The following is a 49,158-nucleotide window of genomic DNA, read 5'->3' on the forward strand; positions in this document are numbered from 1 at the left end:
GTCTGCCGGCCCCCGTGGCCGCCCCCGATCGCGGCCGGCATTCTGCGTCGCCGGGAGCCGAACGCCCGCACGGAGCCCGCGATCGCGACCCAAGCGGCCGGGACTTTTTTCAGGTGGTGGAGGCCCGTCCCCAACAGCAAAAAGATCGCGCGCCCAGCGGTGACCGCAGCGGCAGGCACAACGGCGGGGTAAGCAGCCGAACGCGACCGGTTGGTGACGCACTGAAGCCTGCCTGCCGCGGTGCCCGCGCCCGCTCCCACCCGGTCCCAGTGGCGCCGAGCGACCACCGCTCAAGCAAGCACGACTTTTCTCAGCCGGTGGAGGCCCCTCCCCAACAGCAAAAAAGTCGTGTCAAGACCAGGAGCGCCGGGGAGCGAGGGACGGCTCCGCCCCGGCCACCGCAACCGACCCGGTCACCGCAACCGACCCGGCCACCGCAACCGACCCGGCCGCGGTGAGCGGCCGGACGAGCGCTATCCACCCCGGCAAAAACCGCGCCAGTCCCCAAGCCCGGCTTCGCCCGACCGAGCATTCCGCTCGAACCGCACCTCGCCGCTGGCTGGGCCGGGCTCGGCTTGGTCCGGTTCGGCTTCGCTCAGGTCGGCCCGGCTCATTCGGGCAGGTCAGGCGGCGGGCAGCTCGGTCTGGCCTTGGTCTGGCCCGGCGGTGCAGCGTGGCGGCCTGGTCCGACTCGGCTGGGGTGGTGGGTGGCGGCTGCGGGTGCCGTCGGCGGGGGCCGGGGTTGCCGGGGGTTGGCCGGGGCGGGGGTCGCGGGTTTTTGTCGGCCTGGGGAGGCTGCTCCACGACCGCAATAAAGAGTGCGTCGGCCCGCGGGTGCCCGGGGGTGTGGGCGCCGCGGGGGTCAGGGAGAAGGGTGCCGGCTTCCGGGGCCCGCCGGGCGCAAGCGCGCATGACTTTTATTGGTGTCGTGGAGGGGTGTCCACCGGTGCAATAAGAAGACCCCGCGCCCGGGATCGGGTGCGGGGCTGGTGGGGGCCCGGGCGTGGTGGGGCGGGTGGTTCGACCGGGTGGGCGGGCTCGGGAGGGCCGCAGGTCAGGGCAGCCCAGGGCGAGGCAGGTAGGTCAGGGCAGGTGGGTCAGGCGGTGGGTGCTGGCTGGGGTCAGCCGCGGGCGCGCTGCTTGATGCGGGACGTCAGCTCCTGCACCTGGTCGTACACGCGCCTGCGCTCGGCCATCTCCTTGCGGATCTTCTTGTCGGCGTGCATGACCGTGGTGTGGTCGCGCCCGCCGAAGGTCTGGCCGATCTTGGGGAGGGAGAGGTCGGTGAGTTCGCGACACAGGTACATCGAGATCTGGCGGGCCTGGGCAAGCGCTTTCGTCTTGCCAGGACCGCACAGGTCGTCGATGGCCACGCCGAAGTACTCGGCGGTCACGGCCATGATCGTGGCGGCGCTGATCTCGGGGGCCTGGGAGTCGGGGATCAGGTCGCGCAGGACTATCTCGGCCAGGGTGACGTCGACCGGTTGGCGGTTGAGGGAGGCGAAGGCGGTCACCCGGATGAGGGCGCCCTCCAGTTCGCGGATGTTGGCCTCGACCCGGGCGGCGATGAACTCCAGGACCTCGGCGGGGGCGGCCAGGCGGTCCTGGGCGGCCTTCTTGCGGAGGATGGCGATGCGGGTTTCCAGCTCGGGGGGCTGGATGTCGGTGATCAGACCCCACTCGAACCGGGTGCGCAGCCGGTCCTCCAGGGTTTCCAGCCGCTTGGGCGGGCGGTCGGAGGAGACGACGATCTGCTTGTTCGCGTTGTGCAGGGTGTTGAAGGTGTGGAAGAACTCCTCCTGGGTGCCTTCCTTGCCCTCCAGGAACTGGATGTCGTCGACCAGCAGCACGTCGATGTCGCGGTAGCGGCGCTGGAAGGCCACCTTCCGGTCGTCGCGCAGCGAGTTGATGAAGTCGTTGGTGAACTCCTCGGTCGACACGTACCGCACCCGCATACCGGGGAACAGGCGCTGGGCGTAGTGGCCGACCGCGTGCAGCAGGTGGGTCTTGCCCAAGCCGGACTCGCCCCAGATGAACAGCGGGTTGTAGGCGCGGGCGGGTGCCTCGGCCACCGCGACCGACGCCGCGTGCGCGAACCGGTTGGAGGCGCCGATGACGAAGGTGTCGAACGTGTACTTCTCGTTCAGCCTGGTCTTGGAGGTCTGCGGCTGGGCGGGCGCGGTGTAGGGCTGCCCGCTGACCGGGGGCTGGCCGGTGAACGTCGGCCAGATCTCGTGGACGGTGGCGAGCGCGTCGGCGGTCTCGTCCACCTCCTCGGAGTCGTCGTCGTCGAGGGAGAGCACCGGGTGGGCCGCGTCGCCCGTGTACTGGCCGGGGGCCTCGGCGACCGGGGCCGCCGCGGCGGCGGCGACGTCCGCGGCCGGGATGGTGATGGTGTCGCCGTCGAGGTTCAGCGGGGGGGCGACCGGCGGGAGGACCGGCGGGACCGCGGCCCGGCTCGGGGCGGTGGGGGCGGCGTCGACCTTGACCGCCAGCGACACCACCCGGCCCAGCCGCCGCGACAGGGCCGCGGTGATCGGCTCGCGCAGCGCGCGCTCGATCGCCTCCTTGGCGAAGTCGCTCGGCGCGGACAGCAGGGCGGTGCCGTCGAGCAGGCCGATCGGCCTGGTCATCCGCATCCACGCGCGCTGCGAGGGGGACAGGGTGCCCGCGGACAGCTCGCGCACGACCTGTTCCCAGACCACACCGAGATTCATCTGGTGCTCGGACAACGCCGCTCCCCTCCCCTCGCGGGCATGCTCGATCAAGGCTCGTGCCGGATGTTGGGTCAGGACCGTGGGTGTCGTCAAACGAGCATCCACAGGGTTGTCCACAACTGTGTACGAAGGTACGGCGAACCTCAGGAGGCACCCGGCGTGGGGCTTCAAGGTACTCAGTGGTTCTGCGGCACCGACCCGGCAGGGGCTCCCATCCCCGGCAGTCGGGCAAGGGACAGCACGGTAACAACGGCCGCCTGCCGCCACAAGGCGCCCCCGTCCGGCGACCCGGATTTGAGCCCCGGCGACCGGGTGCGTACCCTCAACAGGTCTCCCGCTTGCGGCGGGTGGGTTCCGCGTGCCTTTCGGTCGCGACCCACCGGCTCGTGAACCGGCAGGGGGGCCGCGGAGACCTGATAGACCAGCCAGACCGGGAGATTGAGTCGTGAGCAAGCGCACCTTCCAGCCGAACAACCGCCGTCGCGCCAAGACGCACGGCTTCCGCCTGCGCATGCGCACCCGCGCGGGCCGGGCCATCATCGCCACCCGTCGCCGCCGGGGCCGCGACAAGCTGTCGGCCTGATCCCAGCCCGTCGCCGTGCTCCCCGCGGCCTCGCGGCTGACCAACAGCGCGGAGTTCCGCTCGGTGACCAAGCGCGGTCGCCGAGCGGGCCGTCCCCGACTCGTGGTGCACGCCGTGACGGCGGGGACGCGTGACGCCCAACCCGAAGCCGACCCCCGCGCGTCGCGGACCCCCGCGACGCCGAGGGTCGGTTTCGTCGTGAGCAAGGCAGTGGGCAACGCGGTGGTCCGCCACCGGGTGGCCCGCAGGCTCCGGCACGTGGCGGCCGACCGGCTCGGAACTCTTCCCCCCGGCAGCGCGTTGGTCGTGCGGGCACTCCCCATGGCGGCCGGGGCGAGCAGCGCTGAACTCGGCCGGGACTTCGACGCGGCGATCCGCAGGCTCGGCCTGCTCGGTGGCGGTCGCGGCGGTGATGATCGCGGAACTGACGATCGCGGCACTGGCGGTGGCGGGTGAACGACGGGACGACGGTCGACGACCGGGCGGCCGATGCCGCCCGGCCCGGCCCGGTGGCCGCGGTCCTGCTGCTGCCGGTGCGCGCCTACCGGCGGTGGATCTCGCCGTTCCTGCCGCCCGCGTGCCGGTTCCACCCGAGTTGCAGTGCCTATGCGGTCGAGGCGCTCACCGCGCACGGCGCGGTCCGCGGTTCTTGGCTCGCCCTGCGCAGACTGCTGCGGTGCGGCCCCTGGCACCCTGGTGGGCTCGACCCCGTGCCACCCAGGACACACGACCCCGGGAAGACCAGCCCGGCCGATCAGACAGCAGCCGAGGAGTAGTCCGTGCTCGATTTCATCTACTACCCGGTGTCCTTCATCCTCTGGTGTTGGCACTGGGTCTTCGGCCACATCTTCGGTGACGCCAGCGCGATCGCCTGGGCCCTGGGCATCGTGTTCCTCGTCTTCACCCTGCGCGCGATCATGTTCAAGCCCATGGTCAACCAGGTGCGCTCGATGAAGAAGATGCAGGAGTTCGCGCCGGAGATCAAGAAGCTCCAGAAGAAGTACGCGAACGACAAGCAGAAGCTCGCCCAGGAGATGCAGAAGCTCCAGTCGCAGCACGGGGTCAACCCGCTCGGCGGCTGCCTGCCGATGCTGCTGCAGATCCCGGTGTTCATCGGTCTGTTCCACGTGCTCCGCGAGTTCAAGCCGGGCAAGACCGAGAACTACTACTTCGACGAGCAGGGCGTGTCGTCCTACATCCAGGCCGACCTCCTCGGTGCCCGCCTCGGCAACTGGATCACCCAGCCCGCCGTCGAGCTGGCCAACTTCCAGGTCTCCCGCGGCGCGATCATCCTGGTGGCCCTGCCGCTGATGATCGCCGCGAGCGCGCTGACCCACCTCACCGCGCGGCACTCGGTCAGCAGGCAGAACCCGGAGTCGGCCACCCCGCAGACCGCGATCATGAACAAGCTGACGCTCTACATCTTCCCGCTGGGCGTCCTCGTCGGTGGCTTCTTCTTCCCCATCGGCCTGATCCTGTACTGGCTGAGCAACAACAGCTGGACCCTCTGGCAGCAGCGCTTCGTCTACAAGCGGATCGACGCCGAGGAGGCCGCCGCCAAGGAGGCGGCGATCGCCAAGCGCTCCGCGACCGCCCCCAAGCCGGGGCAGCGGCCGACCGCCCCCCGCCCGGGGCAGAAGCCGCAGGCGAAGAAGCCCGCCGCCCAGCCCGCGGACGGCGCCACCGCCAAGGCCCCCGAGTCGGACCCGACGAAGGCGGCGCCCGCCGAGAAGCCGACCGGCACCGGCTCGACCGCGTCGACGGGGTCCACCGGCTCCACCGCGGGCGGCACCGAGATTCCCGGTCTGATCTCAGACCGTTCCCGCAAGAAGTCAGGTCGCAAGAACCGCTGACGCAGTTCGACCTGGAGAGGAGAGACCGTGCCGGAGACGGTGCAGGAAGCGTCCGAGCTGGCCACCACCGAGGTGGCCGAGGACGGGTCCGAGGCGAGCGCCGAGCGCTCCCCCGGCTCGACCGAGGAGCTGCTGGTCCAGGAGGGCGACATCGCCGGTGACTACCTGGAGCGCCTGCTCGACATCCTCGACTACGACGGCGACATCGACCTCGACGTCGAGGCCAGTCGCGCGGTGGTGAGCATCGACGGCGGGGAGGACCTGGAGAAGCTGGTGGGTCCCCGGGGCAACGTCCTGGAGTCCCTCCAGGAGCTGACCCGCCTGGCGGTCCAGCAGGAGACCGGTACCCGCAGCAGGCTGATGCTCGACATCGCGGGCTGGCGCGCGGACCGCCGCGAGGAGCTGAAGGACCTCGGCACCGCCACGGCGCAGAAGGTCCTGTCCAGCGGTGAGCGCGTCCGCCTCCAGCCGATGACCCCGTTCGAGCGCAAGGTCGTCCACGACGCCGTCGCGGCGGTCGCGGGCGTGCACAGCGAGAGCGAGGGTGAGGACCCCCGCCGTCGCGTGGTGGTCTTCCCCCAGTAGTCCGCAGGCACGAAGCCGAGGCGCGGCCCCCTCCCAGTCGGAGGGGGCCGCGCCTTTTTGCGTGCCCACGTTTCACGTGAAACGTGGCGGCGCGGGAAGGTGGGTGCCGGCCCCGTTCCGACTCGGCGCGGTGGTGGCGGTGTGCGATCGCGGCACCCGATCGAGCGCCTACCCGTGAGCCGACGTCGTCCACGCTGCGTCATGGGTGAGAATGGGGGCGGACGTTTCACGTGGAACATGGATGGTGTGCTGCATGACCGAGGTCGACCGGTTGGAGGTGCCTTCGGTCGCTGCGGAGGTGTTCGGGGACCAGCTCCCCCGGGCTGAGCGGTTCGTCGAACTGCTCGCCGTGCACGGGGTGGAGCGGGGGCTGATCGGGCCGCGCGAGGTCGAGCGGCTGTGGTCGCGGCACGTGCTGAACTCCGCCGTCATCAGCGAGCAGGTGCCCCGGGACGCGCACGTGGTCGACGTGGGCTCGGGGGCGGGACTGCCCGGGGTGCCGCTGGCCATCGCCCGACCGGACCTGCGGGTGACGCTCGTCGAACCCATGGCCCGGCGGGTGGCGTGGCTGGACGAGGTCGTGGAGACTCTGGGCTTGTCGACCGTCACCGTGCTGCGGGGGCGGGCGGAGGAGCCCGCCGTCGTCGCCCAGGCGGCAGGTGCCGACGTGGTCACCGCCCGGGCCGTCGCCCCGCTCGCCAAGCTCTGCGGTTGGTGCCTCCCACTGGTCCGCCAGGGTGGTGCGGTCGTGGCGCTGAAGGGGGCGAGCGCAACCGAGGAGATCGAGCGGGACCGGCGTGCCGTGGTGAAGGCCGGTGGCGCCGAACCCCGCGTGGTCACCTGCGGGGCCGTACTGGACGAACCGACGACGGTGGTCGTCGTCGAACGCGTGAGGCCCGTCGCCGGGCGTGACCGGCCCCGGCGGGCGAGGAAGGATCAGGGTGCACATCGAGCTTGAGATCGGAGCCATGATGTTCCACGTGAAACCGGCGCCGGAAACCGCGCCGCAGGGAGTGTGCTGACCGATGGACCAGCCCTCCCCCGCGTCCGTCGCAGGCTGGACGCCGATCGCCGAGGAAGCCGCCCGGGCCACCCGCCTCAAGCACCCGGACCGGATGTTCCCCCCGCCCGCGCACCGCCGGGTCATCACCGTCTCCAACCAGAAGGGCGGCGTCGGCAAGACGACCAGCACGGTCAACCTCGCCGCCGCGCTCGCCATGCACGGGCTCCGGGTGCTCGTCATCGACCTGGACCCGCAGGGCAACGCCAGCACCGCGCTCGGCGTCGAGCACCGCTCCGGCACACCGTCGGTCTACGAGGTGCTGCTGGGTGAGGTAACCGTGGCGGACGCCGCCCAGGTGAGCGACCAGTCCGACAGCCTGTTCTGCGTGCCCGCCACCATCGACCTCGCCGGTGCCGAGATCGAGCTGGTGTCGATGGCCTCCCGGGAGTCCCGGCTCAAGGAGGCGCTGTCCGACGAGGCGCTCGACGAGCTGAACCCGGACTACGTCTTCATCGACTGCCCGCCGTCCCTCGGGCTGCTGACCGTCAACGCGATGGTCGCCGCCCAGGAGGTGCTGATCCCGATCCAGTGCGAGTACTACGCGCTGGAGGGGTTGAGCCAGCTGCTCCGCAACATCGAGCTGGTGCAGGCGCACCTGAACCGCTCCCTGGTGGTCTCCACCATCCTGCTCACCATGTACGACGGTCGCACCAAGCTGGCCGACCAGGTGACCAACGAGGTCCGCCACCACTTCGGTGAGACCGTGCTCAAGACCGTCATCCCGCGCAGCGTCAAGGTGTCCGAGGCCCCCGGCTACGGCCAGACCGTGCTCGCGTACGACCCCGGCTCCCGCGGCTCCCTGAGCTACTTGGACGCCGCACGTGAGGTAGCCGAACGAGGAGCGGAGACGCCGCAATGAGCGGTTCAGGACCAGCCGGACGCAAGGGCGGACTGGGGCGCGGGCTGGCCGCGCTCATCCCCCAGGGACCACCCGCGGGGAACTCGCTGCCCGGTTCGGGCAGCCTCAAGCTGCCCACCCGGACCGCCGAGGCGCCGGTGGACACCGCCGCCGCTCCCCCGGCCGAGCACACCGGCGCGGTGGCGGGGGCGGTGTACCGGGAGATCCCGACGTCGGCGATCAAGGCGAACCCGAAGCAGCCCCGGCAGGTCTTCGACGAGGACGCGCTCAGCGAGCTGGAGCACTCGATCCGCGAGTTCGGCCTCATGCAGCCGATCGTGGTGCGCGAGCTGGGTGACGACACCTACGAACTGGTCATGGGTGAGCGGCGGCTGCGGGCGTCGCAGCGGGCCGACATGGACCGCATCCCGGCGATCGTGCGGCAGACCGCGGACGACGCGATGCTGCGCGACGCGCTGCTGGAGAACATCCACCGGGCGCAGCTCAACCCGCTCGAAGAGGCGGCGGCCTACCAGCAGCTACTGGACGAGTTCGCGGTGACGCACGAGGAGCTGGCGGGTCGGATCGGGCGCAGCAGGCCGGTCATCACCAACACCATCCGGCTGCTCAAGCTGCCCCTCCCCGTGCAGCGCCGCGTCGCGGCCGGGGTGTTGTCGGCCGGGCACGCCCGCGCGCTGCTCGGCTTGGACGACGCGGGGGCGCAGGAGGAGCTGGCGACCCGGATCGTCGCGGAGGGGTTGTCGGTCCGCGCGACCGAGGAGGCGGTGACCCTGGCGAAGGGCGAGCCCGCGGCGAAGCCGAAGGCGGCCCCGCGCAAGCCGATGCAGGCGCCGGGGCTCCAGGCGGTCGCGGAGCGGCTGTCGGACAAGTTCGACACCCGGGTCAAGGTCGAGCTGGGGCGCCGGAAGGGCCGGATCGTGGTCGAATTCGGCTCGGTGGACGACCTGGAGCGGATCGTCGAGATGATGTCGGACAAAGGGGCAAATCGGACATGAGAAAGGCGCAGGGGATCACCCCGGCGCCTTATGTCACGGTGACGATTGCTCCGCGTGCGGTGGGACTGACTCAGCGTGCGCGGGCCACGGCGCGCTCGACGAGCCCCGCGTAGATCTCCCCGAAGGACAGACCGGCCGCCTCGATGGCCATCGGCACCAGCGAGGTCTCGGTCAGTCCCGGCGAGAGGTTCACCTCCAGGAAGTGCACCGCGCCGTCGGCGTCCACGACGGCGTCGGTGCGCGACACGTCCCGCAGCCCGAGCAGCCGGTGCGCCGACACGGCGAGGTCGGCCACCGCCGCCGCGGTCTCTGGGCTCAGCCGGGCCGGGGTGTGGAAGGTGGTGAGCCCGGCGGTGTAGCGGGCGGTGTAGTCGTACACCCCGGACTCCGGGGAGATCTCCACCGCGGGCAGCGCCGTCGGCCCGTCGGGCCCGTCGATGACCGTCACGGCCACCTCGACCCCGTCGACGTACCGCTCGGCGAGCACGGTGTCGCTGTAGGCCAGGCAGCCGACCATCGCCGTCGGCAGGTCACCCGCCTCCCGCACCACCTGCGCGCCCAGCGCCGAACCGCCCTGGTCGGGCTTGAGCATCATCGGCAGCCCGAGCCGCTCCACCATGGCGTCGAGCACCGGCTGCGCGCCCAGCTCGCGGAACGTGCTGTGCGGCAGCACCACCCAGTCCGGCGTCAGCAGCCCGGCGCGGGCCAGCTCCGCCTTGGCGCTCGGCTTGTCCCACCCGCGGCGGCACGCATTGACGTCGGCGCCCACGTACGGGATGCCGAGCAGCTCCAGCACCGTCTGGATCGACCCGTTCTCCCCCTCGCCGCCGTGCAGCGCGATCACCACCGCGTCCGGCCGGGACTCCCGCAGCCGCGGCAGCAGCGACGCGTCGGCGTCCCACTCCTCCACCGCGACCCCGGCGGAGCGCAGCGCGGCCGACACCCGGCGGCCGGAGCGCAGCGACACGTCGCGCTCGTGGGACAGACCTCCGGCGAGCACAGCGACCCAGCGGTCGGACACGGCGAACTCCTCGATTTGACCGGCTGAACCGGACGGCGAACATTCCGAACAGGACCGGCGGCGGACACCGGGACAGCGCCGGACGGTACCGGGTGCGGTCGTCAGGCCGTGTCGGGGGAAGGCGTCTGCGGACCGGTCAGCGAGCGGCTGTTGGTCGGGCCGAACGTGTTGAGCAGGTCGATCTCCTGCGCCAGCACGCCCGCGAGCCGCCGCACGCCCTCGGAGATCCGCTCCGGCGGCGGGTAGCAGAACGACAGGCGCATCTGCCTGCTGCCGAACCCGTCCGCGTAGAACCCGGTGCCCGGCACGTACGCCACCCTGGCGGTGACCGCGCGCGGCTGCATCGCCTTGGTGTCCACGCCCTCGGGCACGGTCATCCACACGAAGAAGCCGCCGTCGGGGTTGGTCCAGCTACACCCGGCGGGCATGTGCTGCTCCAACCCGGAGATCAGCGCGTCGCGCCGCTCGCGGTACATGGTCTGGAAGGACTTGATCTGGCCCTTCCAGTCGTGCGTGGCCAGGTAGCGGGACACGACCAGTTGGTTGAGCGTGGGGGCGCACAGCGCGGCCGACTCGGCGGCCAGGACCAGCTTCTCCCGGACCGCGTGCGGGGCCAGCGCCCAGCCGACGCGCAGGCCGGAGGCGAAGGTCTTGGAGAACGAGCCCAGGTAGATGACGTTGTCGCGGTCCATCGAGCGCAGCGCCGGGTAGATCTGCCCGTCGAAGCCGAGCAGGCCGTACGGGTTGTCCTCGACGACCAGCACGTCGTGCTCGGCGCAGATGTCGAGGACCTCGGCCCGCCGGGCGACCGCCATGGTCACGCCCGCGGGGTTGTTGAAGTTCGGGATCGTGTAGAGGAACTTGACCCGCCGACCGGCCTGCTTGGCGGCGTCCAAGGCCGCGCGCAGCGCCTCCGGGACCAAGCCGTCGGCGTCCATCACCACGTGCCGGACCTCGGCCTGGTAGGAGGCGAAGGTGCCCAGCGCGCCGACGTAGGACGGCCCCTCGGCGAGCACGATGTCGCCGGGGTCGCAGAAGATGCGGGTGACCAGGTCCAGGGCCATCTGCGAGCCGACCGTGACGACCAGGTCGTCCGGGTGCCCGGAGATGCCCTCCAGCGCCATGACCTCGCAGATCTGCTCCCGTAGCTGCGGGACGCCGTGCGCGGAGCCGTATTGCAGGGCGGTGAGCCCCTCCTCGGCGATGATCTGCCCGATCTGCTCCGACAGCGACTCCAGCGGCAGCGCCGCCAGGTTCGGCATCCCACCGGCCAGCGACACCACCTCGGGCCTGCTCGCCACCGCGAACAGCGCCCGGACCTCGGATGCGGTCATCCCGCCCGCCCGCGCCGCGTAGCGCCGCAGGTGCGGGTCGAGGCTGCGGGAGCCGGTTCTCTCGGGCTGCTGTCCAGGCGTGGTCATGGCTCGCTCCGTCGCTGTCAAGTCCGATCGAGTGTAACCGGAGGGGTGACTTACCTCCGATAATCGGTCCCTGCGGTTCCGGCGCAGCTCACATCGCCCTATTGTTGGACAGGTCATGTTGTGTTGACCGTTGTCACCCATGCAACTCGCCCGTCGGCGATCCGTGCGGGCGTTGCGACAGGTCCGCGAGGCACAGGAGGTTGGGTGTCCCGACGTGTCGTGGGCGTCACCCTGGACAACCTGGAGCACCTGCCGAAGCACTGCCGCGGCTGCGTGTACTGGGAGCTGGCGCCGCACCTGAAGGAGCAGGCCGAGGAGTTCGGCACGACCGAGCTGGAGAAGGAGGCCTGGGTCTCCAGCGTGCTGCTGGAGTGGGGCTCCTGCGGTCGGGTCGTCTACAGCGACAAGCTCCCGGTCGGGTTCGTGCTCTACGCCCCGCCGAACGCCGTGCCCCGCGCGTCGGCCTTCCCGACGTCGCCGATCAGCGCCGACGCCGTCGTGCTCACCGGCTTCCACGTCGTCCCGGAGTTCCGCGGTGGCGGGCTGGGCCGGATGCTGGTGCAGGCGGTGGCCAAGGACCTCACCCGCCGCGGTGTGAAGGCGATCGAGGCCTTCGGCGACGCGCAGCCGGACGAGGAGCGCTCCTGCGTGGTCCCGGCCGACTTCCTGACCAGCGTCGGCTTCAAGACCGTGCGCCCGCACCCCCGCTGGCCCCGGCTGCGGCTGGAGCTGCGCACCGGGATCACCTGGAAGGAAGACGTCGAGGCGGCCCTGGAGCGCCTGCTGAACACCGTCTCGGTGTCCACCGCGAACCCGGTCCTGCAACGCGGGTGACCGCTGGCAGACGCCCCCGCAAGGGTTTGCGGGGGCGGTCGCTCAGCCCCGGGCCAGCAGCTCGTGGGCCATCACGTCGGCGAAGCTGAACGTGCCGGTGGGCTGGTCGTTCTCCCCCAGCAGGTACAGCCGCTTCACCGCCACGACGATGCCCTCGGCGACCACGTCCCGGAACGCCGGGTCGACCAGCCGGGCCCGGTCCTCGGCGTTGGACAGGTAGCCGATCTCGATCCGCACCGCCGGGCAGCGGGTCAGCCGCAGCACGTCCCACGTCTTGGGGTGGGTGCCGCAGTCGCGCAACCCGGTGCGCTTGGCCAGTTCGCGCTGGATCAGCCCGGCCATCGCCTCGCCCAGGGTGGACGTGGCGCCGTTGCCGGTGCCGAAGTGGAAGCTCGCCACCCCCTGCGCGTGCGGGGAGCTGTTGGCGTCGGTGTGCAGGGACAGCACCAGGTCGGCCCCGGCGTCGTTGGCGAACCGGGCGCGCTCGGACTCGTCCGGGCACTGGTCGGGGCCGCGGGAGAGCAGCGCCTCCATGCCGGTGGCCACCATCCGGCCCTCCAGCCTGCTGGCCAGGTCCCACATCAGCGCGGCCTCGGTGACGTCCCCGGCGACGATCCCGGTGTCGGCGCCGCCGTGGCCGGGGTCGATCACGATCCGCTTGCCGCGCAGCCGCGGCCCCGAGCGGCGGACCCGCTCCTGCTCGCGCAGCAGCACCGGGCGACCGCCGCGGGCGCGCGGGGAGAGCTGGCGCAGCGCGCGCACCGTCTCCGGGCCGCAGATGCCGTCCACGGTCAGGCCGTAGTCGCGCTGGAAGTTGCGCAGCGCCGCCTCGGTCTGCCCGACGAACACGCCGTTCGGGCGGCCCGCGTCGTAACCCAGCTCCAGCAGCCGCTCCTGCAGGGTGAGCACGTCGTCACCGGTGATCGGGGCGGACACCATGTACGCCAGCGGGCGACCGCCGAGCTGGTGGGTGGCGTCGCGCAGCGCCCGGTAGGTGGCCGGGCCGACCAGCCCGTCAGTGATCAGCCCGCGCTGCTGCTGGAACGCGCGGATCGCGCCCTCCATCAGCGGGTCGAACAGGACTTGCTCGGCCGGGCCGGTGACCGGGGGCAACAGGCCCAACGCTGCGAGCGTGGACCGAACCTCGGCCACGGCCGGTCCCCCATCGCCGCGGCGCAGTACCCGCATTCACGCTCTCGCTCTCCGGACGGGCACCCGCGGGAAGGGACGGGCGCGGAATCGGTGACGACTGACCATTGTGCCTTGTCCACCTGGCTTGCACCCGGAGGGGCGTGCGACATGCGAACGGGGCCCGTGCGTCGTAGACAGGACGCACGGGCCCCGGGTCGGGGTTGCCTCGGTTTGGGCTGATCAGCGGATCAGGCAGGGATCGGCCCGGGATCTCAACCCAGGTAGTCGGCGAGGTCCTTGAGCAGCACGGCCTTCGGCTTGGCGCCCACGATCGTCTTCACCGGCTTCCCGCCCTGGAACACGATCATCGTCGGCACCGACATGATCTGGTAGTCGCGCGCGGTGCCCGGGTTCTTGTCGATGTCGACCTTCGCCACGGTGATCTTGTCCTTGTTCTCGCCCGCGATCTCGTCCAGCACCGGCGAGACCATCCGGCACGGCCCGCACCAGGTCGCCCAGAAGTCCACGATCACCGGCTTCTCGCTGGTCAGGACCTCGTCCACGAAGGTCTTGTCGGTCACGTCAACGGTGTTGCCAGCCATCTCTTCTTCTCCTCAGACAGGTTGCGGGGATGTCAGTTGGTGCCGGGGCCGTAGCCGCCGCCGACCAGCTCGGGGGCCGACTCGGCCTGCGCCGAACCGTGCTCGGCGAGCCAGCGCTCGGCGTCGATCGCGGCCGCGCAGCCCGACCCCGCGGCGGTGATGGCCTGGCGGTACTCGTGGTCGACCAGGTCGCCCGCGGCGAACACGCCGTCGAGGTTGGTGTAAGTGCTCTTGCCCCTGGTCACCACGTAGCCCTCGTCGTCCACGTCGACCTGGCCGGTGACCAGCGCGCTGCGCGGGTCGTGGCCGATGGCCAGGAAGAAGCCGGTGACGTCGAGCGTGGACTCCGCGCCGGTCTTGGTGTCGCGCAGCCTGAGACCCTTGACGGTCCCGTCGCCGGTGACCTCGGTGACCTTGGAGTTGAGCTGCCAGCGGATCTTCTCGTTGGCCCTGGCCCGCTCCAGCATGATCCGGGAGGCGCGGAAGTCCTCGCGCCGGTGGATGACGGTGACCGACCTGGCGAACCGGGTGAGGAAGGTGGCCTCCTCCATCGCCGAGTCGCCGCCGCCGAGCACGGCGATGTCCTGGTCGCGGAAGAAGAAGCCGTCGCAGGTGGCGCACGCCGACACGCCGCGGCCGAGCATCTCCTGCTCACCGGGCACGTTCAGGTAGCGCGCGGCGGCGCCCATCGCCAGGATGACCGCGCGCGCGGCGTAGCGGACGCCGTTGGCGGTGACGTACTTGACCTCGCCGGTCAGCTCGACCTCGTCGACGTCCTCGGCGCGCAGCTCGGCGCCGAACCGCTCGGCCTGCGCGCGCATCTGCTCCATCAGGTCGGGGCCCATGATGCCGTCGCGGAAGCCGGGGAAGTTCTCCACCTCGGTGGTCGTCATCAGCGCCCCACCGAACTGCGACCCCTCGAACACCAGTGGTTCGAGCTGGGCGCGAGCGGCGTACACGGCGGCCGTGTACCCGGCCGGACCGGAACCGACGATGATCAGGTTACGGATCTGGTCCGCTTCCGCAGCCATGCTGCTCCTCCGTCGACAAGTCGCCAGGGCCGTTTCCCTGGCGCTCTCGTGTCAACGCGATCGTATGCGCCGGTTGTTCCGCGCCCGCCGGTGACGGGTCGCACCGGCGCGACCGCCGGGGAAGACCGCGTCAGCCGATGACGGTGTCGGCCAGTGCGGAGCAATCCGGCTCGACCACCAGCACCCGGAACTTCCCCAGCTCACCGGGCACCAGCAGGATCGCCATCGTCCCGGGCTTGCCGTCGAGGGTCACCGGGCGCACGCCGATCGTCTGCGCCTTGGCCGGGTCGACGTCGTTGGCCGCCAGGCACCGGTCCAGCCCGGCCTGGTCGCCGAGGTCGCCGTAGTCCTTGGTGGTGCCGACCTTGCCGACCGCACCGCCCAGGTCGGAGCTGGAGGCCGCCAGCGGTGGCTGCGCCCCCGGGTCCTGCGTCTGCTCGCTGGGCGGCATCGCCGCCTTCGGCACGCCCGTCGTCGAGGTGGGCACGACCGCGATCGAGATCGCCACCGCGGCGGCGGCCGCGGTCAGCAGCCCACCCGCCCACGCGGCCACCCGGTTGCGCTTGCGCCGCGCGGCGGCCAGGTCGACCACCGGGGCCAGCCCCGGCTGCGGCGGCAGCGCCGCGACCGCCACCCCACCGCCGCCGGGGGCCCGTCGGGCCTCGGCGTCCAGTGCGGCGTCCAGGCGCGCGGCGAAGTGGGCGGGCATCGGCGCGACCGGGGCCGCGCCGAGGTCACCGAGGTCGGTGCGCACCGATTCCAGCGCGTCCAGGATCGCCCGCGCCGCCGGGTCCGCCTTCACCTGCGGCCACAACCGGGCGCTCTGCTCCCGGTCCAGCACCCCCGCGTGCAGGTCGGCGAGGAGGTCGACAGACCACGGCGGGCCTGAGGGGCCTCGACCGCCCCGAACCTCGTCCGTCATCGTCCCTCCCGCTGGCGCCTGCTCGGCACGTCTCGCCCGTCCATAGCGCCACCTGGGACGTTCGCATCTGCATCGGGGTTCCGCAGATGCCCGAGAACTTTCGCCAGCTTCGCCCGACCGCGCGCGCACCGGCTCTTCACGGTGCCCTCGGCGATGCCCAGCATCTTCGCCGTCTCGGCCACCGAGTAGCCCTCGACGTCCACCAGCAGGATCGGCACCCGCTGGTCCTCGGACAGGTCCTGCAACGCCGTCTGCACCACCAGGCGCGTCTCCCGCTCCGCCATCGCGTCGCGCGGGGTGACCGGCTCGCCCGGCCCGGTCTCCGGCAGCGGCACCGTCGGGCGGGCCTGCCTGCGCCGGACCCGGTCCAGGCAGGCGTTCACCACGATGCGGTGCAGCCACGTGGTCACCTGGGACTCGGCCCGGAACGACCCGGCCGCGCGGAACGCGGAGATGAAGGCCTCCTGCAGCGCGTCCGACGCCTCCTCCGGGTCGCGGAGGGTGCGCAGCGCGACGGCCCACATCCGGTCCCGGTGGCGGCGCACGAGCTCGGCGAAGGCGCGTGGATCCCCCGCGGCGTGCGCCGCGATGAGGTCGGCGTCCGAACTGGCAGCGGCGGTCACGCGAACAGGGTATAGGGCACTTCCCGGGCGGTGTGACCGGCTCAGACCGGGGATCACCGGCCGTGGTCGGCAGTCCGACCCGCGGTCACCGGGACCGCACGAACCCGACCTCGGTCAGCTCGGACACGTTCCCCTCGCCCAGGGCGGTGATCCACACCAGCAGGTGCTGGGTCGGCTCGGCGTTGTCGAGCTGGAGCTTGTTCTGCCCCGCAGACAGGGTGGCCTTCCCGATCACCCTGGTCTCCTCCAGCGACGGCTTCTCCGAGGGGGCCGTGCGGATCTCCACCACGGTGCCCGCGCTCGGCGAGTCGATGGTGACCTCGGCGAAGCGGACCGGCTCGGCGAACGAGGCCATGATCCCCACGCCGGGCTTGAGCGCCGGGAACTGCCGCTGGTACCTGTCGGTCTTCCACGCGGTCTGCGCGTCGCCGTCGACCGCGCGGCTGGCCCGGTTGGGGCTGTCGGCGGTGCCCTTGACGTTGAACACCTTCACGCTGGCGGCGTCGATCGGCTGGGCGGGCTGCGGCGGGGCGGGCGCGTTCGCAGGCACACCGCCGGGGGCCGTGGCCACCGCGATCGGCCCACCCGGGCTGGGGCCGTCGTCGCTGAAGAAGCCGATGAGCTGCGTGCCCAACCAGGCCAGCACGCCGACGGTGGCCACCGCCAGCGCGGTCACGCCGATGGCGAGCTTGCGCCGCTTGGTGCGGTCGTTGCTGGGCCGCCGGGTCGTCCAGACCGCGCCGTCGTCCTCGTACTCCTCCTCGTCGTCGACCGCCGCGATGGTCTCGGTGACGTCCGGGGCCGCCTTGGCCCGCTCCAGCACCCGGATCAGCCCGGCGCTGGTGCGGATGCCGCCGGTCTCGTCGTCGGACAGGCTGCGGACCGCGGCGGCGGAGAGGTCGTGCGGGATGTAGCCGAACATCGCCCGCGGCGCCACGACCCGGCCGTCCGGTCCGGTCGGCGCGGCGGGCACGCCCGCCGGACCGCCCGGCAGCGGCCAGCGGCCGGTCAGCAGCAGGTACAGCAGCGCGCCGAGACCGCGCACGTCGTCCTGCAGGTCGGTGTCGGGCAGCGGACCGGGGAAGGCGAGCTTGAGCGTGCCCTCGGGGCTGACCAGCACCCGCTGCGGGTGGTCGACGCCGAGGACCAGGCCGCTGTGGTGGGCCAGTTCGACCGCGGCGGCCAGCGGCTCCAGCAGCCGGGCCGCGGTCGCGGGCGGCAGCGGGTGCTCGGCGATGACGTCGAGCAGGTCGGTGCCCTGGGTCCAGTCGGCCACGATCATGCCCAGCAGGCCCTCGCCGTGGGCGATGCCGTTGCCGGGGCTGAGCACGTCGAGCACCCTGGCCTGCCCGGGGTGGTTGACCCGGGCGGAGTGCGTGACCCGCTCCAGGGTGCGCCGGGCCGCCGCGGCGGCGGCGCCGTCCCCCGGGTCGGCGATCAGCAGCGTCAGCGCCACGTCGCGGCGGAGCTGCCCGTCCTGGGCCCGCCACAGCTCGGCGCGGGCGCGCTCGTCGACACCGAACCGGGCCAGCAGCCGGTAGCGGCCGTCGCCGACGACGCCACCGGGCACGAGGAAACCGTCCTTGGCCCGCAGACCAGACGATCCCTCGCCCCCTGGGTACTCGGTCCGTCTTGTCGTCACCGTTCTCTCCGCCTGCCGACGCCCCTGCCGACCTTGCTCACGAGAGTACGGGAAATCCGCCGCCCACCGGCGACGAGCGAATCAACCGCGGCGCACCAGTCGGGTGATCCGGCTGGTCGCGGGCTTCAGCTCGGGCACCCGGAACAGCGCCAGCACGCCGAACGCGACCACGCTCGCCACCAGCCCCTGCACCACCAGCGCCACCCACGCGCTGACCCGCCCCTCGACCCCGGCGGGCAGCACCAGCCTGGTGACCAGCCACCCGGCGGCCACCCCGGCGACCCCGGCCACCACGCTCATCGCGATGACCTTGACGACCTTCTTGCTGTGCAGGTTGCCCAGCCGCACCCACAGCCACATCTGGCCCAGGACCGCGCCGACGACGAAGGTCAGCGAGTTGACCAGCAGCACGCCGATGACCACCTGGTCGGGGCGCACCACGGCGGCGGTCATGTACATCAGCGGGATCTTCACCACGGTCATCACGACCATGATCAGCGTCGGCGTGCGCGCGTCCTTCATCGCGTAGAACACCCGAAGCTGCAACATCACCAGCGCGTAGGGCAGCAGGCCGAACGCGGAGAACGCCAGCGCCAAGCCCAGCCGCTGCGCGGCGGCGAAGGTGGTCTCACCGTTGTTGAACAGCGCCACGCCGACCGCCGACCCGGTCACGGTCAGCACCGCGCTGATCGGCACCAGCATCACCGTCGACAGCCGCGCCCCCACCGACAGGTCGTCGACCAGCTTCGCCGTGTCGCCCGCGGCCGCGGCCCTGCTCATCCTCGGCAGGATCGCGGTCAGCAGCGAGACGCCGATGACGCCGTAGGGGAGCTGGAACAGCAGCCAGGCGTTGGCGTAGATCGTCGCGCCGCCCTCGGCCGCCGCGGTCAGCACCCGCTGGGTGATCACCATGCCGACCTGGCTGACCGCCACGTACCCCAGGATCCACAGCGCCAGCCCGCCGAACTCCTTGAGCCTGGCGTCGATGCCCCAGGTCCAGCGGAACCGGAGCCCGACCCGGCGCAGCGCGGGCAGCAGCATCACCGACTGCACCACGATGCCCAGCGTCACGCCGATGCCGAGGGTCAGCACGTGCGCGTCGGTCATCCGGACCGGGTCGACGGTCAGCTCGCCGGGCAGCAGCGCGTAGGCGCCGAGGGTGGCGATGATGACCAGGTTGTTGACCACCGGCGCCCACGCGGTCGGCCCGAACACCTGCCGGGCCTGCAGGATCGCCGAGAGCAGCGCGAACAGCCCGTAGAACAGGATCTCCGGCAGCAGCAGGTAGGCGAACGCCGTCACCAGGTCCGGGGTGGCCCGGCCGGTCGAGTCGTCCACGTAGAGCCAGGTGAACAGCGGCGCGGCGGCCACCGCGACCACGGTGCCGACCGCCAGCCCGGTGAGCCCGACGGTGAGCAGCCGGTTGGTGTACTCGGCGCCGCCGTCCGGGTCGTCCTGCGAGCGCACCAGCAGCGGCACCACGATGCTCGCCAGCACCCCGCCGAGCAGCAGCTCGAAGATGATGTTGGGCAGCGTGTTGGCGATGGTGAACGAGTCGGACACCACGTCCGTGCCGACCACCCAGGCCAGCATGATCTTCCAGAAGAACCCGGTGATCCGGCTGACCAGGGTGGCGATCGCCATCGACCCGCTGGCCTTCGCCAGCGACGGCGTCGGCGCGGCCGCCCGCTGGGCGGGGGGCACCTGCGCGGTGCCCTCCCCGGGCGCGTCCTGCTGCACGCTGTCCGTCCTCGGTGTGCTCACTTGTACCCCGCCTGAGAGCTGGTCCTGCCCCGGGCCACCGCCGGGGCACCGTCAGAGCTGGTCGGTCACCGCGGTGCCCGCCGTGCGCCGCGCGCGGATCCTGCGGAACAACCGCAGGCCGACCAACAGCACGAGAACACCGGCGGCCAGGAAGGTTACCGCCAGGGTGATGCTGCCGTACGAGGTCGAGTTCAGTTCGACCCGGGAGGTCCCGCCCAACCGGGTGCCCTGCTCGGTGGTCAGCCAGATGTCGACGCTGAACCGGCCGGACCGGGTGACCTCGGCGGGCAGGTAGCGCGGCAGGGACGCCTTCGCCGGGATCTGCACCACGATCTGCTGCTCCGGCTTGAGCCCGGGGGTGGACCCGAGGTTGATCCGGGCCTGCACCTTCACCGGCAGCCAGTTGGTGATGTAGACCGGGATCGGGCTGTCCGCCGACGCCAGCGACAGCGGCCTGCCCGGGTCGGTCACCGTCACCTGCGACAGCAGCGCCGACATCTGGTTCGACACCTCGTCGGTGGCCGCGCCCGCCCGCTCCGGGGTGGACCGCCAGGCGGCCGACGACGCCCGGATCAACCCGGCGCGCAGCGGTTGCACCAGCGCGTCCGGCTGCACGAGCTGGGTGTCGTCCTCGAACAGCACGGTGCTGGTCAGCTCGCGCTGCATCGCGTCGACCTGGGCCACGGTCGCGACCGCCGACGACGGCAGCTCGGCGGCGGTGTCGGCGGCGGAGTAGTCCACCCCGGCCGCCTGCCCCTGCTCGGTGCCGTCGACCAGCGACTGCAACCCCAGCGTGTCGAGGTAGCCCTGGGCCTCCAGCGACTCGATGGCCTGCAGGAACACGGTCAGCTCCGCACCGGAGGCGTTCCACCTGCGCGGCGGGGCGACCAGCTCCACCTGCCCGGGAACGGCCTGGAAGGCGGCGCGGAAGACCAGGGTCGCCAACCCGTTCTGCACCGAGGACGTCTTCACCCCGGAGTCGTCGCCGGTGGTGCGCGGGGACAGCGAGTTGGCGATCAACTGGTCGTAGGGGACGGCGTTGAGGTTGTCGGCCAGCCGGTGCGGCGCCGCGCCGGAGGTGTCGCGCAGCTTGCCGGAGTCGACCAGCACCGTGGTGCGGCGCAGCTTCGCCAGGTCGCCCAGGGTGCGCGCGTCGAGGGTGCCGCTCTCCGGCCACACCACCCCGGCCAGCGGTTTGGTGCCCAGCGCGGTCTCCACCTGCACCGCCACGTCGAGCGCGTTGGCCTGCAGGCCCGTCGCCCCGGCCCGCGACAGCGCCGCCAGGTCCGCGTCGGCGTAGGGCAGCGCCACCACGCACTGGCCGCGGGTCAGCTCCTTCACCCGGTCCAACCACAGTTGCGCGGCCCGGCCGCCGCTGCCGTCGACCAGCCGCCCGTCGGCGGTGCGCACCCGGTAGCCGGTGGTCATCACCTGCACGGACTCCAGCAGGTCCGGGTCCACGGCGAAGCACAGCGACCGCAGCATCGACGCGTTCGACCGGGCCGCCCGCTGCACCGCGTCGACCAGGTTGAACAACCGGCCCCCGGACACCGAGGAGGACAGGCCGTCGTCGGAGAACACCGGCGGGGTCCCGTCGAGCGGGGTCTGCACCCGGCGCGGCCGGTCGTCCACCAGCGGCCACAGCACGGTCAGCCTGCTCGGCGCGGCGGGCGGGGTGACCGCGCCGCCACCGGGGACCGACAGCACCGGCAGCAGCGTGCTCAGCGCGCCGACCCGCTCGGTGCGGCCGAACTCCGGGTCGCCGTTGAAGTTGAGGGCCACCGGGTAGACCCCGGGCCGGTCCAGCTTCAGCGCGCCCTTGTCCGCCCCCAGCGGCACGCTGATCGAGAACGACGCCGACTCGCCGGGGTCGAGGCGGTCGGAGATCGGCTGGAAGGTGGAGCTGACCTGCGGGCGGTTCACCGCGTCGGTCTTCTGCGGGTCGTTGAGCGCGCCGCGCAGGGCCGACTCGGTGTCGAGCACCGCGCCGCGCTGCAACCGGGCCTCGATCTTCTCGACGTTGCGGTCACCGGTGTTGGTGATCTTCCCGGTCACGGTGATGGCCTGCGCGGCCGCGTCCACCACCCGGGGCAGCAACTGGTCGAGGTCGACGCGCAGCCGCCCGGGCTGCTGCGCCGCCGCCGAGGGCAGCGGCACGACCAGCGCCGCCAGGACCGCGGCGAGCACCACCAGGCCGGTGCGGCGCAGTCGATCAGTCACGGGTTCGCTCCAGGCATCGCGTTCAGGCCCGTCCGACCTCGGGCAGGTCCGACTCCACCGGTTCGGGTGACAGTGGATGCTCGGAGAGTAGTTGGCGGGCTTTGCGCACGAGACGGCGCTCGTCGGCGTAGGCCAGCCGGGCGTCGAGGTCGTCGAAGTCCACCCAGGCCACCTCGGTCACCTCGACGTCCTCGTCGGACAGCTCGAAGGAGTGCGCCACCAGCAGGAAGTGGTGCACGGTCTTGTGGATGCGCCGGGTGCCGTCGGCCACGAACCAGTAGTCGATCGTGCCGAGCGGGCGCACCACCTCGCCGTCGATGCCGGTCTCCTCGGCGACCTCGCGCACCGCGGTCTGCTCGGGGGTCTCCCCGGCCTCGATGTGCCCCTTCGGCAGCGACCACAGCAACCGCCCGCGCCGGTCCAACCTGCCGATCAACGCCACCCGGAAGGTGGAGCGGTCGATGACGAGACCACCCGCGGAGGTCTCGTCGACCGTGGTCAGCTTCCGGCCGCGGCGGCGCAACCGGCGGCCGGACCGCGCGCCTCGGGACCTGCCGGAAGACGGGGGCATGGAGGCGATGGTAGTGCGATCGGCGCAGTGGGGGCGGCGGGCGGACGGCGCGCGGGCCGTTGCGGATAACCTCGTCAACCGTGTCCCGAACCTCGGCAGCCCAGAACGCGGTGGTGGAGCTGCTGCGCGTCTCCCCCGTCGCCGACGACCTGGCGGCCCGCTTCGCGCGTGCAGGCCACAGCCTCTACCTGGTCGGCGGCAGCGTCCGCGACGCCATGCTCGGCCGGTTGCACGGCAACGACCTCGACTTCACCACCGACGCCCGCCCGGAGCAGATCCTCGCCCTGGTCTCCCCCTGGGGCGACGCGGTCTGGGACACCGGCATCGCCTTCGGCACGGTCGGCGCCAGCAAGGGCGGCATCGTCTGCGAGATCACCACCTTCCGCTCCGACGCCTACGACCGGGTCACCCGCAACCCCGAGGTCCGCTTCGGAGACACGGTCGAAGACGACCTGGTGCGCCGCGACTTCACCGTCAACGCCATGGCCATCGACCTGTCCTCCCGCGCGTTCATCGACCCCCACGACGGCATGTCCGCCCTGGGCGACCGCGTCCTGGACACCCCGGCCACCCCCCAGGAGTCCTTCGCCGACGACCCGCTGCGGATGCTGCGCGCGGCCCGCTTCGCCAGCCAGCTCGGCCTCACCCCGGCCCCCCGGGTGGTGGAGGCCATGACGTCGATGAGCGCCGAGATCGCCCGCATCACCCCCGAGCGCGTCCAGGCCGAGCTGTCCAAGCTCCTGTGCGGCAAGTTCCCCCGCCGCGGCGTCGAACTGCTCGTCGACACCGGCCTCGCCGCCCACGTCCTCCCCGAGCTGCCCGCGATGCGCCTGGAGATCGACGAGCACCACCAGCACAAGGACGTCTACGAGCACTCCCTCGTCGTCCTGGACCAGGCCATCGACCTGGAGGAGGAGGGCACCGAACCGGACCTGGTCCTGCGCCTGGCCGCCCTCCTGCACGACATCGGCAAGCCCGACACCCGCCGCCACGTCGAAGGGGGCGGGGTCAGCTTCCACCACCACGAGGTGGTCGGCGCCAAGATGGTCCGAAAGCGCTTGCGGGCCCTGCGCTACAGCAAGGACCTCACCGAGGACGTGGCCAAGCTGGTGTTCCTGCACCTGCGCTTCCACGGCTACGGCAAGGGCGAGTGGACCGACTCCGCGGTCCGCCGCTACGTCACCGACGCGGGCGACCTCCTCCCCCGCCTCCACAAGCTCGTCCGCGCCGACTGCACCACCCGCAACCGCCGCAAGGCCAACGCCCTCCAGCGCACCTACGACGGCCTGGAGGAGCGGATCGCCCGCATCGCCGAGGAGGAAGACCTCGCCAGGGTCCGCCCCGACCTCGACGGCAACGAGATCATGCGCCTGCTGAACCTGCCCCCGGGCCCGCTGGTCGGCCAGGCGTGGCGCCACCTCAAGGAACTCCGCCTCGACCGGGGCCCCATGGACCACGACGAGGCCATCGCCGCCCTCCGCGAGTGGGCGGAAGAGCAGGGCATCGCCCCCGCCTGACCCCGGGTGCGAGGATGGTCCGGTGAAGCTGAACGAACTCGCGGATTGGTTGGACGAGCGCCTGCGTGCACTCGACCACGACGAGATCACCGAGGTCGTGGACATGCGGCGCGGTGTGGAGCTGTCCCCGGACGTGGCCTACAACCACGTGTTGATCAGGGTGAACTTCGCCAACGGCGGCACAGGTGCTGTCCAGGTGATGCAGACCAGCGGCCCGGGCATCCCGGACCACAGGGACTTCCAGCCGCCGAAGCAGGGGTGGTGAGCCGTGCGCAACAGCCGTTTCCGGGCGCTGGTGAGTGAACTGCCCACGGAGCACCCCGGAGTCTCCTCGGTCGAACCCGTGGGCCTCGGCAACCGGGGCCAGGTGCTGCGGGTCACCTGTGCCGACGGGATCGTCACCGACCTCCTGGTCACCAACATGGCACCGCCCGGGGGCGACAACTACCAGGAAGACGAGCGAATCGTGAGCAAGCGCGAGACGGCACCGGGAAGGTAACGCGAGGGCAGGGGCGGGCACCCGCGCGCAAAGCAGCCCCCACCACTCCCTGGGGGGCGTCCCCGAAGCCAGTCTACCGCCTCTGACCTGCGAGAACAGATCCGACGAAAACCTGTGGACAACCATGGAGTGATGCGGCGGGAGTACCCCCGCCTGTGGACAACCCCGCGTCACCCGTGGCGGGTGACGGCCGTGAAGCCGGCCAGGCCCACCAGGTAGCACCCGCCCGCCGCCAGGATCAGCCCCGGCGACGCCCCGTCCGGGGCCACCACCAGCGCGGCCAGCGCCACCGCCGCCACCTGCGTGACGTTGAACAGCGTGTCGTAGAGCGCGAACACCCGCCCGCGCGTGTCGTCGCCGATGTCGCGCTGCACCGCCGCGTCCACGCACAGCTTCACGATCTGGCCTGCGAACGAGATCAGCAGTGCCGCCGCCAGCACGGTCGGCATCGCCAGCGGCAGCCCGAGGCCCACGATGGCCACCGCGCCCAGCACCAGCACCCCCTGCACGGTGCGCCGCCGCCCGAACCGGGCCACGATCCGCGCGGTGGTCAGCCCGGCGACCAGGATGCCCACCCCGAACAGCCCGGCGACCAGTCCCAGCCCGCCCAGCCCGGAGTCGAACCGGAACCGCATCAGCAGGACCACCAGCAGCAGCGCCACCCCGAACGCCGCCCGGTGCGCCAGCAGCGCCACGAACCCGGCCAGCACCGACGGTGTCCGCACCGCCGCCCGGCCGCCGTCGAGCAGGCCGCGCGCGATGGCCCGCACGGTTTCCCTGGGTTCGTTCACCTCGTCGGGTCCCAGTGCCCCCGCCGTGAACCGCCCGGCGAACCAGGCCGCCGCCACCGAGCCGAGCACCGCGAACGCCGTGGTCGCCCCCGACCCGACGTCCCCGTCGCCGAAGACCGCGCGCAGGCCGACCGCGCAGACCGCGCCGAACACCGTCACCACCGAGCCCAGGGTGGTGGCCAGGGCGTTCGCCTCCACCAGCGTGCGCACCGGCACCACGTGCGGCAGCGACGCCGACATCCCGGACCCCACGAAGCGGCTGATCCCCACGACCACCAGCGCCAGCCCGAACAGCCCGGTCGCCCCCAGTGCCACGGCCAGCGCCGACACCAGCACCAGGACTCCGCGCAGCAGGTTCGCCACGACCAGCACCCGCCGCCGGTCCCAGCGGTCGAGGAGGGCGCCCGCGAACGGGCCGACGACCGAGTACGGCAGCAGCAGCGCGGTGAACCCGGCGGCGATCGCCAGCGGGTCGGCCTCGCGCTCCGGGTTGAACAGGACCGCCCCGGCCAGACCGGCCTGGAACAGGCCGTCGCCCCACTGGGCGGCGAAGCGGCTGTGGAGGAGTCGGCGGAACCCGGCCCCAGCGAGGAGCGCCCGCGCTCCGACCCGGTCGTGCCCGACGGTGCTCACGACGGGACAGCCTAGAAAACCGGATTGGGCGGCCCCGAGGGACCGCCCAATCCGGGGTCGACACCCGGTCGCCTCACGGCGGTTCGCGCAACGTGGCTCCAGCCGAGCGGTATTCCACGAAGGCGGTTCAGGTTGAGCCCGGGGGACACGGTGGTGCCGACCACCCCGTCCAACGCACGACTCGCCGGTGTTGTTCCCGTCTGCGCCGTGTTGGCTGCCGCCTCCCGCCGCCGAGGTGGGATCATGGCGGGGTGACCTCCGATCCCGAGGTCGAGCCGGGAACGCTGCTCGTCGCGGCGCCGAGCCTGCTCGACTCCAACTTCCGCCGCACGGTGGTCTACGTCATCGACCACCGGGGCGAGGGCACGCTCGGAGTCGTGCTCAACCGCCCCAGCGACGTGCCGGTGGACGACGTGCTGCCGAACTGGGGCCCGCACGTGACCCGCCCCGGCTCGGTGTTCGTCGGCGGCCCGGTCGAGCAGAAGACGGCGCTGTGCCTGGCCGCCATGCGCACCGGGGAGAACCTCGACGGCGTCACCGGCCTGATCAGCGTGCGCGGCCCGGTGGCCCTGGTCGACCTCGACGCCGACCCGGAGGTCCTGGTCCCCAAGTTCCGGGGGATGCGGGTCTTCGCCGGTTACGCCGGGTGGGACGTCGGCCAGCTCGCGGGCGAGATCGACCGCGGCGACTGGATCGTGGTCCCGGCGCTGCCCAACGACGTGCTGGCCCCCGCGGAGGAGGACCTGTGGGGCCGGGTCCTGCGCAGGCAGGGGATGCCGCTGGCGCTGCTGGCCACCCACCCGGGTGACGTGAAGGACAACTAGGCGGTCTTGGTGAACGTCCCGCAGCCGCCCGCACCGCACTGGCACCCGGCGCAGCCCGCGGGCAGTGCCGGCGCGGGCTCCGGCACCGCGTCCGCCGCCCGGTTGCCCAGCACACCGCCCGCCAGGGTGATGGCGACCAACCCGACGAACGCGATCAGCGCCACCACCAGCAGCCCACCGGTCCCCGGCATGGCCCAGGCCGCGACCGCGCCCAGCACGCCGACCGCGCCCGCGACCAGCGTCGGCAGCCCGGCGACCTTGTTGCCCACCCGGAACGCCTCGTCGCTGCGCAGCGTCGCCGGGGTCCGCACGCCGCCGAAGCGGTTGCGCGGCAGCCGCTCGGTCAGGCCGAGGAATCCGACGGCGAGCAGCGGGAGGCCCGCGACCAGCGGGGCGAGTGGCACGAGGTTCACGGCTCGATGGTAAGCGGCGGTCCGCGGCGGGTTCACCGCACCCGGGGAACGCACCCGAGGAGCGCACCTCATGTGCGGTATCCTCATCCGCATGAGTACGGCTCGCCTCCTGCTTACTTGGCCGCGCTGACCAGTTACTGGTGAGCGCGGCAACCCTCCATGCCTTTTCTCGGCTGGGGGGTTTCTTGTTGTCGGGGCAAGCAGGAGACGCAGTGGAAGGAACCCTCGGATGAGCGACACCACACCGGACACGGTCCCGGGGCACCGGTACACCGCCGAGCTGGCAGGCCGGATCGAGCAGCGCTGGCAGGAGTACTGGGAGGCCAACGGCACGTACCACGCGCCGAACCCGGTCGGCCCGCTGTCGAGCGGCGCGGAGGTCCCGGCCGACAAGCTGTTCGTGCAGGACATGTTCCCGTACCCGTCGGGCGCGGGCCTGCACGTCGGCCACCCCCTGGGGTTCATCGGCACCGACGTGTACGCCAGGTACCACCGGATGACCGGCCGCAACGTGCTGCACACCATGGGCTTCGACGCGTTCGGCCTGCCCGCCGAGCAGTACGCCGTGCAGACCGGCCAGCACCCGCGCAAGACCACCGAGGACAACATCCAGACCTACCTGCGCCAGATCCGCAGGCTGGGCCTGGGCCACGACGAGCGGCGCCGGATCTCCACGATCGACCCGGAGTACTACCGCTGGACGCAGTGGATCTTCCTGCAGATCTTCAACTCCTACTACGACGCCGAGCAGGGCAGGGCCCGCCCGATCGCCGAGCTGGAGGCGAAGTTCGCCGCGTCCGGGGAGACCTTCGACGGCAAGCCGTGGGGTGAGCTGTCCGCGGCCGAGCGCGCCAAGGTGCTGAACGAGCACCGCCTGGTCTACCTGTCCGAGGCCCCGGTCAACTGGGCGCCGGGCCTGGGCACGGTGGTCTCCAACGAGGAGGTCACCGCCGACGGCCGCACCGAGCGCGGCAACTTCCCGGTGTTCCGCCGCAACCTGCGCCAGTGGATGATGCGGATCACCGCCTACGGCGACCGCCTGATCGACGACCTGGACCGGCTGGACTGGCCGGAGAAGGTCAAATCGATGCAGCGCAACTGGATCGGCCGGTCCAGCGGTGCCCGCGTGAAGTTCGCCGCGGGCGCGGAGAGCATCGTCGTGTTCACCACCCGCCCCGACACGCTGTTCGGCGCCACCTACATGGTCCTGGCCCCCGAGCACGCCCTGGTCGACACCATCACCACCGCGCAGTGGCCCGAGGGCACCGACGAGCGCTGGACCGGGGGCGCGGCCACCCCGGCCGACGCCGTTGCCGCCTACCGCCGCGCCGCGTCGACCAAGTCCGAGCTGGAGCGGCAGGAGAACCGGGAGAAGACCGGCGTCTTCACCGGCGCGTACGCGGTGAACCCGATCAACGGCGAGAGCATCCCGGTGTTCATCGCCGACTACGTGCTGGCCGGTTACGGCACCGGCGCGATCATGGCCGTGCCCGGCCAGGACCAGCGCGACTGGGACTTCGCCACCGCCTTCGGCCTGCCCGTCCGCCGCACCGTGCAGCCCCCCGAGGGCTTCGACGGCGAGGCGTTCACCGGCGACGGCCCGGCGGTCAACTCCGGCTTCCTGGACGGCCTGCCCATCGACGAGGCCAAGAAGGCCGCGATCGGCTGGCTGGAGGAGCACGGCCACGGCGAGGGCACCATCCAGTTCAAGCTGCGCGACTGGCTGTTCTCCCGCCAGCGCTACTGGGGCGAGCCGTTCCCGATCGTCTACGACGAGGCCGGGACCCCGATCGCGGTCCCGGAGAGCATGCTGCCGATCGAGCTGCCCGAGGTCGACGACTACTCCCCGCGCACCTTCGACCCCGAGGACGCCGACTCCGAGCCCTCCCCCCCGCTGTCCCGGGCCACCGACTGGATCACCGTCGACCTGGACCTGGGCGACGGCGTGAAGACCTACCGCCGCGACGCCAACACCATGCCCAACTGGGCCGGGTCGTGCTGGTACCAACTGCGCTACGTCGACCCCACGGACCCCGACCGCTTCTGCGAGCCGGAGAACGAGCGGTACTGGCTGGGCCCGCGCCCTGAGCACGGCCAGGACGACCCCGGCGGCGTCGACCTGTACGTCGGCGGCGTCGAGCACGCGGTCCTGCACCTGCTGTACGCGCGCTTCTGGCAGAAGGTCCTGTTCGACCTGGGCCACGTCACCGGCGAGGAGCCCTACCGCAGGCTGTTCAACCAGGGCTACATCCAGGCGTACGCCTACGTCGACCCGCGCGGCGTGTACGTCAAAGCCAACGAGGTCGTCGAGCGCGGCGGCAAGTACTTCCACGGCGACCAGGAGGTCCGCCAGGAGTACGGCAAGATGGGCAAGAGCCTGCGCAACGTGGTCACGCCGGACGAGATGTGCGAGACCTACGGCGCCGACACCTTCCGCATGTACGAGATGTCGATGGGCCCCATGGACGTCTCCCGCCCCTGGGCCACCAAGGACGTCGTCGGCGCCCAGCGCTTCCTGCAACGCCTGTGGCGCAACCTGGTCGACGAGGAAACCGGTGAATCCCGTGTCGTCGAGGAAGCCCCGGACGAGGCCACGCTGCGCCTGCTGCACAAGTCGATCGCGGGCGTGCACGAGGACTACGCCAACCTGCGCTACAACACCGCGGGCGCCAAGCTGATCGAGCTGAACAACCACCTGACCAAGAACTTCCCCGGCGGCGCCCCCCGCGTCGTCGCGGAGGCGATCGTCCCGATGCTGGCTCCGCTGTGCCCGCACCTGGCCGAGGAGCTGTGGTCGAAGCTGGGCCACGCCGAGTCCCTGGCCCACGGCCCCTTCCCGACCGCGGACGAGGAGTACCTGGTCGAGGACACCGTGGAATACCCCATCCAGGTCAACGGCAAGGTCCGCAGCCGCATCACCGTCCCCGCGGCGGCCACCCAGGACGAGGTCAAGGCAACCGCCCTGGCCGACGACAAGGTCGCCGCCCTGGTCGACGGCGGCACCCCGCGCAAGGTCATCGTCGTCCCGGGCCGCCTGGTCAACATCGTCCTGTAGCCCCAACTCCACCCACCCGGGCGACACCGCCACCGGCGAGTTGTCCACAGGCAAGATCCACAACCCCCTACCCACGCATTCCCGCAGGTAGAATGGCCTCAAGGGCCGCGAATCCCCTCGGGAGGGTGGGGGTTGTGGATGGTGTCGCGCGCGCGAGGATGTGGATCTTGGCGGCAGAGTTCGCGCGGGGTCCAGGGGTTCGCGTGGAGTCGGGGTGACGGCGTGAGAGTCGAGGCGGGCGGGCTGTGATCGACCCACGGCGGCTGCGGGTGCTGCGGGCGCTCGCCGACCACGGGACCGTGACGGCGGCGGGCCGCGCGCTGCACCTGACGCCGTCGGCGGTGTCGCAGCAGTTGGCCGTGTTGGAGTCCGAGGCGGGGCAGGAACTCCTGCGCCGCAAGGGGCGGCGCGTGTGGTTGACGGCTGCCGGGGAGTTGCTCGCCGAGCACGCCGACGCCGTGCTCGCGGAGTTGGACCGCGCCGAGGCCCGGCTCGCCGAGTTGGCCGCGGGTCGGGCGGGTCGGGTTCGGGTGGCCGCGTTCGCCACGGCCATCACCCGGGTCGTCGCCCCGGCCGCGGCGAACCTGCGCCGGGTGGGGATCGAGGTGCGCGTCAGCGACGCCGAGGGGCACCACAGCCTGCCCATGCTGCTCGACGGGGAGATCGACATCGCCGTCACCATGCGGCCGGAGGAGAATCCCCGGGTCGCCAGCACGTCCCTCTACTCCGAGCCGTTCGACGCCGTCCTCCCGCCGGGCCACCCGCTCGCGGGCCACGCCGAGGTCGACCTGCAAGACCTGCGCGCGGACGACTGGGTGGTCCCCTCGGCGGGCAACCCCTGCCAGGACGTGGTCCTCCAGGCGTGCCAGGCCGCCGGGTTCCGCCCCCGCATCCACCACACCTCCGACGACTTCACCGCCCAACTCGCCCTCGTCGCCGCCGGGGCCGTCGCGCTGATCCCGCGCACCGCCCTGCCCGAGGGCCGCGGGGTCGAACTCGCGATCCCCGCTGCCCGGCACGTCTTCGCGCTGACCAGGACCGGCCGCCAGCAGCACCCGTTGATCGCCACCGCCATCCGGGCCCTTGTGCAGGAGACCTGACAACGCAGTGCAGAAAGTCCGGATGGACCGCGGCACCGGTCGGCAGCAGACTCGCGGGTGAGCGTCCCCATGCGACGGAGGCACCGTGAAGGCTCTGGTCAAGACCGCACCCGGCCCGGGGTTGTCCCTGGTCGACGTGCCCGAGCCCGCCGTCGGACCCGGGGAGGTCAAGCTGCGCGTGCTGCGCACCGGCATCTGCGGCACCGACCTGCACATCGACGCCTGGGACGGGTGGTCGGCCAGGACGATCAGGGCGCCGTTGGTCGTCGGGCACGAGTTCGTCGGCCGGGTCGTGGAGGTCGGCGCGGCCGTGACCAAGGTGCGCGAGGGTGATCTGGTCAGCGGTGAGGGCCACCTGGTGTGCGGCACGTGCCGCAACTGCCGGGCGGGCCGCCGCCACCTGTGCGCGCGCACGATCGGCCTGGGCGTGCACACCGACGGCGCGTTCGCCGAGTACGCGGTCATCCCCGAGCAGAACGCCTGGGTGCACAGCCACCCGCTCGACCTGGACATCGCCGCGATCTTCGACCCGTTCGGCAACGCCGTGCACACCGCGCTGTCCTTCCCCGTCCTCGGTGAGGACGTGCTGGTCACCGGCGCGGGGCCGATCGGGCTGATGGCCGCCGCGATCGCCAAGCACGCGGGCGCCCGGCACGTCGTCGTCACGGATATCAGCGAGCACCGGCTCGACCTGGCCCGCAAGATCGGCGTGGACGTGGCCCTCGACGTCAGCGGCGCCGAGGTCGCCGACGTCTACCCGGTGCTGGCCATGACCGAGGGGTTCGACGTCGGCATGGAGATGTCCGGGCAGCCCTCGGCGCTGCGGGAGATGATCGCCAACATGACCAACGGCGGCAAGATCGCCATGCTGGGCCTGCCCGCCACCGAGATCCCGGTGGACTTCGCCGCCGTGGTGCAGAAGATGATCACGCTCAAGGGCATCTACGGCCGCGAGATGTTCGAGACCTGGTACGCCATGTCGGTGCTGTTGCAGGGTGGGCTCGACCTGGCCCCCGTGATCACCCACCGCTTCCACCACACCGAGCACGACCGCGCGTTCGCCACCGCCCGCGCGGGCAACTGCGGCAAAGTCGTCCTGGATTGGGAGAGCTGAATGTTCGGCCGGCTACGCGAAGACCTGCGGACCACCCTCGGCGAGATCCGCGAGGCGGGCCTGTTCAAGGACGAGCGCGTCCTGAAGTCCCCGCAGCGCGCCGCGATCCAGGTGGCGTCGGGCGGGGTCCTGAACTTCTGCGCCAACAACTACCTCGGCCTCGCCGACCACCCGGCGCTGGTGGAGTCCGCCCAGCGGGCGCTCACCGACTGGGGTTTCGGCATGGCGTCGGTCCGCTTCATCTGCGGGACCCAGGAACCGCACAAGGAGTTGGAGCGCAAGCTGTCGGAGTTCCTCGGCACCGAAGACACGATCCTCTACAGCTCCTGCTTCGACGCCAACGGCGGCCTGTTCGAGACCCTGCTGTCCGATCAGGACGCGATCATCTCCGACGAGCTGAACCACGCCAGCATCATCGACGGCATCCGGCTGTCCAAGGCCCGCCGCCTCCGCTACCGCAACCGCGACATGGCAGACCTGGAAACCCAACTCCGGTCAGCCCAAGACGCCCGCTACCGCCTCATCGCCACCGACGGCGTCTTCTCGATGGACGGCTACCTCGCCCCCCTCGACGAGATCACGGCCCTGGCGGAGAAGTACAACGCCCTGGTCATGGTCGACGACTCCCACGCCGTCGGCTTCATGGGCCCCACCGGCGCGGGCACCCCGGAACACTTCGGCGTCAGCGAGAAAGTCGACATATACACCGGAACCCTCGGCAAGGCCCTCGGCGGCGCCAGCGGCGGTTACGTGGCCGCCCACCGGGAAATCGTCGACCTCCTGCGTCAGCGCTCCCGCCCCTACCTGTTCTCCAACTCCCTGGCCCCCAGCATCACCGCCGCCGCCCTCACCGCCCTGGACCTGATCACCCCGGACCTCCTGGACCGCCTCCGCGCCAACGCGACCCACTTCCGCACCCGCATGACCGAAGCGGGCTTCGACCTCCTGGCGGGCGAACACCCCATCATCCCGGTCATGATCGGCGACGCGGCAGAGGCGAGCCGCATGGCGGACCTCCTGCTGGCCCAAGGAATCTACGTCGTCGGCTTCTCCTACCCGGTGGTCCCCCACGGCAAGGCCCGCATCCGCACCCAGATGTCCGCCGCCCACACAGCGGACGACATCGACCGCGCCGTTGAGGCGTTCATCGCGGCCCGCGCGCTGATGCAGCCTGACAACACCTGATCCCTTGGGGTGAAACCCCGGCCGCGCCCGCCGGAATCGGCCACGGGCGCCCTTAGATTCACCGCATGACTTCCAAGTCCAAGGCCTGCGGCCGGGAACTGGGCGCGGCCCTGCGCGCGCACCGCGAACAGGCGGGCCTCGGTCTGAACGAGCTGGCTCGGGTCCTCGGCTGGGACCCGGGCGTGCTCTCGCGCCTGGAAACCGGCGACCGGGTCATCTCCGAGGTGGACATGGTCCACCACCTGGCCCGCTGCGGGGTTTCCTACGAGGTCATCACCGAACTGGTCCCCTTGGTCAGGGCTGCCAATTTCGCCGATGGTCACTGGCTCGCCCCGCACGCCCCCATGCTGGACGAGGCCGTGCGCTCGTTGGTCTTCCACGAGGCTTCTGCCACCGCCTCGCACAGCTACGAGCCGCAGATGATCCCGGGCCTGCTCCAGACCGAGCGGTACGCACACGCCATGATCGGTGCCGAAGGGGGGCACACCCCGGGGGAAGTGGACTTCCACGTCGGCGCCCGGATGCAGCGCCAGCGGGCTCTGCATCGGGGGGATGCGCAGTTCGTGTTCTTCATCCACGAACACGCCCTCCACCTGATGATCGGCGATGCGGCGGTCATGCATGAGCAGTTGCTGAGCCTGGTCTTCGCCACTGCTTCTCAGCGCGTGGTGGTGCGGGTGATACCCGCCTCGGCGGGAGAGCGCTCGGTCTTCGGTGGTGCTTTCCGCGTATTCAACTTCGCTGAAAGCAGGCCCTTGGCCTACCTCGACGGCTACATCACCGGCCTCTTCATCGAAGACCTAGCCCAAGTTCAGCGGTACTGGAAGCTCTTCCCTCGGCTCGACGCGGTCGCACTCGATCCAGGACAATCCCGAGAGGTACTCGCCAGGCTGGCGAGCAGGTACGACCACCCGGGAGACACGCATGGCCGACACCACTTGGCGCAAGAGCAGCTATAGCGGCGGTGCCAACAGCGATTGCGTCGAGGTCGCGCTGACCTGCTCCGACACCCTCATCCGTGACTCCAAGAACCCCTCCGGTCCCCGCCTGGCCCTGCCCGCCCCGGCATGGCGAGGGCTGCTCGCGAAGACCCTTGCCCCGGCTATCTCTACATAGCTAGAGTTGGCCCATGGCCGGACCGCCGTTCCGCATCACCGCGGCGACGCTGGACGTCCTGGAGGCCCTGCTCGGTCCCGATGACCAGCTCTACGGCCTCAAGATCGCCCAGAATGCGGGCCGCAAGACCGGCAGCGTCTACCCGATCCTGGCCCGGCTCGAAGAGGCCGGTTGGGTGGTCAGCGAGTGGGAGCTGGACGAGCCGAGCGCGCGCGGTCCCCGCCGCCGCTTCTACCGCCTCAGCCCGGACGGCCTCGGCGGTGCCCGGGCGTTGCTGGTCGAGCACCGGGGGGCGGTCCGGCAGCGGACCTCCACCCCGTCCCGGGGGTTCGTGCCCCGGCCCGCGCCGGAGTGGAGGGGGTGGCGGTGAACCCGGTCGTCGCCTTCGTGCTGGGCGGTCTGCTGGTGCCGATCGTCGTGGCCGAGTGCGGGGAGGTGTCCCCGGCGCTGGCGAAAGCCCTGCTCAAGTGGGGTGCTCGGCGGCTGCGCTCGGCGCAGAAGACCGAGCGCTACACCGAGGAGTGGCTGGCCGACCTCGACCAGGTGCCCGGCAAGCTGACCAAGCTGCTCTGGGCCTTCGGCGTCGTCTTCCTCGGCGTGGTGCGCCTGCGCGAGGCCCGTCCCGGCCTGGACTGGACGCCGCGCGAACCGACCACCCCGTTCGCCACCGACTCCCTCTTCGGCCGGGGGACCCCGCAGGTTCGGCACCGCCCGTTCTCGGTGCCCGCGCCCCGGGCGCCCCAGCCCTCCCCGCCGCCCGCGCACAGGTGCACCGCGCGCTGCGACTTCTTCTGCTCCGAAGGACGGCGGGCCTGCATGCCCGTCCTGGGTGACCAGGTGCCGGAACGGGTCGCCCGGCCACAGTTGCTCCCACCCCGGGCAGGCGGCCCCGGTTCACCGGGCAGTGACCAGCAGTCAGGGAGTCCTGCCGCCCGGTACGGCTTCGAGGACAACTTCTACAGCGAACTCCTCTACGGCAAGCCGGGCAAGGCCGCACCGCCGGTCATCGGCCTCTGACCCCGGGCCTCTCAGTGCAGCCCGACCTCGTGGGTGAGGTCGGCCAGCATCGACTCGAACAGGGGCTCGGCGTTCGTCAGCGGGAACGGGACCTGGCCGAAGACCTCCAGCGCCACCTGCCCGTAGAGCCGCACCCAGAACTGCAACAGCGCGTAGGCCATGCCCGTGCCCAGCAGGTCGGCGGGCAGGTCCACCCCGCTCCCGTTGATCGTCGCGAGCAGGTCGTCGCGGAAGCCGGTCATGTCCGCGCGCAGCGGCTCGGGCACCGACTCGTCCGGCCTGCCCAGCAGCAGGCCGGTGGCCAGGACGCGGCCCGCGACCGCCAGGAAGACGCGGCCGAAGCTGTCCTTCTCGACGCTGTGCTGCTCGGCCGGGCTGCCCGAGGGTGAGGCGAAGACCAGGGCGAACTCCTGCGGGTGGGCCAGCGCCCACGCCCGGAACCCCCGGCACAGCGTCAGCACCCGCATGAGGTGGTCCTCCTCGGGCACGCCGGTCAACCCCGACTCCAGGTCCGCCGCCAGGTCGGTGCACACGTCCCGGCGCAGGTGGTCGATCAGGTCTTCGCGGGAGGCGTAGTAGCGGTACAGCGCGGGGGCGGTGATGCCCAGTTCCCTGGCGATGGCACGCAGGGTGACCGCTTGGGGGCCGTCGCTCACCAGGAGTGCTCGGGCTTGGGAGCGGATGTCCCGGTCGGTGTCGGCTCGGCCACGGTCGCGTCTTGTGGCCTGCGTCATCTCTGGTCTCCGGAATCTTGTGAACGGTGTTTAGCAATAGTTACCGTGAACAGCGTTAACTTAGAGCGTTGTTATCCAGACGGTAGCGGCCCTTAGCGGGGATCACCACCGACGAGAGCCACCAGGGGGAAGACCGTGTTCCGTGCGTGGGGTTCGACTGTGCACGTTCACCGCTGGTTGGTGTTGATCACCGCGTTGGTGCTGACCGTGGGCGGTGGTCTGTGGGGGCTGGGCGTCTTCGACAAGCTCACCCAGGGTGGGTACGACGACCCGGCCAGTGAGTCCTACCGGGTGGACCAGGTCGTCGAGCAGGAGCTGGGGCAGAAGCCCGCCGAGGTCGTCATCCTCTACACCGCTCCGAACGTGGACGACCCGGACGTGGCGCGGAAGGTGACCGCGAACCTGGACGCGCTGCCCGCGTCGGCGGTCGCGCAGCGGGTCGACTACTGGTCCACCCGGCAGGCCGCGCTGGCCACGCCGGACAAGACCAGGGCGCTCGCCACCATCTCCCTCGCAGGCGACAGCACCGACGCGCGGCAGAAGGCCTACGAGCAGATCGCCGACCGGTTGCAGGTCGACGGTGTGCGCACCGAGGTGGGCGGGCAGGTGCCGACCGAGGTCGCCATGACCGAGCAGTCCACGTCGGACCTGGTGGTCGCCGAGGCCATCTCGCTGCCCATCACGCTGATCCTGCTCGTGGTCATCTTCGGCACGGTGGTGGCCGCCTCGCTGCCGGTGCTCGTCGGCGGGTTGTCGATCTTCGGGTCGCTCGCCGTGCTGCAACTGCTGAGCCTCGGGCTGGAGATCAACACCTTCGCCGTGAACGTGGCGACCCTGCTCGGACTGGGCATGGCGATCGACTACGGGCTGTTCACCGTCGGCCGCTACCGGGAGGAGCTGGCGGCGGGCGCCACCCCGCAGGAGGCCGTCGCGCGGGCCGTCGCCACCGCCGGGCGCACGGTCGCGTTCTCGGCGACGCTGCTGGTCATCGCCCTGGCGGGCCTGCTGGTCTTCCCGATGGACTTCCTCCGCTCGATGGCCTACGGCGGCATGTCCGCGGTCGCCATCGCCGCCCTGCTGTCGCTGACGCTGCTGCCCGCGCTGCTGTCGATCCTCGGGCACCGCGTCGAGAAGGGCGCCGTGCCGTGGCGCAAGAACAGCGGGCCCGCGGAGAACGGGCTCGTCGGCAGGCTGGCGGACGCGGTGATGCGCAGGCCGGTCCGGTTCGCCGGGGCGATCGTCGCCGTGCTGCTCGTGCTGGCCGTCCCGTTCACCGGAGCCACCTTCGGCACCGCCGACGAGAAGCAGCTCCCCCCGGGCGACCCGCACCGCGCCACCGCCGAGACCATCGCCACGAACTTCCCCGCAGCCTCCAACAACACCGCCACCGTCCTGCTGCGCGGGGTCGACGAGGCGGGTGTGCAGGCGTTCACCGCCGAGGCGAGCAAGATCCCCGGTGTGCTCGGCGTGGCACCCAAGGGCGCCAAGGACGGCGTCGTCGCCCTCACCGTGCCGTTGCAGGGGGACGCCGCATCGCCGCAGAGCCACGACGCCGTGGTCGCCCTGCGCGAGCTGCCCTCCGGCGGTGAGGTGCTCGTCGGCGGGTTCCCCGCGCGCACCGCCGACCAGTTCACCTCGATCAGCGACGGCGTGCCGTGGATGGTCGGCATCCTCGTGCTGGCCACGCTGGTGCTGATGTTCCTGGCGTTCGGGTCGGTGCTGCTGCCGGTCAAGGCCGTGGTGATGAGCGCGCTGAGCCTGTCGGCCACCTACGGCGTGCTGACGTTCGTGTTCGAGGACGGGCACGGCGCCGGGCTGCTCGACGTCACCCCGCAACCCATGCAGGCCGGGATGCTCGTGCTCGTCGGTGCGGTGGTGTTCGGGCTGTCCACCGACTACGAGACGTTCCTGCTGTCGCGGATGGTCGAGGCCCGCCAGACCGGCCTGTCCACCCGCGACGCCGTCCGCACCGGACTGGTCCGCACCGGACCGATGATCACCGCCGCTGCCCTGCTGCTGGCGGTGGTGACCGGCGCGTTCGGCCTGTCGAGCCTGCAGAGCATGCGCCTCATCGGCGTCGGCATGATCGTCGCCCTGCTGCTGGACGCCACGGTCGTGCGGATGCTGCTGGTGCCCGCCGTCATCCGCCTCTTCGGCGACCGGGCGTGGTGGGCGCCCGGCCCGCTGCGCAGGCTCCAGGAGCGGGCGGGGCTGTCGGAAGTGGAGACCCCGGACCGCGAGCTGGAACGGGTCTGAGGGGGCCGCGGCAGGACCGCGCCACCGGCGCCGATCGCTCGGGGGGCTACGCGATCGACGCCGGTGGACACGGAAACCAACCCGGGTGCGAACACCCGGACCGGCACCCGGGGCGGGCCACGGGGGCCCGCCATCGGGACTCACGTGCGACCGGTTCCCCGGGCGCACAAATACAGTGACGCACATTGTGGCACCGCGGATCCCCGGTACCCCGATATCGTTCACACTTGCGTACGTTCGCAATTGGCAACGGCCGCTGACTAGGCTCTATCCGTGGACGACACCGTGGTGGTTCTCGGCTCGGCGAACGCGGACCTGGTCGTGACGGTCCCCGTCAGACCCGCCGGGGGTGAAACCGCCCTCGGCTCCGACGTGGAGACCCTCCCCGGCGGCAAGGGCGCCAACACCGCCGTCGCCGCGGGCAGGCTCGGTGCCCCGGTCGCCTTCGTCGGCGCCCTCGGCACCGACGCCAACGGCGACCTGCTGCTGCAATCCCTGCGCTCGGCCCACGTCGACACCACCCGGGTCCGCCGGGTGGACCGTCCCACCGGGACCGCGTTCATCACGGTGACCCCGGACGGCGAGAACTCCATAGTCGTCTCACCCGGGGCGAACGCCGCGCTCACCCCCGAGGACGTCGACCTCACCGGCGCGGCGGTCCTCGTGGCGTCTCTGGAGATCCCGCTGCCGGTGGTGGAGCACGCGGTGGCACTGGCGGCGGCCGGGGGCGTCCGGCCCGTCCTCAACCTGTCCCCCGTGGCGGAACTGAGCCCGCGGACCCTCGCCGCCCTGGACCCCCTCATCGTCAACGAACACGAGGCCCACACCCTCACCGGCGGCACCGGCGACCTCCTGGCGCTGGGCCCGCGCACCGCGATCATCACGCGCGGCGCCCGGGGCGCGCGGGTCCTCACCCCGGAGGGCGCCACCGACGTCCCCGCACCCGCGGTCGCCGCCGTGGACACCACCGGCGCCGGGGACGCCTTCGCGGGCGCGCTGGCCGCCTCCCTCGCCACCGGGGCCACCCTCGACGCGGCGGCGCGCACGGCGGTCCTGGTCGCCGCCATCTCCGTCACCCGCCCCGGCGCCCAGCCCTCCTACCCCACGGCCGACGAAGTGGCCCAGGGGTAGCTGGCCGTGCCCACCTGGCGCGAGTGGCAGGACAGCCCGTGGGGTCGCCTGCGGTACGCGGTGGCGGAGGCCAACCTCGCCCGCCACCTGCCCCCGGCCCCCCTGCGCATCCTCGACCTGGCAGGCGGTGACGGTGCCGACGCGATCCGCCTGGCCGCCCGGGGCCACCACGTCACGGTCGTCGACCACTCCCCGGAGATGCTCACCGCCGCCCGCGCCCGAGCCGACGAGGCGGCCCTCACCACCCGGATCGGCTGCGTCGAGGCCGACATCCACGCCCTCCCGCCGAGCGAGCACGACGCCGTCCTCTGCCACAACGTCCTGCCCTACGTGGACGACCCCGGCGCCACCCTCACCGCGGCCCTGACCCACCTCCGCCCCGGAGGCGTGCTCTCGGTCATGGCCGTCAACCGGCACTCCGCTCCCCTGGTGGCCGCGATCCGCAACCTGGACCCCGAGGCGGCCCTGGCCGCCCTCGACAACCCCCGCGCCCGCACCGAACTCTTCGACCGGGACATCACCCTCCACACCGCCGAAGAGATCACCGAAACCCTCGTCGCCCTCGGGTGCCCGCCCCCGTCCCACTACGGCATCCGCACCACCAACGACTACATCACCGACAACGCCAAGAAGTCCGACCCCACCTTCTTCGCGGCCCTCGAACGCCTGGAACTGGCCCTCGCCGACCGGCACCCGTACAAGCACACCGCCCGCCTCTTCCACCTGGTCACCACCAAGGCCCGCCGCTGATCCCCCGCCCCGGGGCAAATCCACGGCAGTGTCTTACTCAACCGTGTTAATCTTTACTCATGCAGGTAAACGAGCAGACCGCGACCGAGCTGGCCCGGCGCAAGCAGATCACCGACGCGGCCATCGAGGTCATCGCCGACCTCGGCTACGGCAAGGCGTCCTTCGCCCGCATCGTCGAGCACGCGGGCCTGAGCAGCACCCGGATGATCTCCTACCACTTCGCCGACAAGTCCGACCTGGTGATGGCCGTGCTGGTCAGCGCCATCGCCGCCGGTGACGAGGTGCTCGACGCCCGCATCGCCGGGGTCGTCGACCGGGTGGAGCTGCTGCGCGCGCACATCGAGGCGCGGGTCGAGTTCCTGCGCACCCACCCCAAGCACCTGCGGGCCGTCGTCGAGATCGGGACCGGTGCCCGCGAGCCGATGTACGCGGCGGTGCTGCGGGACTTCCGCGTCGGGCGGCTCCAGCGCCAGCTCCACCAGGGGCAGCGGGAGGGCGTCTTCGGGCAGTTCGACACCGCCGTGGTCGCCGAGGCCGTGGCGAGCGCGCTCGACGGCGCCGCCCAGCGCGCCGCCGCGGAACCGGACCTCGACCTCACCGCGTACGGCCGTGAGCTGGCCGACCTGTTCACCCGCGCCGTCCGCCCTTGACCCTCACGCAGCGGGAGGTCCTAGCGTCGTGGGCGTGGACGAGACGAGGTGGAGCGTCGGTGAGCTGGCCAGGGCGGCCGGGCTCACCGTGCGGACCCTGCACCACTACGACGAGGTCGGGCTGGTCGTCCCGAGCGAGCGCACGGCGGCCGGGCACCGCCGGTACACCCCCGCCGACGTGCGGGTGCTGTACCGGGTCCGGGCCCTGCGCTCGCTCGGCCTGGGGCTGGACGCCATCGCGGCGACCCTGGCGGGCCCCGACCGCCTGACCGAGGTGCTGACCGCCCAACTCGCCCACCTCGACGCCGAGGCCGCCCGCGTGGCCGGCCTCCGCGCCAGGGTGGGCGCCCTCCTCGACCACGCCGACACCCACGGCCTGCTGGAGGCGTTGCAGATGATCGAGCGGTACTACACCCCGGAACAACTGGCCTACCTGGCCAGGCGCCGCGAAGAACTCGGCGAGGAGAGGATCAGGGCCGTCGAAGCCGAGTGGCCCACCCTCATCGAGAAGGTGAACGCCCACCTCGCCGCGGACACCCCCGTCACCGACCCCGAGGTCCAGGCGCTGGCCGCCCGCTGGTCCGAGCTGATGGCGGCCTTCCACGGCGGCGACGCCTCCATCCAGGCGTCGGCCGCCCGCATGGTGGCCGACCAGCCGCGCGACCAGCGGTTGGACAACGGCATGTCCGGCGACCTCTACACCTACGTCCAGCGCGCCTGGGCCGCAGCGGGTTGAGAACTGTCGTACCCCCCGGCTAGCGTCTTGATCGACATCGACCGGGGGGAACGACATGGACAGCACACTCGCGGCACTCACCTCGCACCTCTCACCCGCCGACCGCGAGCGCGGCGAGAACCGCCTCCGGCACAACCTGATCGCCTGGCTGACCACCGTGCGCCCGGACGGGCAGCCGGTCAGCGTGCCGGTCTGGTTCCTGCTGCGCGAGGACGGCACCCTGCTGCTCTACAGCCAGCCGGGCAAGCTGAAGCTGCGCAACATCGCCGACAACCCCCGGGTCAGCCTGGCGTTGGACGTGACCGACATCGGCCGGGACATCGTGCGGCTGGAGGGCACCGCCGCGGTGGCGCCCGACGAGGCACCCGCGCACGAGCAGCCCGCCTACCTGGCCAAGTACACCGAGCGCATCGGGGCCTTGTTCGGCACCCCGGAGCGGTTCGCCGAGATGTTCTCCACCCCGGTGGTGATCACGCCCGCCCGGGTGCACGTCGTCTAGCAGTCGGGCACCCGGGGACTACCCGAGGCGGCGGCGGTCCGGGCGGTCGGCCCAGGTGAGCTTCCCGTGCCTGCCGATGACCAGCGGGCCGATGCGGGCCACGGTCGGGCGGCGGACGGTCAGGCTGCCCGCCTTGACCAGGCCCGTCACCACGAACCGGGTGCCGCCGCCGGTGGCCCGGCGGGCGCCGCGGTCGGTGACGGTGCCGCCGATGGCGGTGTCGACGTGCAGGTCGCACGTGGCCTCGTCGGGGATCAGCAGCTCGACCGAGCCCATGGCCACGTCCACGTCCACGGTGACGACCGGGCCGGTGATCCTGGCCTCGGTGAAGTCGAGTTCGACCGTGCCCGCGCGGTTGTGCACCGACAGGGCGCGCGGGACGTCCCACGCGCCGCGGCGGCGGACGGTCGACATGGAGGTGCGGATCTCCACCGGCTCCGGTTCCGGCGGGCGCGGGGCCTCGGCGCTGACCAGGCCGGGGAGGTCCACCAGGACGGCGTTCAGCTCGCCGCGGGTGCGGGAGGCCAGCGCGATGTCCGCGCGGGCGGTGAAGTCGTCCAGGGACAGCAGGCCCACCCCGATCGCCTTCTGCAACACGTCCACCACGTGCGTGCGCTCGGCGTCGGAGACTCGGAGTTCGCGGGGGTCGACGGGCGTGGTCACACGTCCACTTTACGGTGATCCGTCGAGGCCGTGTTCGATCGCGTACCTGGCCAGTTCCACCCGGTTGTGGAGCTGGAGCTTGCGCAGCGTCGACTGCACGTGGTTCTCCACCGTGCGGTGCGACAGCACGAGCCGGTCGGCGATCTGCCGGGCGGTGAGGCCCTTGGCCACCAGCCGCAGCACCTCCGTCTCCCGGTCGGTCAGCCGCGGCGGGGACGGTTCGGAGGCCATCCGGCGGTACTCACCGAGGACCAGGCCCGCCAGGCCCGGGGTGAACACCGCGTCGCCCGCGGCGGTGCGCTCGACCGCGTCCACCAGCTCCGCGGCGGAGGCCGACTTGACCAGGTAGCCCGAGGCACCCGCCTTGACCGCCTGGAGCACGTCGTCGTGCTCGCCGCTGGCGGACAGGACCAGGACGCGGGTGGCGGGCAGCGACGCGGTGATCTCCCGGGTGGCGTCCGCGCCGGACTCGCTGCCCAGGTTGAGGTCCATCAGCACCACGTCCGGGCGCACCGCCGCGGCGATGCGGACCGCGGCGGCGGCGTCGCCCGCGGTGGCCCGCACGTCGAAGCCGCGCTCGGCCAGGTCCCTGGCCACGCCGTCGCGCCACATCGGGTGGTCGTCGACCACCATGACCGAGATCGTCACCACGTCCGGCTCCCCACCGCGCCCCGCTCGTCGAACATCAACTCTCCGAACAACCCGTCACCACGTCCTGGGCACCCGCAGTTCCCACTCCACGCCCTGCCCCGGCGCCGTTTCCAGGGTGATGGTGCCACCCAGGTCGGCCACCCGGCCGCGGATCGACCGGGCCACCCCCATCCGCCCCTGCGCCGACGCCTCCGCCAACCGGCCCTCGGGAATCCCCACCCCGTCGTCGCGGACGCTGAGCACCACCGACGACCCCAGGTCCTCCAGCAGCACCCACGCGCTCGCCGACGGGCCTGCGTGCCGCGCCACGTTCTCCAGCGCCTCCCGCACCAGGAACGACAGCTCCGAGGCCACCGACTCCGGCAGCAGCACCGGCGTCCCCGGCGCCGACACCTGCACCCGCTCGGTCGCCAGCACCTGGAGCAGACCGCGCAGGTCCACCTCCCCGGAGGACGACTCCAGCGGCGCCGCCGACACCAGCGCGCGCAGCGCCACCTCCTGCCGACCGGCCAGCTCGCCCAGCTCGGCGGCCTCCCCGCCGACCTCCAGCCCGCGCTTGCGGACCCGGGCCAGCACCTGCAGCACGCTGTCGTGGATGCCGCGGGCCAGCCGCTCCCGCTCCGCGGTCGCCGCCTCGATCCGCTCCGCCGCCGCCAGCCGCAGCGCCGACTGCCGCGACGTCGTCGCCGCCAAGCCCAGCACGAACCCGATGCCGACCAGCAGCACCATGTCCCGCAGCAGATCGATGTCGACGAACCCGCGCACCGCGAAGTTGCACAGCGACACCACCAGCCCGAACGCGGTGCCGCCGAGCATCCCGGCCCGGATCGCGCCGAACGCCACCACGGCCGTCACCCACACCGTCGGCACCAGCGGCACCTCCCCGGCGATCTGCGCGGGCGTCAGCACCCACCGCGACAGCGCCATCAGGCCGCAGCACACCGCCAGGTCGACCAGGGCGAACCACAGGTCGCCGTCGCGCCGCAGGTAGTACAGCCCGGTGGCGAGCGTCCACACCGCCATGCCGCCCACGACCGCCCACGCCAGCCAGGTCCGCGCGTACTCGCCGTGGTGCGCGGCCACGACCACCCCGGCGAAGCACAGCGTGATCACCCGCAGCAGCACCCCGGCCCGCCACAGCGGTGCGATCGGGTCGCGGGGGACCCGGGTGGTCACTCCACCCGCTCCACCCCGTCGTTGGGCTGCGACGCCTCGTCCTCCAGCGGCTCGACCTGCTCCGGGTCCGGGTCCGACTCGTGCAGCAGCGACCGGATGCCCGCGTTGAGCACCGCCAGCAGCGGCACCGACAGCAGCGCGCCGGAGATCCCGGCGGCGAGCAGGCCCGCGGCGATCGCCAGCACCACGGCCAGCGGGTGCAGCCGGACCGCCCGGCCGAGCAGCCACGGTTGCAGCACGTGGCTCTCCAACTGCATCACCCCGACCAGGATGATCAGCACGACCAGCGCCGCCAGCGGCCCGTTGGCCACCAGCGCCACCAGGATCGCCACGCTGCCCGCGATCAGCGCGCCGATGATCGGGATGAACGCGGTGAGGAAGACCAGGGCGGCCAGCGGGATCACCAGCGGCACCCCGACGAAGTAGAGGCCGATGCCGACGCCGACCGCGTCCACCACGGCCACCGCCGCGGTCGCCCGCACGTAGCTGACCAGCGAGGAGAACCCGCGCTTGCCCGCCACGTCGACCCGGTCGCGCACCGGCGCGGGGACGCCGCGCACGACGAACGCCCAGATGGCGCCGCCGTCGTGCAGGAAGAAGATCAGCACGAAGATCGTCAGCAGCAGCCCGGTGAGGACCTCGCCGATGGTCGCCGCGGTGGTGATCGCCCCGGAGGTGATCTCCGCCTGGTTCGACTTCAGCGAGTCGATCGCGTTGGTCAGGAAGCTCTGGATCTGGTCCTGGCGCAGGTGCAGCGGCCCGTTGGCCAGCCAGGCGCGGATGGTGTCCAGGCTGGAGCTGACCTGGGTCTGCAACTCCGGCAGGCCGTTGACGAACTCGGTGATCACGAAGGTCAGCACGCCGCCGAGCACGGCGATGCCGCCGATCATCACGATCAGCGTGGCCAGCGCCCTGGGCACCCGCCACTGCACCAGCTTGCTCACCCCGGGGGCCATCAGCGCCGCGAGCAGCAGCGCGATCGCGATCGGCACCACCACCGCGGCGAAGTAGCCGAGCAGCCAGATGATCACGTACAGCGCGCCGATGATCACCAGGAAGCGCCAGGACAGCGCCGCGCTCACCCGCAGGCCCCTGGGCACGAACGGGGTCACGTCCTCGATCAGCGGGACCGTCCGGTGCTTCAGCCCTGCGACGCGGTTTCTGCTCACCGCGATCACGGTATCTGGCGAAACCGCCTGCGGCGATCTCTTCATCTGATCTCATGGGAGCCGTGACCGCCCGGATACCGCCTGCTCAGCTCACCGAAACCGAGCGCGAGGTGTGGGCCGCGTTCGCGAGCGGGACCGTGCTGGACCTCTCGACCCACGACGACCGCCGCGTCCGCGGCGAGGTGCTGACCGGGCTGCTGCTCGGCGCCTACCCGCTCGACGACGGCGCCATGCCCGCCCTGCGCCTGGACAACGCCCACGTCACCGGGGAATGGGAGCTGGAGGGCCGCGAGGTCGGGCACGTGCTGAGCCTGCACGGCTGCGTCTTCGAACGGCCGCCGGACCTGCGGATGGCGCGACTGGTCACGCTCAGCCTGCGCGGCTGCGCCCTGCCCGGGCTGCGCGCGCGGAACCTGCGGGTCGGCAGCGACCTGCGACTGGAACTCGGTTTCCACTGCACCGGTGTGCTCGACCTCACCGACGCCACCGTCGACGGCACGCTGCGCCTGTCCGGGGCCACCCTCACCCACCCCGAGGGTGTCGCGCTGCGCGCCGAGCGGCTCCGGGTGACCGGGTCGGTGCAGGCGATCGCGCTCCAGGTGGCGGGCGAGCTGCTGTTCACCGGCGCGGACATCGGCGGCGGCGCGCACTTCTCCGACGCCGAGCTGCGCAACCCCGGCCGGGTCGCGCTGGAGGCCTCCGGGCTCGTCGTCACCGACAGCCTGTTCTGCGACAACGGCTTCGACACCACCGGCTCGGTGCGCTTCGCCGGGGCCCGCATCGGCGGCGACGCGGTGTTCTCCGGCGCGCTGCTGTCCGAGGCGCCCAGCCGCGACAAGCACGTGCTGGTGCTCACCGGCGACGCGGACACCGACGGGTACGTCCTCGACGCCGACCGGCTGCGCGTCGACGGCGACCTGCGCCTCGACGCCGGGTTCACCGCCGCGGGCACCGTGGGCCTGCGCGGCGCCCGCATCGGCGGCCACCTGCTGCTCTCCGGCGCGGTCCTCGGCTCCCGCGGCGTCGTCGCCGGGCTGGCGGCGGCCTTCGCCGCGGGCACCCCGGTGACCGCCGTCCCGTTCGCCCTGGTCGCCGACGGCATCGAGGTCGGCGGCGACGTGGAGGCCCGCGACCGGGTGCGCGGGCGGGCCGGGAACGCGCTGCGCGCCTACGGCCAGGTCCGCTTCGTCGACGGCGTGGTGCACGGCAGCGCCAGCTTCTCCCGGGCCCGGCTGCGCGCCCCCGGCCTCGACGCCCTGTTCGCCGACCGGCTGCGCGTGGCGGGCACGCTGTTCCTGCGCCACATCCGGGTCAGCGGCTCGGTGCGGTTGCAGAACGCGCACATCGGCTCCAGCCTCGACTGCTCCGGCGCGCACCTGGTCAAACCGCGGCTGCGCCCGGACGGCACCGTCAAGCCCTCGCTGGACGCCAGGGTCGCCACCATCGGCAAGGACCTGCTGTGCAGCCGCGGCTTCCGCGCCCTCGGCGGCGTCCGCATCCGGCTGGCCGAGGTCGGCAAGCGGGTCACCTTCCAGGACGCCCGCCTCGGTGGCCGCACCAAACCCGGCCACCCGGTGCCGACCCGGGTGTTGCAGGCCTACGGGCTGACCGCGCAGGAACTGGTGCTGCTGTTCGACGAGCGCCACCCGCCCGCCGGGTCGGTCGCGCTGACCAGGGCCACCGCCGCGTCGGTCACCGACGGCCCCGGGCTGTGGGCCGCGCGCGGCGGGGTCGAACTGGAGGACTTCACCTACTCGGCGATCCGCGCGGACCCCGAGGTGTCGGTGCGCACCCGGCTGCTCTGGCTGCGGCAGGTGCAGCCCGACTTCGCGCCCGGCCCCTACGAGCGGCTGGCCGCGGTGTACGCCGAGGGCGGCGAGGAGGAGATGGCGCAGATGGTGCAGCTTGAGCGGCAGCGCCGCCGCTACTCCGAGCTGCACGTGGCGGGCCGGATCTGGGGGAAGTTGCAGGAGTGGACCGTCGGCTTCGGCTACCGGCCGTGGCTGGCGATCGTGTGGCTGGCGCTGTTCTGGCTGGTCGGGCTGGTGTGGTTCGCCACGCACCGGATGGTGCGGCTCAACTCCGACACCGACCCGGTGTGGAACCCGCCGCTGCTGGCCACCGACCTGCTGCTGCCGATCATCGACCTGGGTCAGGACAACATGTGGCAGATGGCCGGGGTCTCCCAGTGGATCGCCGGAACGCTCATCGCCGTCGGCTGGATCCTCGCCACCACGGTGGCCGCTGGCGCGACCCGGGTGTTGAAGCGCGGCTGAACCGACCCGCCGCGCGGCCTGTGGACAGCCGTCCCGGATTGCCGGTCCAACCTCGGGATCATGACGCAGGGTTACCTGTGGAAACACTCTGTGTTGATCACACGATGTGATGAGCCTCGGTGGTCACGCTCGCATCACGGACCCCTCTGGTGACAGTGTCTGCCGGGCACGGACCCGACCGTGCGCACCCGATCGGAAGGTCGATCCGAAGGCGATGGGGAACCGAACCGTGGACCAGGAGCAGAGGGAGCCGTCCGCCGCACTGCGGCGCGCTCTCTCGCGCACCCTCCTCGTCCTCGGCGGCGCCGTCGCCACGACCGCCGCGGCGTGGGCCATCACCACCGCCACCGCCAGCGCGGACGACGCCCCGTCGGATCTCCCCACCCTCCCCTCGGTGGAGATCTCCCAGCTCCAGGTCCCCAGCGTGGTCGGGGCACCCGAACTGGTCGAACAGCTCGCCGACGGGGTCGGCAGGCTGCTCGACCCGGACCGGGCCACGACCGCGGTCGAGGACCTCGGTCGTGATGTCACCGAGCACCTGACCCCGCCGCCGACCGCCCCCGCGCAGGTCGTCGACGAGGTCGTCGGCGAGATCACGGCGCCGGTCGAGCAGCAGCCCGCACCCCCGGCAGCGGCGGCACCGCCCGCGGCCGTGGTCACCCCCGAGGCGGACGCCCCCGCGGCGGCCCCGACCCCGGTGGTCGAGACCGCGGCGGCCCCCGCCGCCGAGGAGCGCGCGCCCGCCGACGGCACCACCCGCCGCGGC

At 72.1% G+C, this 49,158-nt stretch carries 47 protein-coding genes and 1 pseudogene; 29 read left to right on the top strand and 19 right to left on the bottom strand.

Going from position 1 to position 49,158, the window contains the following annotated elements; all coding sequences use genetic code 11:
• Positions 1–1,121: 1,121 nt before the first annotated feature.
• Entirely contained in the window at positions 1,122–2,732 is a 1,611-nt protein-coding gene (gene dnaA, locus L6E12_RS19445) for a chromosomal replication initiator protein DnaA (protein WP_236229350.1), read from the bottom strand.
• A 430-nt stretch (positions 2,733–3,162) separates the two neighbouring features.
• Here dnaA and rpmH point away from each other — a divergent pair, with 430 nt between their 5' ends.
• From rpmH to L6E12_RS19485, 8 genes are all read left to right on the top strand, one after another.
• A complete protein-coding gene (gene rpmH, locus L6E12_RS19450; protein WP_236229351.1) occupies positions 3,163–3,300 on the top strand; it encodes a 50S ribosomal protein L34 in 138 nt (45 codons plus the stop codon).
• Between the two features lie 15 nt (positions 3,301–3,315).
• Positions 3,316–3,756: a ribonuclease P protein component gene (rnpA, locus tag L6E12_RS19455; RefSeq protein WP_236229352.1), complete on the top strand. Its 441-nt coding sequence runs from the start codon at positions 3,316–3,318 to the stop codon at positions 3,754–3,756.
• On the top strand, positions 3,753–4,076 hold the full coding sequence (gene yidD, locus L6E12_RS19460; RefSeq protein ID WP_236229353.1) for a membrane protein insertion efficiency factor YidD: 324 nt from the start codon (positions 3,753–3,755) through the stop codon (positions 4,074–4,076). Before rnpA ends, yidD begins: the two co-directional genes overlap by 4 nt.
• A 3-nt stretch (positions 4,077–4,079) precedes the next feature.
• Positions 4,080–5,153 (top strand): membrane protein insertase YidC, encoded by a 1,074-nt coding sequence (yidC, locus tag L6E12_RS19465; RefSeq protein ID WP_236229354.1) that lies wholly within the window; start codon positions 4,080–4,082, stop codon positions 5,151–5,153.
• Between the two features lie 72 nt (positions 5,154–5,225).
• Positions 5,226–5,738 carry a R3H domain-containing nucleic acid-binding protein gene (locus tag L6E12_RS19470; protein ID WP_236229393.1) on the top strand — a complete coding sequence of 171 codons (513 nt, stop codon included), beginning with the start codon at positions 5,226–5,228 and terminating at the stop codon, positions 5,736–5,738.
• A gap of 253 nt (positions 5,739–5,991) precedes the next feature.
• A complete protein-coding gene (gene rsmG, locus L6E12_RS19475; RefSeq protein ID WP_236229355.1) occupies positions 5,992–6,696 on the top strand; it encodes a 16S rRNA (guanine(527)-N(7))-methyltransferase RsmG in 705 nt (234 codons plus the stop codon).
• A gap of 67 nt (positions 6,697–6,763) precedes the next feature.
• Positions 6,764–7,660: a ParA family protein gene (locus L6E12_RS19480; RefSeq protein ID WP_236229356.1), complete on the top strand. Its 897-nt coding sequence runs from the start codon at positions 6,764–6,766 to the stop codon at positions 7,658–7,660.
• Positions 7,657–8,655: a ParB/RepB/Spo0J family partition protein gene (locus L6E12_RS19485; RefSeq protein WP_236229357.1), complete on the top strand. Its 999-nt coding sequence runs from the start codon at positions 7,657–7,659 to the stop codon at positions 8,653–8,655. Before L6E12_RS19480 ends, L6E12_RS19485 begins: the two co-directional genes overlap by 4 nt.
• Positions 8,656–8,725: 70 nt before the next feature.
• Here L6E12_RS19485 and L6E12_RS19490 read toward each other — a convergent pair whose 3' ends face one another.
• Positions 8,726–9,676, bottom strand: a complete 951-nt coding sequence (locus L6E12_RS19490; RefSeq protein ID WP_236229358.1) for a D-alanine--D-alanine ligase — start codon at positions 9,674–9,676, stop codon at positions 8,726–8,728.
• 101 nt (positions 9,677–9,777) lie between these two features.
• The gene (locus L6E12_RS19495) at positions 9,778–11,097 is read right to left on the bottom strand and encodes a PLP-dependent aminotransferase family protein (RefSeq protein ID WP_236229359.1); all 1,320 of its coding nucleotides are present in this window, start codon (positions 11,095–11,097) and stop codon (positions 9,778–9,780) included.
• Positions 11,098–11,301: 204 nt separating this feature from the next.
• On the opposite strand from L6E12_RS19495, the gene L6E12_RS19500 reads away from it, so the two are divergent.
• Positions 11,302–11,931 (top strand): GNAT family N-acetyltransferase, encoded by a 630-nt coding sequence (locus L6E12_RS19500; protein WP_236229360.1) that lies wholly within the window; start codon positions 11,302–11,304, stop codon positions 11,929–11,931.
• 42 nt (positions 11,932–11,973) lie between these two features.
• Here L6E12_RS19500 and L6E12_RS19505 read toward each other — a convergent pair whose 3' ends face one another.
• The 9 genes from L6E12_RS19505 to L6E12_RS19545 form a co-directional block, all read right to left on the bottom strand.
• Complete coding sequence (locus L6E12_RS19505) at positions 11,974–13,119, bottom strand: N-acetylmuramoyl-L-alanine amidase (protein ID WP_236229361.1); 1,146 nt, start codon at positions 13,117–13,119, stop codon at positions 11,974–11,976.
• Between the two features lie 215 nt (positions 13,120–13,334).
• On the bottom strand, positions 13,335–13,664 hold the full coding sequence (gene trxA, locus L6E12_RS19510; protein ID WP_236229362.1) for a thioredoxin: 330 nt from the start codon (positions 13,662–13,664) through the stop codon (positions 13,335–13,337).
• A gap of 32 nt (positions 13,665–13,696) precedes the next feature.
• The gene (trxB, locus tag L6E12_RS19515; protein ID WP_236229363.1) at positions 13,697–14,695 is read right to left on the bottom strand and encodes a thioredoxin-disulfide reductase; all 999 of its coding nucleotides are present in this window, start codon (positions 14,693–14,695) and stop codon (positions 13,697–13,699) included.
• A gap of 130 nt (positions 14,696–14,825) precedes the next feature.
• A complete protein-coding gene (locus L6E12_RS19520) occupies positions 14,826–15,617 on the bottom strand; it encodes a hypothetical protein (protein ID WP_236229364.1) in 792 nt (263 codons plus the stop codon).
• On the bottom strand, positions 15,614–16,240 hold the full coding sequence (gene sigM, locus L6E12_RS19525) for an RNA polymerase sigma factor SigM (protein ID WP_236229365.1): 627 nt from the start codon (positions 16,238–16,240) through the stop codon (positions 15,614–15,616). Before sigM ends, L6E12_RS19520 begins: the two co-directional genes overlap by 4 nt.
• Before the next feature lie 85 nt (positions 16,241–16,325).
• A complete protein-coding gene (locus L6E12_RS19530; protein WP_236229366.1) occupies positions 16,326–17,882 on the bottom strand; it encodes a protein kinase family protein in 1,557 nt (518 codons plus the stop codon).
• Positions 17,883–17,963: 81 nt separating this feature from the next.
• A complete protein-coding gene (murJ, locus tag L6E12_RS19535; protein ID WP_374201908.1) occupies positions 17,964–19,646 on the bottom strand; it encodes a murein biosynthesis integral membrane protein MurJ in 1,683 nt (560 codons plus the stop codon).
• A 51-nt stretch (positions 19,647–19,697) separates the two neighbouring features.
• Positions 19,698–21,866 (bottom strand): DUF6049 family protein, encoded by a 2,169-nt coding sequence (locus tag L6E12_RS19540; protein WP_236229367.1) that lies wholly within the window; start codon positions 21,864–21,866, stop codon positions 19,698–19,700.
• 22 nt (positions 21,867–21,888) lie between these two features.
• A complete protein-coding gene (locus tag L6E12_RS19545; protein ID WP_236229368.1) occupies positions 21,889–22,437 on the bottom strand; it encodes an NUDIX hydrolase in 549 nt (182 codons plus the stop codon).
• 80 nt (positions 22,438–22,517) lie between these two features.
• Here L6E12_RS19545 and L6E12_RS19550 point away from each other — a divergent pair, with 80 nt between their 5' ends.
• The 3 genes from L6E12_RS19550 to L6E12_RS19560 are packed head-to-tail and all read left to right on the top strand — an operon-like array spanning position 22,518 to position 24,453.
• Entirely contained in the window at positions 22,518–23,954 is a 1,437-nt protein-coding gene (locus L6E12_RS19550) for a CCA tRNA nucleotidyltransferase (protein ID WP_236229369.1), read from the top strand.
• A gap of 22 nt (positions 23,955–23,976) precedes the next feature.
• Positions 23,977–24,219, top strand: coding sequence for a hypothetical protein (locus tag L6E12_RS19555; RefSeq protein ID WP_236229370.1), 243 nt, complete (start codon positions 23,977–23,979; stop codon positions 24,217–24,219).
• Positions 24,220–24,222: 3 nt separating this feature from the next.
• Positions 24,223–24,453 carry a hypothetical protein gene (locus L6E12_RS19560; RefSeq protein ID WP_236229371.1) on the top strand — a complete coding sequence of 77 codons (231 nt, stop codon included), beginning with the start codon at positions 24,223–24,225 and terminating at the stop codon, positions 24,451–24,453.
• Between the two features lie 170 nt (positions 24,454–24,623).
• Here the strand turns inward: L6E12_RS19560 and L6E12_RS19565 are convergent, their stop codons facing one another.
• Entirely contained in the window at positions 24,624–25,877 is a 1,254-nt protein-coding gene (locus tag L6E12_RS19565) for an MFS transporter (RefSeq protein WP_236229372.1), read from the bottom strand.
• Between the two features lie 251 nt (positions 25,878–26,128).
• On the opposite strand from L6E12_RS19565, the gene L6E12_RS19570 reads away from it, so the two are divergent.
• On the top strand, positions 26,129–26,701 hold the full coding sequence (locus L6E12_RS19570; protein WP_035289869.1) for a YqgE/AlgH family protein: 573 nt from the start codon (positions 26,129–26,131) through the stop codon (positions 26,699–26,701).
• Here L6E12_RS19570 and L6E12_RS19575 read toward each other — a convergent pair.
• Positions 26,698–27,114, bottom strand: coding sequence for an SdpI family protein (locus L6E12_RS19575; protein WP_236229373.1), 417 nt, complete (start codon positions 27,112–27,114; stop codon positions 26,698–26,700). The two genes, L6E12_RS19570 and L6E12_RS19575, sit on opposite strands and share 4 nt — an antisense overlap.
• Before the next feature lie 229 nt (positions 27,115–27,343).
• On the opposite strand from L6E12_RS19575, the gene leuS reads away from it, so the two are divergent.
• The 8 genes from leuS to L6E12_RS19615 all read left to right on the top strand — a co-directional run bounded on the left by leuS (position 27,344) and on the right by L6E12_RS19615 (position 35,701).
• Positions 27,344–30,169, top strand: coding sequence for a leucine--tRNA ligase (leuS, locus tag L6E12_RS19580; protein ID WP_236229374.1), 2,826 nt, complete (start codon positions 27,344–27,346; stop codon positions 30,167–30,169).
• Positions 30,170–30,414: 245 nt separating this feature from the next.
• Entirely contained in the window at positions 30,415–31,269 is an 855-nt protein-coding gene (locus L6E12_RS19585; protein WP_236229375.1) for a LysR family transcriptional regulator, read from the top strand.
• 85 nt (positions 31,270–31,354) lie between these two features.
• Positions 31,355–32,383 (top strand): L-threonine 3-dehydrogenase, encoded by a 1,029-nt coding sequence (gene tdh, locus L6E12_RS19590; RefSeq protein WP_236229376.1) that lies wholly within the window; start codon positions 31,355–31,357, stop codon positions 32,381–32,383.
• Positions 32,384–33,568, top strand: coding sequence for a glycine C-acetyltransferase (locus L6E12_RS19595; protein WP_236229377.1), 1,185 nt, complete (start codon positions 32,384–32,386; stop codon positions 33,566–33,568).
• A gap of 65 nt (positions 33,569–33,633) precedes the next feature.
• Positions 33,634–34,527 carry a helix-turn-helix transcriptional regulator gene (locus L6E12_RS19600; protein ID WP_236229378.1) on the top strand — a complete coding sequence of 298 codons (894 nt, stop codon included), beginning with the start codon at positions 33,634–33,636 and terminating at the stop codon, positions 34,525–34,527.
• Complete coding sequence (locus tag L6E12_RS19605) at positions 34,493–34,684, top strand: DUF397 domain-containing protein (RefSeq protein ID WP_236229379.1); 192 nt, start codon at positions 34,493–34,495, stop codon at positions 34,682–34,684. The genes L6E12_RS19600 and L6E12_RS19605 overlap by 35 nt, the downstream gene beginning before the upstream one ends.
• A gap of 13 nt (positions 34,685–34,697) precedes the next feature.
• Positions 34,698–35,054 carry a PadR family transcriptional regulator gene (locus L6E12_RS19610; RefSeq protein ID WP_236229380.1) on the top strand — a complete coding sequence of 119 codons (357 nt, stop codon included), beginning with the start codon at positions 34,698–34,700 and terminating at the stop codon, positions 35,052–35,054.
• Entirely contained in the window at positions 35,051–35,701 is a 651-nt protein-coding gene (locus L6E12_RS19615) for a hypothetical protein (RefSeq protein ID WP_236229381.1), read from the top strand. The genes L6E12_RS19610 and L6E12_RS19615 overlap by 4 nt, the downstream gene beginning before the upstream one ends.
• An 11-nt stretch (positions 35,702–35,712) precedes the next feature.
• Here the strand turns inward: L6E12_RS19615 and L6E12_RS19620 are convergent, their stop codons facing one another.
• Positions 35,713–36,435: a TetR/AcrR family transcriptional regulator gene (locus L6E12_RS19620; protein WP_236229382.1), complete on the bottom strand. Its 723-nt coding sequence runs from the start codon at positions 36,433–36,435 to the stop codon at positions 35,713–35,715.
• A gap of 159 nt (positions 36,436–36,594) precedes the next feature.
• Between L6E12_RS19620 and L6E12_RS19625 the strand changes: the two genes are divergently transcribed.
• The 6 genes from L6E12_RS19625 to L6E12_RS19650 all read left to right on the top strand — a co-directional run bounded on the left by L6E12_RS19625 (position 36,595) and on the right by L6E12_RS19650 (position 42,457).
• Complete coding sequence (locus L6E12_RS19625; protein ID WP_236229383.1) at positions 36,595–38,691, top strand: MMPL family transporter; 2,097 nt, start codon at positions 36,595–36,597, stop codon at positions 38,689–38,691.
• Positions 38,692–38,964: 273 nt separating this feature from the next.
• Positions 38,965–39,822, top strand: a complete 858-nt coding sequence (locus tag L6E12_RS19630) for a PfkB family carbohydrate kinase (protein WP_236229384.1) — start codon at positions 38,965–38,967, stop codon at positions 39,820–39,822.
• Between the two features lie 6 nt (positions 39,823–39,828).
• Positions 39,829–40,572 (top strand): methyltransferase domain-containing protein, encoded by a 744-nt coding sequence (locus tag L6E12_RS19635; protein ID WP_236229385.1) that lies wholly within the window; start codon positions 39,829–39,831, stop codon positions 40,570–40,572.
• A gap of 59 nt (positions 40,573–40,631) precedes the next feature.
• Positions 40,632–41,222, top strand: coding sequence for a TetR/AcrR family transcriptional regulator (locus L6E12_RS19640; RefSeq protein WP_236229386.1), 591 nt, complete (start codon positions 40,632–40,634; stop codon positions 41,220–41,222).
• Positions 41,223–41,256: 34 nt separating this feature from the next.
• Positions 41,257–41,958, top strand: coding sequence for a MerR family transcriptional regulator (locus L6E12_RS19645; protein WP_236229387.1), 702 nt, complete (start codon positions 41,257–41,259; stop codon positions 41,956–41,958).
• A gap of 55 nt (positions 41,959–42,013) precedes the next feature.
• Positions 42,014–42,457, top strand: a complete 444-nt coding sequence (locus tag L6E12_RS19650) for a TIGR03667 family PPOX class F420-dependent oxidoreductase (RefSeq protein ID WP_236229388.1) — start codon at positions 42,014–42,016, stop codon at positions 42,455–42,457.
• 18 nt (positions 42,458–42,475) lie between these two features.
• Here L6E12_RS19650 and L6E12_RS19655 read toward each other — a convergent pair whose 3' ends face one another.
• The 4 genes from L6E12_RS19655 to L6E12_RS19670 all read right to left on the bottom strand — a co-directional run bounded on the left by L6E12_RS19655 (position 42,476) and on the right by L6E12_RS19670 (position 46,116).
• Positions 42,476–43,120 (bottom strand): DUF1707 domain-containing protein, encoded by a 645-nt coding sequence (locus L6E12_RS19655; protein WP_236229389.1) that lies wholly within the window; start codon positions 43,118–43,120, stop codon positions 42,476–42,478.
• A gap of 9 nt (positions 43,121–43,129) precedes the next feature.
• Complete coding sequence (locus tag L6E12_RS19660) at positions 43,130–43,753, bottom strand: response regulator transcription factor (protein ID WP_236229395.1); 624 nt, start codon at positions 43,751–43,753, stop codon at positions 43,130–43,132.
• Between the two features lie 72 nt (positions 43,754–43,825).
• Positions 43,826–44,947: a MacS family sensor histidine kinase gene (gene macS, locus L6E12_RS19665; RefSeq protein ID WP_236229390.1), complete on the bottom strand. Its 1,122-nt coding sequence runs from the start codon at positions 44,945–44,947 to the stop codon at positions 43,826–43,828.
• Positions 44,944–46,116, bottom strand: coding sequence for an AI-2E family transporter (locus L6E12_RS19670; RefSeq protein ID WP_236229391.1), 1,173 nt, complete (start codon positions 46,114–46,116; stop codon positions 44,944–44,946). Before L6E12_RS19670 ends, macS begins: the two co-directional genes overlap by 4 nt.
• A 62-nt stretch (positions 46,117–46,178) precedes the next feature.
• Between L6E12_RS19670 and L6E12_RS19675 the strand changes: the two genes are divergently transcribed.
• Positions 46,179–48,392 (top strand): hypothetical protein, encoded by a 2,214-nt coding sequence (locus L6E12_RS19675; RefSeq protein ID WP_236229392.1) that lies wholly within the window; start codon positions 46,179–46,181, stop codon positions 48,390–48,392.
• Between the two features lie 229 nt (positions 48,393–48,621).
• Positions 48,622–49,158 (top strand): annotated as a pseudogene (locus L6E12_RS19680) (hypothetical protein); the annotation flags it as partial.

Source organism: Actinokineospora sp. PR83 (assembly GCF_021056305.1).
Taxonomy (GTDB): domain Bacteria; phylum Actinomycetota; class Actinomycetes; order Mycobacteriales; family Pseudonocardiaceae; genus Actinokineospora; species Actinokineospora spheciospongiae.

What these genes read in the sequence shown, in the direction of transcription:
- rsmG (WP_236229355.1), top strand. Translation starts at nt 5,992, where the DNA reads ATGACCGAGGTCGACCGGTTGGAGGTGCCTTCGGTCGCTGCGGAGGTG.
- L6E12_RS19480 (WP_236229356.1), top strand. Translation starts at nt 6,764, where the DNA reads ATGGACCAGCCCTCCCCCGCGTCCGTCGCAGGCTGGACGCCGATCGCC.
- L6E12_RS19485 (WP_236229357.1), top strand. Translation starts at nt 7,657, where the DNA reads ATGAGCGGTTCAGGACCAGCCGGACGCAAGGGCGGACTGGGGCGCGGG.
- L6E12_RS19495 (WP_236229359.1), bottom strand. Translation starts at nt 11,097, where the DNA reads ATGACCACGCCTGGACAGCAGCCCGAGAGAACCGGCTCCCGCAGCCTC.
- L6E12_RS19505 (WP_236229361.1), bottom strand. Translation starts at nt 13,119, where the DNA reads ATGCGGGTACTGCGCCGCGGCGATGGGGGACCGGCCGTGGCCGAGGTT.
- trxA (WP_236229362.1), bottom strand. Translation starts at nt 13,664, where the DNA reads ATGGCTGGCAACACCGTTGACGTGACCGACAAGACCTTCGTGGACGAG.
- trxB (WP_236229363.1), bottom strand. Translation starts at nt 14,695, where the DNA reads ATGGCTGCGGAAGCGGACCAGATCCGTAACCTGATCATCGTCGGTTCC.
- L6E12_RS19520 (WP_236229364.1), bottom strand. Translation starts at nt 15,617, where the DNA reads ATGACGGACGAGGTTCGGGGCGGTCGAGGCCCCTCAGGCCCGCCGTGG.
- L6E12_RS19545 (WP_236229368.1), bottom strand. Translation starts at nt 22,437, where the DNA reads ATGCCCCCGTCTTCCGGCAGGTCCCGAGGCGCGCGGTCCGGCCGCCGG.
- leuS (WP_236229374.1), top strand. Translation starts at nt 27,344, where the DNA reads ATGAGCGACACCACACCGGACACGGTCCCGGGGCACCGGTACACCGCC.
- L6E12_RS19595 (WP_236229377.1), top strand. Translation starts at nt 32,384, where the DNA reads ATGTTCGGCCGGCTACGCGAAGACCTGCGGACCACCCTCGGCGAGATC.
- L6E12_RS19600 (WP_236229378.1), top strand. Translation starts at nt 33,634, where the DNA reads ATGACTTCCAAGTCCAAGGCCTGCGGCCGGGAACTGGGCGCGGCCCTG.
- L6E12_RS19605 (WP_236229379.1), top strand. Translation starts at nt 34,493, where the DNA reads ATGGCCGACACCACTTGGCGCAAGAGCAGCTATAGCGGCGGTGCCAAC.
- L6E12_RS19610 (WP_236229380.1), top strand. Translation starts at nt 34,698, where the DNA reads ATGGCCGGACCGCCGTTCCGCATCACCGCGGCGACGCTGGACGTCCTG.
- L6E12_RS19620 (WP_236229382.1), bottom strand. Translation starts at nt 36,435, where the DNA reads ATGACGCAGGCCACAAGACGCGACCGTGGCCGAGCCGACACCGACCGG.
- L6E12_RS19640 (WP_236229386.1), top strand. Translation starts at nt 40,632, where the DNA reads ATGCAGGTAAACGAGCAGACCGCGACCGAGCTGGCCCGGCGCAAGCAG.
- L6E12_RS19650 (WP_236229388.1), top strand. Translation starts at nt 42,014, where the DNA reads ATGGACAGCACACTCGCGGCACTCACCTCGCACCTCTCACCCGCCGAC.
- L6E12_RS19660 (WP_236229395.1), bottom strand. Translation starts at nt 43,753, where the DNA reads ATGGTGGTCGACGACCACCCGATGTGGCGCGACGGCGTGGCCAGGGAC.